The 57,671-nt window shown below is 37.3% G+C and carries 61 protein-coding genes, 1 tRNA gene and 6 pseudogenes (1 of these 68 running past the window's edge); 16 read left to right on the top strand and 52 right to left on the bottom strand.

Annotation, left to right across the window (positions count from 1 at the left end; translation table 11 throughout):
- On the top strand, positions 1–272 hold the 3' portion of the coding sequence (locus tag SAZ04_RS10035; protein ID WP_332694644.1) for a YppG family protein. 97 nt of this gene lie to the left of the window's left edge; only the last 272 of its 369 coding nucleotides appear in the window; its start codon lies off the left edge, out of view; the stop codon is at positions 270–272.
- Between the two features lie 155 nt (positions 273–427).
- Here SAZ04_RS10035 and SAZ04_RS10030 read toward each other — a convergent pair whose 3' ends face one another.
- The 4 genes from SAZ04_RS10030 to metA all read right to left on the bottom strand — a co-directional run bounded on the left by SAZ04_RS10030 (position 428) and on the right by metA (position 4,900).
- Positions 428–631, bottom strand: a complete 204-nt coding sequence (locus tag SAZ04_RS10030; RefSeq protein WP_332694642.1) for a hypothetical protein — start codon at positions 629–631, stop codon at positions 428–430.
- A 160-nt stretch (positions 632–791) separates the two neighbouring features.
- Positions 792–1,937, bottom strand: a complete 1,146-nt coding sequence (locus SAZ04_RS10025; protein ID WP_332694640.1) for an MFS transporter — start codon at positions 1,935–1,937, stop codon at positions 792–794.
- 349 nt (positions 1,938–2,286) lie between these two features.
- Positions 2,287–3,504 carry an EAL domain-containing protein gene (locus SAZ04_RS10020; protein WP_332694638.1) on the bottom strand — a complete coding sequence of 406 codons (1,218 nt, stop codon included), beginning with the start codon at positions 3,502–3,504 and terminating at the stop codon, positions 2,287–2,289.
- A 484-nt stretch (positions 3,505–3,988) separates the two neighbouring features.
- The gene (gene metA, locus SAZ04_RS10015) at positions 3,989–4,900 is read right to left on the bottom strand and encodes a homoserine O-acetyltransferase MetA (RefSeq protein WP_332694636.1); all 912 of its coding nucleotides are present in this window, start codon (positions 4,898–4,900) and stop codon (positions 3,989–3,991) included.
- 276 nt (positions 4,901–5,176) lie between these two features.
- Here metA and SAZ04_RS10010 point away from each other — a divergent pair, with 276 nt between their 5' ends.
- The gene (locus SAZ04_RS10010) at positions 5,177–5,836 is read left to right on the top strand and encodes a reverse transcriptase-like protein (RefSeq protein WP_332694634.1); all 660 of its coding nucleotides are present in this window, start codon (positions 5,177–5,179) and stop codon (positions 5,834–5,836) included.
- Positions 5,837–5,867: 31 nt separating this feature from the next.
- On the opposite strand, the gene SAZ04_RS10005 is transcribed toward SAZ04_RS10010, so the two are convergent.
- From SAZ04_RS10005 to SAZ04_RS09945, 13 genes and pseudogenes are all read right to left on the bottom strand, one after another.
- On the bottom strand, positions 5,868–6,716 hold the full coding sequence (locus tag SAZ04_RS10005) for a PHP domain-containing protein (protein WP_332694632.1): 849 nt from the start codon (positions 6,714–6,716) through the stop codon (positions 5,868–5,870).
- Positions 6,717–6,725: 9 nt separating this feature from the next.
- On the bottom strand, positions 6,726–7,214 hold the full coding sequence (locus SAZ04_RS10000) for a DUF4352 domain-containing protein (protein ID WP_332694630.1): 489 nt from the start codon (positions 7,212–7,214) through the stop codon (positions 6,726–6,728).
- A gap of 140 nt (positions 7,215–7,354) precedes the next feature.
- Positions 7,355–8,182, bottom strand: coding sequence for an NAD(+) synthase (gene nadE / locus SAZ04_RS09995; protein WP_332694628.1), 828 nt, complete (start codon positions 8,180–8,182; stop codon positions 7,355–7,357).
- A 551-nt stretch (positions 8,183–8,733) separates the two neighbouring features.
- The gene (tlp, locus tag SAZ04_RS09990) at positions 8,734–8,970 is read right to left on the bottom strand and encodes a small acid-soluble spore protein Tlp (protein ID WP_332694626.1); all 237 of its coding nucleotides are present in this window, start codon (positions 8,968–8,970) and stop codon (positions 8,734–8,736) included.
- 83 nt (positions 8,971–9,053) lie between these two features.
- Positions 9,054–9,473 carry an acyl-CoA thioesterase gene (locus SAZ04_RS09985; RefSeq protein ID WP_332694624.1) on the bottom strand — a complete coding sequence of 140 codons (420 nt, stop codon included), beginning with the start codon at positions 9,471–9,473 and terminating at the stop codon, positions 9,054–9,056.
- 33 nt (positions 9,474–9,506) lie between these two features.
- A complete protein-coding gene (locus SAZ04_RS09980) occupies positions 9,507–11,831 on the bottom strand; it encodes an AAA family ATPase (protein WP_332694622.1) in 2,325 nt (774 codons plus the stop codon).
- 45 nt (positions 11,832–11,876) lie between these two features.
- Positions 11,877–12,365: a DMT family transporter gene (locus SAZ04_RS09975; RefSeq protein WP_332694787.1), complete on the bottom strand. Its 489-nt coding sequence runs from the start codon at positions 12,363–12,365 to the stop codon at positions 11,877–11,879.
- Between the two features lie 27 nt (positions 12,366–12,392).
- Positions 12,393–12,773, bottom strand: a pseudogene (locus SAZ04_RS09970) (DMT family transporter); the annotation flags it as partial.
- 193 nt (positions 12,774–12,966) lie between these two features.
- Positions 12,967–13,164 carry a hypothetical protein gene (locus tag SAZ04_RS09965; protein WP_332694620.1) on the bottom strand — a complete coding sequence of 66 codons (198 nt, stop codon included), beginning with the start codon at positions 13,162–13,164 and terminating at the stop codon, positions 12,967–12,969.
- Between the two features lie 11 nt (positions 13,165–13,175).
- Positions 13,176–13,727 carry a copper resistance D family protein gene (locus SAZ04_RS09960; protein WP_332694618.1) on the bottom strand — a complete coding sequence of 184 codons (552 nt, stop codon included), beginning with the start codon at positions 13,725–13,727 and terminating at the stop codon, positions 13,176–13,178.
- Entirely contained in the window at positions 13,612–13,899 is a 288-nt protein-coding gene (locus SAZ04_RS09955; RefSeq protein WP_332694789.1) for a hypothetical protein, read from the bottom strand. The genes SAZ04_RS09960 and SAZ04_RS09955 overlap by 116 nt, the downstream gene beginning before the upstream one ends.
- On the bottom strand, positions 13,899–14,123 hold the full coding sequence (locus SAZ04_RS09950) for a hypothetical protein (RefSeq protein ID WP_332694616.1): 225 nt from the start codon (positions 14,121–14,123) through the stop codon (positions 13,899–13,901). The genes SAZ04_RS09955 and SAZ04_RS09950 overlap by 1 nt, the downstream gene beginning before the upstream one ends.
- Positions 14,124–14,173: 50 nt before the next feature.
- A complete protein-coding gene (locus tag SAZ04_RS09945; RefSeq protein WP_332694614.1) occupies positions 14,174–14,458 on the bottom strand; it encodes a copper resistance CopC family protein in 285 nt (94 codons plus the stop codon).
- 203 nt (positions 14,459–14,661) lie between these two features.
- Between SAZ04_RS09945 and SAZ04_RS09940 the strand changes: the two genes are divergently transcribed.
- Entirely contained in the window at positions 14,662–15,291 is a 630-nt protein-coding gene (locus SAZ04_RS09940) for a TVP38/TMEM64 family protein (protein WP_332694612.1), read from the top strand.
- 132 nt (positions 15,292–15,423) lie between these two features.
- Here the strand turns inward: SAZ04_RS09940 and SAZ04_RS09935 are convergent, their stop codons facing one another.
- The 7 genes from SAZ04_RS09935 to acnA all read right to left on the bottom strand — a co-directional run bounded on the left by SAZ04_RS09935 (position 15,424) and on the right by acnA (position 20,603).
- Complete coding sequence (locus SAZ04_RS09935; protein WP_332694610.1) at positions 15,424–15,882, bottom strand: VanZ family protein; 459 nt, start codon at positions 15,880–15,882, stop codon at positions 15,424–15,426.
- A gap of 185 nt (positions 15,883–16,067) precedes the next feature.
- On the bottom strand, positions 16,068–16,208 hold the full coding sequence (gene sspN / locus SAZ04_RS09930) for a small acid-soluble spore protein N (RefSeq protein WP_332694608.1): 141 nt from the start codon (positions 16,206–16,208) through the stop codon (positions 16,068–16,070).
- Positions 16,209–16,255: 47 nt separating this feature from the next.
- Entirely contained in the window at positions 16,256–16,396 is a 141-nt protein-coding gene (locus tag SAZ04_RS09925) for an FbpB family small basic protein (RefSeq protein WP_332694606.1), read from the bottom strand.
- Positions 16,397–16,452: 56 nt separating this feature from the next.
- Entirely contained in the window at positions 16,453–17,172 is a 720-nt protein-coding gene (locus tag SAZ04_RS09920) for a DUF421 domain-containing protein (protein WP_332694604.1), read from the bottom strand.
- 136 nt (positions 17,173–17,308) lie between these two features.
- Entirely contained in the window at positions 17,309–17,518 is a 210-nt protein-coding gene (locus tag SAZ04_RS09915; RefSeq protein ID WP_332694602.1) for a DUF1657 domain-containing protein, read from the bottom strand.
- Between the two features lie 13 nt (positions 17,519–17,531).
- A complete protein-coding gene (locus SAZ04_RS09910) occupies positions 17,532–17,675 on the bottom strand; it encodes a hypothetical protein (protein WP_332694600.1) in 144 nt (47 codons plus the stop codon).
- 216 nt (positions 17,676–17,891) lie between these two features.
- Positions 17,892–20,603 carry an aconitate hydratase AcnA gene (gene acnA / locus SAZ04_RS09905; RefSeq protein ID WP_332694598.1) on the bottom strand — a complete coding sequence of 904 codons (2,712 nt, stop codon included), beginning with the start codon at positions 20,601–20,603 and terminating at the stop codon, positions 17,892–17,894.
- A 245-nt stretch (positions 20,604–20,848) separates the two neighbouring features.
- On the opposite strand from acnA, the gene sspO reads away from it, so the two are divergent.
- Positions 20,849–20,986 carry a small acid-soluble spore protein SspO gene (gene sspO, locus SAZ04_RS09900; RefSeq protein ID WP_332694596.1) on the top strand — a complete coding sequence of 46 codons (138 nt, stop codon included), beginning with the start codon at positions 20,849–20,851 and terminating at the stop codon, positions 20,984–20,986.
- A gap of 368 nt (positions 20,987–21,354) precedes the next feature.
- A complete protein-coding gene (locus SAZ04_RS09895) occupies positions 21,355–21,492 on the top strand; it encodes a small acid-soluble spore protein P (RefSeq protein WP_332694594.1) in 138 nt (45 codons plus the stop codon).
- Between the two features lie 180 nt (positions 21,493–21,672).
- On the opposite strand, the gene SAZ04_RS09890 is transcribed toward SAZ04_RS09895, so the two are convergent.
- From SAZ04_RS09890 to SAZ04_RS09880, 3 genes and pseudogenes are all read right to left on the bottom strand, one after another.
- Positions 21,673–22,161 (bottom strand): acyl-CoA thioesterase, encoded by a 489-nt coding sequence (locus SAZ04_RS09890; RefSeq protein ID WP_332694592.1) that lies wholly within the window; start codon positions 22,159–22,161, stop codon positions 21,673–21,675.
- Positions 22,158–23,567, bottom strand: a complete 1,410-nt coding sequence (gene selA, locus SAZ04_RS09885; RefSeq protein ID WP_332694590.1) for an L-seryl-tRNA(Sec) selenium transferase — start codon at positions 23,565–23,567, stop codon at positions 22,158–22,160. Before selA ends, SAZ04_RS09890 begins: the two co-directional genes overlap by 4 nt.
- Positions 23,568–23,660: 93 nt before the next feature.
- Positions 23,661–23,852: pseudogene (locus SAZ04_RS09880) on the bottom strand (Rdx family protein); the annotation flags it as partial.
- 193 nt (positions 23,853–24,045) lie between these two features.
- Between SAZ04_RS09880 and selD the strand changes: the two are divergent.
- Positions 24,046–25,080, top strand: a complete 1,035-nt coding sequence (gene selD / locus SAZ04_RS09875) for a selenide, water dikinase SelD (RefSeq protein WP_431308993.1) — start codon at positions 24,046–24,048, stop codon at positions 25,078–25,080.
- Between the two features lie 82 nt (positions 25,081–25,162).
- On the opposite strand, the gene SAZ04_RS09870 is transcribed toward selD, so the two are convergent.
- The 6 genes from SAZ04_RS09870 to selB all read right to left on the bottom strand — a co-directional run bounded on the left by SAZ04_RS09870 (position 25,163) and on the right by selB (position 31,677).
- Complete coding sequence (locus SAZ04_RS09870; protein WP_332694586.1) at positions 25,163–25,861, bottom strand: hypothetical protein; 699 nt, start codon at positions 25,859–25,861, stop codon at positions 25,163–25,165.
- A gap of 270 nt (positions 25,862–26,131) precedes the next feature.
- Positions 26,132–26,866, bottom strand: coding sequence for a phosphonate ABC transporter ATP-binding protein (gene phnC, locus SAZ04_RS09865; protein WP_332694584.1), 735 nt, complete (start codon positions 26,864–26,866; stop codon positions 26,132–26,134).
- 11 nt (positions 26,867–26,877) lie between these two features.
- A complete protein-coding gene (phnE, locus tag SAZ04_RS09860; RefSeq protein WP_332694582.1) occupies positions 26,878–27,639 on the bottom strand; it encodes a phosphonate ABC transporter, permease protein PhnE in 762 nt (253 codons plus the stop codon).
- Positions 27,640–27,652: 13 nt separating this feature from the next.
- Positions 27,653–28,603 (bottom strand): phosphate/phosphite/phosphonate ABC transporter substrate-binding protein, encoded by a 951-nt coding sequence (gene phnD, locus SAZ04_RS09855; RefSeq protein WP_332694580.1) that lies wholly within the window; start codon positions 28,601–28,603, stop codon positions 27,653–27,655.
- 85 nt (positions 28,604–28,688) lie between these two features.
- Positions 28,689–29,741: a glycosyltransferase gene (locus tag SAZ04_RS09850; RefSeq protein WP_332694577.1), complete on the bottom strand. Its 1,053-nt coding sequence runs from the start codon at positions 29,739–29,741 to the stop codon at positions 28,689–28,691.
- Positions 29,713–31,677: a selenocysteine-specific translation elongation factor gene (selB, locus tag SAZ04_RS09845; protein WP_332694575.1), complete on the bottom strand. Its 1,965-nt coding sequence runs from the start codon at positions 31,675–31,677 to the stop codon at positions 29,713–29,715. Before selB ends, SAZ04_RS09850 begins: the two co-directional genes overlap by 29 nt.
- Before the next feature lie 127 nt (positions 31,678–31,804).
- Here selB and SAZ04_RS09840 point away from each other — a divergent pair, with 127 nt between their 5' ends.
- From SAZ04_RS09840 to SAZ04_RS09820, 5 genes and pseudogenes are all read left to right on the top strand, one after another.
- Entirely contained in the window at positions 31,805–32,116 is a 312-nt protein-coding gene (locus SAZ04_RS09840) for a hypothetical protein (protein ID WP_332694573.1), read from the top strand.
- Positions 32,117–32,274: 158 nt separating this feature from the next.
- The gene (locus SAZ04_RS09835) at positions 32,275–32,598 is read left to right on the top strand and encodes a 2Fe-2S iron-sulfur cluster-binding protein (protein ID WP_332694571.1); all 324 of its coding nucleotides are present in this window, start codon (positions 32,275–32,277) and stop codon (positions 32,596–32,598) included.
- Positions 32,599–32,980: 382 nt separating this feature from the next.
- On the top strand, positions 32,981–33,709 hold the full coding sequence (locus SAZ04_RS09830) for a DUF421 domain-containing protein (protein ID WP_332694785.1): 729 nt from the start codon (positions 32,981–32,983) through the stop codon (positions 33,707–33,709).
- A 155-nt stretch (positions 33,710–33,864) separates the two neighbouring features.
- Positions 33,865–34,476 (top strand): DUF421 domain-containing protein, encoded by a 612-nt coding sequence (locus SAZ04_RS09825; RefSeq protein ID WP_332694569.1) that lies wholly within the window; start codon positions 33,865–33,867, stop codon positions 34,474–34,476.
- 117 nt (positions 34,477–34,593) lie between these two features.
- A pseudogene (locus SAZ04_RS09820) lies at positions 34,594–35,964 on the top strand (voltage-gated chloride channel family protein).
- Between the two features lie 24 nt (positions 35,965–35,988).
- Here the strand turns inward: SAZ04_RS09820 and SAZ04_RS09815 are convergent.
- From SAZ04_RS09815 to SAZ04_RS23430, 8 genes are all read right to left on the bottom strand, one after another.
- Positions 35,989–36,381 carry a CBO0543 family protein gene (locus tag SAZ04_RS09815; RefSeq protein ID WP_332694567.1) on the bottom strand — a complete coding sequence of 131 codons (393 nt, stop codon included), beginning with the start codon at positions 36,379–36,381 and terminating at the stop codon, positions 35,989–35,991.
- A gap of 167 nt (positions 36,382–36,548) precedes the next feature.
- Positions 36,549–36,689, bottom strand: coding sequence for a hypothetical protein (locus SAZ04_RS09810; protein ID WP_332694565.1), 141 nt, complete (start codon positions 36,687–36,689; stop codon positions 36,549–36,551).
- Between the two features lie 175 nt (positions 36,690–36,864).
- Positions 36,865–37,860: a formimidoylglutamase gene (gene hutG, locus SAZ04_RS09805; protein WP_332694563.1), complete on the bottom strand. Its 996-nt coding sequence runs from the start codon at positions 37,858–37,860 to the stop codon at positions 36,865–36,867.
- On the bottom strand, positions 37,829–39,058 hold the full coding sequence (hutI, locus tag SAZ04_RS09800) for an imidazolonepropionase (RefSeq protein WP_431308992.1): 1,230 nt from the start codon (positions 39,056–39,058) through the stop codon (positions 37,829–37,831). Before hutI ends, hutG begins: the two co-directional genes overlap by 32 nt.
- A 69-nt stretch (positions 39,059–39,127) precedes the next feature.
- Positions 39,128–40,792 carry a urocanate hydratase gene (hutU, locus tag SAZ04_RS09795; RefSeq protein ID WP_332694559.1) on the bottom strand — a complete coding sequence of 555 codons (1,665 nt, stop codon included), beginning with the start codon at positions 40,790–40,792 and terminating at the stop codon, positions 39,128–39,130.
- A 14-nt stretch (positions 40,793–40,806) separates the two neighbouring features.
- A complete protein-coding gene (hutH, locus tag SAZ04_RS09790) occupies positions 40,807–42,324 on the bottom strand; it encodes a histidine ammonia-lyase (RefSeq protein WP_332694557.1) in 1,518 nt (505 codons plus the stop codon).
- A gap of 123 nt (positions 42,325–42,447) precedes the next feature.
- Positions 42,448–42,891, bottom strand: a complete 444-nt coding sequence (hutP, locus tag SAZ04_RS09785; protein ID WP_332694555.1) for a histidine utilization transcription antiterminator HutP — start codon at positions 42,889–42,891, stop codon at positions 42,448–42,450.
- A 491-nt stretch (positions 42,892–43,382) separates the two neighbouring features.
- Positions 43,383–43,904: a CBO0543 family protein gene (locus tag SAZ04_RS23430; protein ID WP_431308988.1), complete on the bottom strand. Its 522-nt coding sequence runs from the start codon at positions 43,902–43,904 to the stop codon at positions 43,383–43,385.
- Positions 43,905–44,360: 456 nt separating this feature from the next.
- Between SAZ04_RS23430 and SAZ04_RS09780 the strand changes: the two genes are divergently transcribed.
- A tRNA-Sec gene (locus SAZ04_RS09780) sits at positions 44,361–44,457 on the top strand.
- A 112-nt stretch (positions 44,458–44,569) separates the two neighbouring features.
- Here the strand turns inward: SAZ04_RS09780 and SAZ04_RS09775 are convergent.
- A complete protein-coding gene (locus tag SAZ04_RS09775) occupies positions 44,570–44,914 on the bottom strand; it encodes a hypothetical protein (protein WP_332694553.1) in 345 nt (114 codons plus the stop codon).
- A 160-nt stretch (positions 44,915–45,074) separates the two neighbouring features.
- The gene (locus SAZ04_RS09770) at positions 45,075–45,197 is read right to left on the bottom strand and encodes a hypothetical protein (RefSeq protein WP_332694551.1); all 123 of its coding nucleotides are present in this window, start codon (positions 45,195–45,197) and stop codon (positions 45,075–45,077) included.
- A gap of 277 nt (positions 45,198–45,474) precedes the next feature.
- Between SAZ04_RS09770 and SAZ04_RS09765 the strand changes: the two genes are divergently transcribed.
- Positions 45,475–45,717: a YolD-like family protein gene (locus SAZ04_RS09765; RefSeq protein WP_332694549.1), complete on the top strand. Its 243-nt coding sequence runs from the start codon at positions 45,475–45,477 to the stop codon at positions 45,715–45,717.
- Positions 45,718–46,693: 976 nt separating this feature from the next.
- On the opposite strand, the pseudogene SAZ04_RS09760 reads toward SAZ04_RS09765, so the two are convergent.
- A pseudogene (locus SAZ04_RS09760) lies at positions 46,694–47,068 on the bottom strand (LLM class oxidoreductase); the annotation flags it as partial.
- On the opposite strand from SAZ04_RS09760, the pseudogene SAZ04_RS09755 reads away from it, so the two are divergent.
- Positions 47,064–47,237: pseudogene (locus SAZ04_RS09755) on the top strand (MBL fold metallo-hydrolase); the annotation flags it as partial. The pseudogenes SAZ04_RS09760 and SAZ04_RS09755 sit on opposite strands and share 5 nt — an antisense overlap.
- 164 nt (positions 47,238–47,401) lie before the next feature.
- The gene (locus tag SAZ04_RS09750; protein WP_332694783.1) at positions 47,402–48,736 is read left to right on the top strand and encodes an MFS transporter; all 1,335 of its coding nucleotides are present in this window, start codon (positions 47,402–47,404) and stop codon (positions 48,734–48,736) included.
- A 435-nt stretch (positions 48,737–49,171) separates the two neighbouring features.
- On the opposite strand, the gene SAZ04_RS09745 is transcribed toward SAZ04_RS09750, so the two are convergent.
- The 3 genes and pseudogenes from SAZ04_RS09745 to ltrA all read right to left on the bottom strand — a co-directional run bounded on the left by SAZ04_RS09745 (position 49,172) and on the right by ltrA (position 52,599).
- Positions 49,172–49,366, bottom strand: a complete 195-nt coding sequence (locus tag SAZ04_RS09745; RefSeq protein ID WP_332694547.1) for a hypothetical protein — start codon at positions 49,364–49,366, stop codon at positions 49,172–49,174.
- 173 nt (positions 49,367–49,539) lie between these two features.
- Complete coding sequence (locus tag SAZ04_RS09740; protein WP_332694544.1) at positions 49,540–50,388, bottom strand: hypothetical protein; 849 nt, start codon at positions 50,386–50,388, stop codon at positions 49,540–49,542.
- A gap of 399 nt (positions 50,389–50,787) precedes the next feature.
- Positions 50,788–52,599: pseudogene (ltrA, locus tag SAZ04_RS09735) on the bottom strand (group II intron reverse transcriptase/maturase).
- A 1,049-nt stretch (positions 52,600–53,648) separates the two neighbouring features.
- Between ltrA and SAZ04_RS09730 the strand changes: the two are divergent.
- A complete protein-coding gene (locus SAZ04_RS09730) occupies positions 53,649–54,509 on the top strand; it encodes a hypothetical protein (protein WP_332694542.1) in 861 nt (286 codons plus the stop codon).
- Positions 54,510–54,781: 272 nt separating this feature from the next.
- Here the strand turns inward: SAZ04_RS09730 and SAZ04_RS09725 are convergent, their stop codons facing one another.
- From SAZ04_RS09725 to SAZ04_RS09705, 5 genes are all read right to left on the bottom strand, one after another.
- Positions 54,782–55,132: a hypothetical protein gene (locus SAZ04_RS09725; RefSeq protein ID WP_332694540.1), complete on the bottom strand. Its 351-nt coding sequence runs from the start codon at positions 55,130–55,132 to the stop codon at positions 54,782–54,784.
- 248 nt (positions 55,133–55,380) lie between these two features.
- Positions 55,381–55,935, bottom strand: coding sequence for a DUF2812 domain-containing protein (locus tag SAZ04_RS09720; protein WP_332694538.1), 555 nt, complete (start codon positions 55,933–55,935; stop codon positions 55,381–55,383).
- Positions 55,922–56,239, bottom strand: a complete 318-nt coding sequence (locus SAZ04_RS09715; RefSeq protein ID WP_097969645.1) for a PadR family transcriptional regulator — start codon at positions 56,237–56,239, stop codon at positions 55,922–55,924. Before SAZ04_RS09715 ends, SAZ04_RS09720 begins: the two co-directional genes overlap by 14 nt.
- A gap of 280 nt (positions 56,240–56,519) precedes the next feature.
- Entirely contained in the window at positions 56,520–56,936 is a 417-nt protein-coding gene (locus tag SAZ04_RS09710; protein ID WP_332694532.1) for an NUDIX hydrolase, read from the bottom strand.
- A 153-nt stretch (positions 56,937–57,089) separates the two neighbouring features.
- Positions 57,090–57,410 (bottom strand): hypothetical protein, encoded by a 321-nt coding sequence (locus SAZ04_RS09705; protein WP_332694530.1) that lies wholly within the window; start codon positions 57,408–57,410, stop codon positions 57,090–57,092.
- Positions 57,411–57,671 lie beyond the last annotated feature (261 nt).

The raw sequence follows: 57,671 nt of genomic DNA, 5'->3' as shown, positions 1-57,671 counted from the left end.
AGCCCATGCATATGAATGGATTCATGCAAAAACAACCTCATTCTCAACAGATGCAGCACAATCCATTTTTCCATAACCCTCAAATGGGGATGGGAAAACAACAAGTTGGGTATAAACCAAGTAAGGTGGCATTTTTAAAATCAGCATTCATGAATGAAAGTGGTAGTTTTGACGTAACTAAAACGGTGAACACTTTTGACCAAGTGGTGAAGACGGTAAACCAAGTTTCTCCAATCGTGAAACAAGTTAGTAGTCTCTTTATGAAAAAATAAGGGTCTGACCCCTCATGCACAGTATTTGGCAATTTAAGAAAATTTCTTACCAGAATAATGCGCTATCGTTGGTATCAGATCCCTTTTGAGATCTCCTCGTATCAATCATTTTTTACATTAATGCACAAGACACTCTAATTGGTTTAGTAAACCAATTAGAGTGTCTTCAATTGCAAAGCATACGCAAGTGTTTGATTAGCATTTATCATTTTTAATCCTTGTGAAGGAACAAAATCAATTTTAACAAATGCACCAATTTCTTCACTCGCTTTTTCATCATAAATAAATAGAAAGTTGTCTATTTGAACATGTGAATCATCTTGCCTCGGCTCATCCAGAGCGAGGTCATACGCCACCATTGTACTTCATTCAAACGTGTCGTATGCTCTGACCCGAATTGCTTTTTGGGTTAGATCTAAATTGGTAAAATAATCTTTCACACGTTCTGTTAAGATAATATCCATTAATTCTCGACCCCCTAATATAAATTTAATATAAGAATACCTAACCGTCATCTACTTACACTTCAGGCCTGCTCTTTTGAAAAAAAAGTAGCCCTACTGTACCCAAAAGTGCACTTCCACCAATAATGAAGTAAAGAGTTGAGATAGATGTTAGTTCGATAATATATCCACCAAAAAGTGATCCTATTATACCAGCAACCCCAAAAATGACTGTAATAAATAGGACATGACCTGTAGCTTGCAAATGTTCAGGTGTCAACTTGTTAACAATTTGAAAGGCAGCTATATAAAAAACTCCAAATGTTAGTCCATGTGATATCTGTATTGGTAAGATGAACCACGGACTCCAGGCAAATCCCATCAGAATCCAACGACATACATAAAAGACTCCTGCTAAGATGACAAACGAGAGTGGTGACCATTTTTTATACCAGTAAGTAGTCGTTGCAAACACTAATGCTTCAGCGGTTACTCCGATGAACCATGCCCAGCCAATCATCGCTTCTACTCCACCTAACTCCACGATATACAGCCCGAGATAAATATCGTTTGTCCGATGCGCTATGGAAATAAAGATGACAAATAACAGAAATAACATAAGTGATGAATTGGTTGTTAATTTCAACGCATCTAACACAGTCACAGGTTTGTTCGCACCTGGAACATCTTTAATGGAAAAAGCCACTACTAAGCCAATCAATGCCATTAAAAGCATTGGGTACAAAATCTTCTCTACACCAATCCATGTTAACACATAACCAACGACAAGCGAAGTAATAGCAAACCCTAATGAACCCCATAACCGAATTCTTCCAAAGTTCACTTTCTGTTGGACAGATGTTTTTTGCGCGAGCGAATCACCTAATGCTGTAGTAGGTGATACAAAAAAGAACAAAATAAACATCATGACGAGATAACCTATGTATGAATTGACAAACATAAAGGTTAGCGCTGTTAAACACACTCCAACAATAGCAAGTAAAATCATTTTTTTAATACTTTTGTATTTGTCACTTAAATATCCCCACATTGGCTGTGCAATAATTGACGCACCTGGACCAATAGCCATTAATAAACCTACCTGAGCCCCCGTAAGTCCTTGAGATTTGAAGAAGACAGGAAAATATCCGTTTATAATCGTTATCGTTGAATGAGCAAAAAATAAATAAGCCATTAAACGATAGATAGAGCGATTAGCCATACATACCCCCTATTCTGCTTTCTTGTGGTTCTTTGCCTTTTTATCATAACTGCAGTAAGGAAGGTCTGGGCTTTTTGAAGACTAGCATTCCTCTGCTATGTCTCTCCATCAAGACCAGACCTTTTTATTATATTCGCTTGTTTTTTAACAATAGTTACAGCGCTTCCGCTCATGCTACGAGTATGTACTAAAAGGGGAAATACACCCCTGCTTCGAAGCGGCAATGGCTTCTCTCGCTGCGCGCCCATTAGGAGAAACCCACTCCTAATGGGCTTAACACATTGCAGCGGTTCCGCTCATGCTACGAGTATGTACCAAAAGGGGAAATACACCCCTTTTGGTACATACTCTATAATAATCCTTCTTGTTCAAATAAATAGTCATATGGAATATCGAGAAACAAAAATAAATGATCAGATATTGGATACGAATACGTACGAATCCGCTCATCACGTTCAATATCGGTATATAAATCTGATAAAAATCCTCTTTTTTCAATATTCATTCGGACAATATTTTCAAGAAAATAAGGACGCCAGCTCCAGTTTTTGAATCGACCTTCTTCAATTAACACCCATTTTTTCTCTGTGTTTTTTTCTGCATTGGATGATTGTTGAAATCCTTCTTCATCACAAACATATACCCGAAACGCATACTTATCGCAGTCTTGGGCTACTTTTAAGATTAATTCATCATATGTATCTTCTGGTTTGATCATTTTCAACGTTTGTTTCAGCTGCAGCGTCAATTCATTTGACAATGAAAACTGTGACTCTACCTTCTTACGTTCATAATTAATAAAGTATTGAAATTCTTTTTGCATTTTCTTTTTGCAACAGTAGGGCTCGACAAATGTATGAGAAGGTGAGTGCAAATAAAATCCTTGATAATATCTGCCCCCATTTCTCCACGCATAATTTAATTGGTTGAAATTCGAAACCCCTTCAAAAAGCAACGTAGCTCCGATTTTTCTCGAGAGCATCGATAACGGTTGATGGACTTCTGAGAATAAATGCGGGAGGTCATCATCTTCCATGAATTTAACATCAACTTTTATAATATTCGGCTTTAGCATTGCAACAAGATTAAGGTTACTGCCGTTATGGCCAACACCATCAAGTGCAACTCTAAACCCAAAACTTTGAACGTAGTAAAAAAAATGTTTATTATCATAAAAATGTTCAGCCACATCGTCTTCTTTTAATTCCAGAACGATTTGTTCGATATTAAGACCTTTCTTTTTATAATGCTCAATCCTTTGTAAAAACGTTTCTCCATTGTCCTTAAGTAAGAGAGAGGCATCATAGTTAAAAAAGAGAATAGTAGATTGATCAGTTTCCATATATGCATCGAGCGCAAGTTTCTGAATATGATCATCTAACTCTATTCTATATTCATCGGGAATACTTTTATCTTGAAAAAACGATCCGAGGCTCATTACTCCATCGTCGGTCTGCATTCGCGCGAGCACTTCATATCCAACAACAAGCTGTTTATCAGCACTAAATATCGGTTGATAAAAAGGAATGACATTATCCTTATTCATCATGACATCTAAAGGGTCCATCGTTCCACCTCCACTAAAAAAGACATCTACTTATACAAGACGCCCTTACATCCGATCAGACTATTCATAGGCAACAATCTTATTATATCATAGCTTTTATGAATAAGTGAGGATGCATAACTATTATATCAGTCATTTACAACACGTCAAAATACCATGGAGAATCATTCTCATAAAACCATTCTTCTTAAGACTAAACAAACGTACAATGAGAATAACGCAAAGAAAAGGACCAATTTTCATGAAAACGTATCATCAATTTGTAAAATCTTTAAACAAATATTTTTTTGGGAGTTTAGTTGTTTCTATTTTTGGGGTAAGGTCTCATCACGAGCAGATAGATGGCTTAGGATACCCTGATCGATTAAGTGGTGAATCCAATCCCCACAAATGGGAAGAATCTTAGGGATTGCTGATGATAGAGATAGGCAACTAACTTTTAGCAGGCCTTAACCTACGGCCTGCTATTCCGCCTAAAATTCGTTTACTTTCCTAAATCATAAGGAGTTTCTTGATAAACGTAATAGTTTAACCAATTCGAAAACAACAAATTGGAATGAGCTCGCCAACGTAGTCGTGGTGGAATGTTATGATTATCTTCGGGGAAGTAATTATGAGGGAGCTCAACATTTACTCCCTTTTGAACGTCCCTTTTATATTCTTCTTGCAATGTATAAACATCGTACTCAGAGTGACCAGTTACAAATATTTGTTTGCCATTTTTTGAAGAGACAATGTATACGCCAGCTTTATCAGACATACTTAATATTTCAAGGTCATTTACTTGTTCTATCTCTTCCTTGCGAACATCAGTATGACGAGAGTGCGGGGCTAGAAACTCATCATCAAACCCCCGTAATAATTTCACATTTTGTTTTTCAATTGTATGAGAGAACACACCGAACTTCTTTCCTTCTAGTGGATGCTTATTAATACCGTAGTGATGATACAAGCCAGCTTGAGCTCCCCAGCAAATATGCAAAGTTGAAGTGACATTTTCAACACTCCAATTCATTATTTTTTGGAGCTCTTTCCAATAATTCACCTCTTCAAATTCAAACTTTTCAATTGGTGCTCCCGTAATAATCATTCCGTCGAATTTCATTGACCTTATTTCGTCAAATGTTTTATAAAACGCATGTAAGTGCTCATGTGATGTATTTTTTGATACATGTGTATTCGGATACATTAATGAGACTTCAACTTGTAATGGGCTATTTCCGAGCAAACGTAACAGTTGGGTTTCTGTCGTTTCCTTAATTGGCATTAAGTTTAAGATCACAATTTTTAATGGACGAATATCTTGAGAATAGGCGCGACTCTCATCCATCACAAATATATTCTCTGCATTAAGAATCTCTTTTGCAGGCAAATGGTCCGGGATTCTAATAGGCATAATACACAAACTCCTTTTTAAAAAACATATATAAATTGCATGTAAAAAGCTAGATAACATCATACTATTTCATGATAAGATCATAACCATCATTACTATGTTAAAAAACATAACATTTCGATAATTTAACTTATCACGAAAAAGAAATTTCTGCAATTATTTTTACTTAAGAGCTAGATCAAAAAGGTCGATTTTTCCTTTTGGATCTAGCTCGAACTACTGAGTGGAGCCAGTGTCACACCCTTTTGACTACTATTAATGGAGGAGGTTTTCTTTATGAAGATTCGATTAGAATGGTATTACACTCCACTAAAAACAAAACAATCATTTTTCATGAAATCTGATTGGATGAGTGTTCCATCTTCCTTAATGTTACATGATGATCTCGAAAAAACGGGTCGCTTAAAAAAAATCGAATTCTTAGATGAGCAAGACACGTCTTGGACAAAAAAACAATTGATCAAATTCTTAAAACAATTCGAAACAGAACCCCATGACGTTAAAGCTCACATTGATGGTGGTTTCGACGTAGCAACACGAAATGCCGGAATTGGCCTTGCGATTTACTATAAACAAGATCATAAAGACTGGCGTATTCGATTTAACGATACGTTAGAACTACTTGAAGACAACAACGAAGCTGAATATGCAGCTCTCCACCGCCTTCTCATGCAGCTTACTGAAATGAATGTTCATCATCAAACCGTACGAATCTATTCTGATTCAATGATTGTCGTCAATCAAGCCTCAGGAGAATGGCCTTGTTATGAAGAGCATTACATTAGATGGTTAGACCGAATAGAACAAACCGCTCAAAAGTTTGGACTAATGTTAGAGTATGAACTAATTGATCGCAGTTTAAACAGAGAAGCTGATCAACTTGCCACTCAGGCTCTTGAAGGAATTGAAATCAAAAGTGTGATCGAAAAAGTGTGAGCTCCCCGAAAAAGACTGTCGAGATTCATTCTCAACAGTCTAAAAGGGTTTCAGCTAACTCATTAGCTAATCTAGTGACACCTAATGGTTCTGGTACCCGTCCATATTCTTCATGATGGAAGTCAGAACCACCAGTTCGGTAAAGTTTTCTTCCGACTTTCTCCTCGATTGATTGGCAAATGAGTTCATAACGCTTTTTTACGTCTTCATCATGATCGCGATGATACACCTCGATGCCATCCAATCCCCAATCTTTTACCCAATCAATTAGATCTTCATCAACATCGTAATAATTAGGGTGGGCAACGATTGCGATTCCTCCTGTTTGATGGATCCAATCAATGGCTTCTTGAACGGTCATCTCTTTTGATTTTTCAACATAACCAGGTTGTCCTTCAGCTAAAAACCGTTCAAACGCATCTGCCATATCTGTTACATAGCCCGCCTCAATTAATGCTTTCGCCACATGAGGTCGTCCGATACTGCCACCATCTACATGTTTTAACACGCTTTCTGCTTCGACCTTTAAACCAATCAATTTCAGCCTCTCTATAATTGTGTCCAATCGTTCTCTTCTTAATTGTTTCTGACTCATGAGCAATGTCTGAAGTTCTTGATTTTTCCAATCAAACTGATAACCTAGTATATGAACACTCCGCCCTTTATACTTAGTTGAGAATTCAATGCCAGGAATCACTTGAATGCCTAACTTATTCCCTTCATGTATAGCTTCCTCAATTCCTGCTACACTATCATGGTCCGTTAATGATACAATTTCTAACTTCACTTCTTTACACTTTCTCATTAATTCAGACGGTGTATAACCACCGTCTGATGCTGTAGAGTGCATATGCAAATCACTGTTCTTGTTAGAGTTCATTTAGCTACATCATTCCTTATCAACTGATACTTGCCAAGTAACTTGTCCTGTCCGCAAATGATCGGTGTAAACAAGCTCATATTGAGATGCTACTGGAACTAAAAATGCAATTTCTCCACGATTTGTTCTACCTGGATGAAGCTGTCCACCAAGAATGCCCTTCGTTTCAATCGACGAATTCATGCTATGAGCAAACCCTTCTTCATCTATAAGCGTTAAGTTAAATGTTGAAAATTCATAAACTGTTTCCCGATTATTTGTAAAGGACAAGTCAACAATTACAAATTGCTTCCCTTGCTCTTCTGCTACTGATTCAAGATAGAAATCGTTTAACGCGATCTTAATCCCCTTCACTTCTCTACCTGTATCATCGGTTTCTTTTATAACCTCTTTTGCTTGCGACATCTCCAAATTTCCATTCGACAAAACATAAAGGCCAACAAGTAAAACAAGAAACATACCTAATCCAAATAACACAAATACTTTTCCTTTCATCATTTCCTCTCCTTAACCCGTTATCCTGTAGTGTATAAAAAGCGGGTACAGTGACTTTGCACTACTAGCAATCTACTCTTTAGAAAACCACTAGAAGACACTCGCATTAAGGTATGATGATAGGTAACCAATTATGCCATTAATTACTGTTTCCACCAAGAATCATAAATGGTAACAGGAAGCTGACGTTTATGCTCGGTTTTTTCATAACGTGATTCAATTTTCTCTTTAATTCCACGATCCACTTGTTTTCCCTCAAGGTAATCATCCAAGTTGTCATACGTCATTCCTAGAGCAATTTCATCAGGCAACCCAGGCTTATCATCTTCTAAGTCAGCTGTAGGTGCTTTCTTGTAAAGATGCTCTGGTGCACCTAATTCCATTAATAATAATTTTCCTTGTCTTTTCGTTAGACCAAATAATGGAGCAATGTCACAAGCACCATCACCATGTTTTGTAAAAAATCCAGTAATTGCTTCTGCAGCATGGTCAGTCCCAATTACAAGACAGCCAAAATGAGCTGCCAAATCATACTGCGCTTTCATGCGCTCCCTAGCCTTTGTATTTCCTTTGTTAAAATCAGACAGCTGTTCACCCGTAGCTGCTATAAACGCCTCTACGGATGCATTAACAGCTCCTTTAATGTTAACAGTAAATGCCTTTGTCGGCTCAATAAAGCGGATTGCATCTTGTGCATCATCTTCATCTTTTTGTTCACCGTAAGGAAGCCTTACTGCATAAAATGAATATGCTTTGTTTGATTGTTCTTCATTTAATTCATTAATAGCTGTCTGAGCTAGTTTCCCAGCTAGTGTTGAATCTTGGCCTCCTGAAATCCCCAATACAAAGCCGTTTACTCCCGTATGTACTAAATAGTTCTTTAAAAAATCGACTCGCTCACGAATTTGTTCCTTCGGATTGACTGTTGGACTTGTTTGTAAATCAGAAATAATGGTTGTTTGAGTTGGCATATCATATCCTCCTATTGTTTTCATACTTTTATTATAACAAGTATTTTTATTATTGTTGGAAGCTACGTCCTAATTGATAAGCTCTGCTTTCGTAATTCCAAATGCCAAAGATTTCACCACCGCAGATACCATTTGGTTAATTATAACATACGATGAGTTTTCACTTACATAATAAAAAGATCACCAATTCAATTAATAAGGAACACTATCTTCCTAGTTCTTCATATCCTACTTTAACTAACGTCAAACGTGTTTTTTTCCAGTAACTCCTTCTAGTGAAACGCTTAGGATTTGTTCATCCTATAAGTAAGATGCTTTTGTATGCATCTTACCAAAATCCACTTATTCAAAAGGAGAATCTGTATGTCAAAAAAAGATCCCAATACTAAGCAAAAATCAAAAAAACGACCAAAACACAAGACCAGTAGCAGTGCGAATGGTCAAAATGATTCTCATTAAGAGATATATTAAAGTAAAAAAAGCTGTTGAGGTTATGCTCAACAGCTTTTTCATGTTTATGTGAAACTTTGGTCAGTTCTCATGAGGGCAGTTTACTTTTCGCCTTTGTATCCATTTTTGCGAGCTTGCATTTCATCAGCCATCTCCGCTTCAAATCCTCTAATGCTCTCTACGCGGCGCTTGTTCTTCTCTTTAATTGATTGCTTTTGTTCCTCTTTCATATCAGTATGAGCGAGAGATTCTTCAGCAGCCTCAATATTGTGCTCCGTGTTTTCTTTCATTTGTTGAAGCTTTTCTGCATTATCATTGCGATTATCTGGCTTAGCCATCTTCATTACCCCTTTTTTATTTACTTAAAAATCGCTTACGCAACCTTAGTATGGATAATGGCTGATAGCTTATTCGTTCATCTTTATTTTTTCTTTATTTCTTCATATTTTTGAAACCACTCAGGGAAAGCCTTCTTAAATGCCGTTGGTTTAAATGTTTCTTTTTTTACAATGATATGTGTTGTTGTCCCCTCAACGCATAATTCATCTTCGCCGTTGACAACGTTATACCCATAAACCGCTTTGATCCCATCATTTCCTTCAACCCATGTCTTCACAAAGGCTTTATCTCCATAGCGAATTGGCTTCTTATATGTCACTCTAACATCATATACCGGCGCATAATAGCCTAGCTCCTCCATCTCGATATAACTATATCCAACATCTTCAACAAGGCCACCTCGACCAAGTTCAAAGTACTTTAAATAATTGGCATGGTAAATGACACCCATCATGTCTGTATCTGCATATAAAATTTGTATTTCTCTTGTCGACATATACATGTACATCACTCTTTTCTAAATGAATCGTATATCTTAACTTTTCAGTAATTGAACGTCTATTTTTTCAATCGTCCTTAATTGGTCAGCGTGTAACTGTTCATATTCAATGAGTCGTAGCGATTGAATTTGAATGAGTTGATCTAACACATCACTTGCAAAGCGTCCGTTACCTGGATTTCCATTTTCAGTAACCTGTTCTTCTAATGCTTCTTTAGCATCTGCTGTTAATTCATAGCCAAATTGCTCTGCTCGCTTTTCTATCATTTCAAGCAACTCATTTTTTGAATAATCCTCAAAATGGAGGTGTTTCTTGAAGCGTGAACGTAATCCAGGATTGCTATTAAGCAATAGGTTGATTTCACTCGCATACCCAGCTAAAATAATGACGAGATTCTCTTCATGTTCCGTCATTTCTTGAACAAGCGTATTAACTACTTCTTTTCCAAAATCACCTTGTCCATCTGCTAAAAGAGAATAGGCTTCATCAATAAACAACACGCCACCTAGCGCATCTTTTACTTTTTCCTTTGTTTTTTGAGCTGTTTGTCCAATATACCCAGCTACTAAATCAGCCCTAGATACAATGACTAAATGTCCACGTTTCAAGAGCCCAATTTCTTTCAATGATTTTGCAAACAATTTCGCAACTGTCGTCTTACCTGTTCCAGGATTTCCTGTAAATACCGAGTGAACTTGGAGCGGTAAGGCTTGTAATCCTTTTTCTCTACGAATTTGTTGAATCTGCACAAATGATGTTAACTGGACCATCTCTTTCTTTACTTGTTCAAGGCCAATTAACTGTTGTAATTCATCTTGTGCTGATAGTTCTTCTAAACGATCTGTTTCTTCAAAAAAATCGCTTGCTTTAAGTAAAACAAAATCATCGGCTTGGGCGTTTTCGATCGCCATTTGGGAACCCTTTTGAAAGATCGCATCTAGAATAATATTTTTCGCCGCTCGCGCATTTCCAAAAGACTCATCAACTTGTCCTTTTTCGATTCGTTTCTGAAATTCGTTTCTGGCACTACTCGTTAATAAATAATCGTTTTCAATAGCAACTCTTTCGCCGATTTGAATCAATTCATCGATTGAGTAATTGTCAATTTCTATATGATTTTGTTCGGGAAAGCGACTCCTTAGACCTGGGTTCGCACGTAAAAAGGTACGCATTTCCTCAGGATACCCTGCAAGAATAACAGCAAATGTTCCAGCATACTTCCCACTGGTCATTGCGGAGACAAGGGTATCAATTGCCGACTGACCATAATCATTCCCTGCTGCTCCCGCTCTACGTAAGCTATAGGCTTCGTCAATAAATAACACGCCACCAGCCGCTCGTTCAATCGCTTGATTCGTATTTTCTTCTGTTTGTCCAACATAAGCCCCAACTAGTTGAGTTCGATCTACTTCATATACTTCATCTCGTTTAAGAAGCCCTAGTTCAAAGTAAATCTTTGCCATTAATCTAGCTAGATGAGTTTTCCCTGTACCAGGATTCCCTGTTAAAATCATGTGCAGAGCTATACCATCTTTTGCTTGGAATCCCTGATGTATTCGCTCTTTTTGATAATGCAAAAATTGATATAGCTTGCGCACTCTCCTTTTCACATCTTTTAACCCAACTAGAGCATGTAATTCGTCTAGGGCTGTACGCTTCTCTTGTTGGCCTTGATTTTGCTGAATAACTGTATCCCATCTTTTCATAATCAGCTCAATGACGTTTGTCGCTTTCGCAATTTCTTTGAATTGTGCAGCAGAATAATAAACACCTGTCAACGAATTCGCATATTCAGTTGTGGCCAATAAAATAGTCTTAAAAGGCAGTTGCAATTCCTCCATTAAGCTATTTACCGTTTTGATTGTCTCACTACTTTCTTCATTTTCAACATATTCTATTGAGGCTTTTATCTTATTCGAAATGTCGTCATATTTATCAACATAACGAAAAAACGCCTCAGCTATTTCTTTGTACTCATTCGCTGTTTTTTTCTTTGCGGAGCCATGATCAGTCTCTCTTATTGGAGGAAACTTCTCTGGTATCGGTACTTCCTCAAAAAAATCTAGCAATTGTTGTACGTTCAACTGATGGGCAGATGGATTCGTATCATCATCCTGTAATGCTTCATTCGTCCAGCGTTCAACTAAATGATCAATTTTCCCGACACGTTTATAGCGAGCATGTGCTAACATTGACAACAGCTTCGATTTATATAGGAGAGTCTCTTTTTCCAGTTCTTCTTTATCTTCAAGTTGTTCAAGGATTTCCCAAGCCTTTCCCTCTTGAAAAGGTTCGTTTCCTTGCTTCACTTTGGAAAGCCACTGCTCTATTTTCTCGTTTTTCCAACTCTCTTGTATCATGAATCACACCACTTTCTTAAAATACCGTTCTTCATTTTATCATTATTACCCTGTCTTTGCATGCGAGAAGCGTTTATCTTTACGGTGCCGCACAGATGTACCTACATACACACCTGATAGGACAAACAGCGCCCCAATAACCGTAGCAAATGTGAGTGTTTCCCCTAAAAAAAGTGTTGCCATGATCACTGCTGAAACCGGCATCACATTAATAAATATCGAAGCCTTCGCAGCTCCAATCTTTTGTATCCCATAATAGTAAAGTATAAAACCGATAACTGTTACAAACACACTCATATGTGCAATCGCTAGCCAAGCAGATAATGTGCTTGTTGCAATATTCTCCCAAGGACTTTCTAGTAACAAAAATGGCAGCAAAAAAAACGTTCCAAACCCTACTGCATATGTAGTAGACACAATCGAACTAAACTTCCGTAAAACAACGCGCCCAATTACACTATATAATGCCCACGTACTAACAGCTCCAAGTAAAACAAAGTCGATTGGCTCAAATTGAAACCGTAAAAAGATCATCAATTCCCCTTCTGTAATAATTGTTACAACACCGGCAAACGCAAGAAGTAGACCTGCAACATTTCGTTTAGAAATCGTCTCTTTTAATAAAAATCCTGATAACAGCATAATAAGCATTGGATTCGCTGCAATAAACAGGGAGCTCTTTATGACAGGAGCATGTTTACTAGCTAAAAAGAAGCAAATATTATAGATCGCAATCCCCGTTATTCCTAACAAGGCAAATAACATTCAATCTTTTTTCGTTGGTTTGGGACTATTTTTCTCAACTAGCCACATGATTGGAAATAATAAAAGTGCCGCTCCGAAAAAACGTAAGAAAGAGATGGTTGCAGGTTCAAAGCTTTCAATTGCAATTTTCCCAGCTATAAACGCGCTTCCCCACGTACTTGTAGCAAGTGTAAGCATGCCATAAATCATCCATTGCTTTTTTCTCTCCATTTTCTTAACCCCTTTTTGTTTTTTATTTTACTCCTTTACTTCGATAAACGAAATAGTTTTTTGAAACAATGGGCAGAGAGTCATTGTCCTTCAAATATGTTTTCATATTCCCATATTCGTTAAAATGAACGTCTTTTAATTACAAAAGGAGTGATTGCCTTTAATGGCAATACACTCCTTCCTCCATTACATTTCGTGCATACGTTTCTATCACTTGTCCATTATCAGCAAGGAAATCAATTGGATGCTGATCAGCCCAATTTTCATTCGTTGATACTATATTAATAAATGTATTTTCTTCCACCTGTGCGATATAAGAACCACCTTCATAATGAATCTGAACTCGTGCGACATCCACTGGTTCTTGTATTATTCCAAATGTAACAAATGAATGGCTCCAATATTTACATGATCGCCAATAAACAATCGCATGAAGACAGAAATTCTTCCAGTTTGTAACGTTTGCGCTACTTCATGTGGTGGAGTTTGTTCAGTCATCAGCGCCGAAATTGCAAACACGTGAAGCGCAATAAGTGACTCAATTCGAAAAGACGTAATAAGCCTCGATTTGTTTTCGAATTCAGCCTTAGAAACACCAAGAAGAAAATGGTGAAAACCAAAGACCAATAACGGTACGAACAATAAATGTTTCATTACTAACAGTTGACCATAACTAAGAAGCCATGACTGAACATATTCTGGGACAATGGCCGCCATTAACATAAAACCAGATCCAATAATGACAATAACAGCTAAAGTTGCCACAACTGAAAACCAGCGGAAGAATCGGCGTGTCTCGTTCCAATCATATGTGAACCAAGCTACGACGGATAACGTTCCAATCCAGACCGAAACGGCTAATAAGTGAAGCGTATTTGGCAGCAGGCAGTGAAAATTGATTGTACAGTGTGATAATAACACGGATAACCGGTACAAATAAAAAAATAGGAATCAAGAGAATGATCCATTTCAATGACTTTTCCGAAATGTAAATACTCGGTCGAGCTTTCTCGGTAATTCGCATAAGGAAAAAATATCCCGTTAGAATCGCTAAACAAATGTATAGCAAGACATTTGCTAAAGAAATCATCATTAGCGACGCCTCTTAATTAGAAAGCGTATAAACACAATAGTAGCTCCTGTAGCCATTATTAGAATTGGCAGAATAAATCGACTTGATGATGATTCTACCGCTTCTTCCTCTTCCAGTCCTATTTGGTCTTCTACGTCATTTATATTTTCTGCTAGATCCGTCTTACCCTCTGAACTATCAGGAAGATCCAGTTCTTCATCATCATATTCTGAAATAGTAAACATGAAATTCCCTCCGTCAGATGAGTGTCTTCACCTAACGCTTTCCAGTCAACTTAATACGTACCAGGTGCAAGAGGAGCACCAAAAGTGACCGTAATGGTTGAACGATCCACTTCGATTTGTTTAGAAGAAACTTCTTGATTTCCCTCACTATAAACAGTTGCTGTACTAACTCCTTCTATGCCTGCATTAAAGTGAAGTGTGATCTCATTTACTGCCTCTGCTAGTTCCTCTCCATCTTCAGGAGATGATTCCGTAACATACGAATGTGCCCCTACGTTTACAGGGAACAAAACTAGTAGACCAACAACAAATAATAACCAGATACTTGCTCTCATACCATCACCATTTTCCTAGTAATCCACTTTGATTTAACCATTTTATCAGATAAAATCTTTTTAGAAAAGATAATCGACTGTTGACTGTACGTGCCTATCATTTGTTTGACCACTAAATTTCATGAAAGTGACAAAACAAATGACAACAACTATGACAGATATATGAGAGAATGAGAAGCGTACTATGAGAAAGGAAGGTTTAGATGAGGAAAGGATTTGTTTTATTTGGTTATGTAGCTATAGCCGTTATCATGTATCTTTTTGGAGAATCATTGCTTCAGTGGATTCGTCAAGGTGGTACAGATTACATGATCGTAACATCATTACTTGCAACAATCTTTGCATTATTCCCCATTATTCCTTATCCGATAATTGGTGGTGTCCTCGGGGCAGCATATGGACCCATTTCCGGTAGTATCGTTACATGGATTGGTTCATCTCTTGCATCGATCCTTATGTTTGCTTTCGTTCGCTATGGATACCAGGACTGGGGGAAAAAATGGCTATTCCGCTATGAACGCCTAGCTAAGATAACTGTAATGTTTGAGAAAAATGCTTTTATGACGATCTTTTTAACGAGGCTTATTCCTGTCATTCCATCAATCATTGTTAATATTTACTCTGCATTAAGTCGTGTAACTTTTCTGAGGTATGCAATTGCTTCTTCATTAGGAAAAGTGCCATCGATGATCTTATTCGCAACGGTCGGGAATACCATTGTAACCAACCCAAGTGACTTACTGTATATCTCATTGTTATATGGATCATTCTTAATAGTTGTCTACCTATGTTTTCGCTTATTTAATCGGTACACGGTACAAAATAAGGGATAGAGAGGAAGAGGAAGAGGAAGAGGAAAAGGTCAAAAACCGACCTTTTTCCATGTTTTCAATGGCTTACTCGCTATGCTCATTGTTCGAGGAAGAGGAAAAAGGTCAAAAACCGACCTTTTTCCTCTTCCTCTTTTATGTTTGGATGTAAATGATTCGTTGTTTTGTCCAGTATACACATGAGAAGATGAGCAATCCTATTACTCCTCCAAGGGTATTTAAAATCACATCATCAACATTTGCCACACGGTGGGTAAATAAGAATTGGCTCACTTCAATTAAAAGAGAGACTGAAAAACTGATACAAAATACCATTAATAATCGGCGGACTTTCGGACAAACCGATGGAAGAAGAAACCCAAGTGGAATAAATAAGACAATATTCCCGATTAAAATACGAATCGGATCTGCGATGGTTGGACTAAACACAGCAATTCGATATATACTACGGAACGGAATTAAATTATAATTTCTTCCTCCTGGGCCTGCTGGACCAAGAGAGGCTCCATAATTCCATGCAAATAAAGTTACATAAAATAAAGCTAATAAATAGCATACTAGTAGCGACGTTAAAATGAGTTTCTGATGTCTCATTGTTTGACCTACCTCCTACGACATCATTCCTCTCCATTATTCCGTCTCTCACTAAATATGACAAGCATTTTTCATCGACAACTTTTTCTAATCAAACAAAATTCTTAATGAACTCTCGGTTCAGTAGGAAAATGTGCTGTTAAAGAATAAAGCCCTGAAGTAGTTTACTCCAGGGCTTGTTCTTATTATCCTTTAGGAGGAACATAATTAGGTTGTTCATTGCTTTTTTGAGCCATTTTTTTCCCGTTATTTGCATTCGATTTTACAGGCTGCATACCTAGGTGGTCAGGACGAAATTGAGCAAAGTGTGATTTTGTGCTTTTCATAAGTAACCCCTCCCTATTACTAGGTTACCTCCAAAAAGCATTCCTATTCACATCTCGACTTGTTTAACTGAGGATCTTTTTTGCTCCCATTTTTCTTCTAGACGATCTAACGCTGCCTTATCATTCAATAAATTTTCCCTATTTTCTCTAACTAGTTCTTCAAATGACAATTTTCTGACTCTTCTCACTAGAAACACTCCTTATTCTTTTTATCATCTTGATACAAAAGGAGCATTTTTATACATCAAAGGTCACTCGTTTTTGATTTTGGACTTACAAAAATTTGACCAGATTCATCAATTGTCATAACAAAAACTTCTCGCACGTTCCTAAAACCGTGATTATGTATTTGTTCTCTTAACCAATCAATCGTTCCAAACTTTTTAACATTCGCTTCGATAATCTGCCCATCTTCGATAAGAACAGAAGGATATCCTTTTGACGGAACATTTTTTTTCATATCTTTTAATGTAACACTTTCATAATTTGATTTTTTTATAACACTGATCGAACCATTCATTTCAAGTATTGCGTAATCAATTTCAGATAAATCACTTGCATTATTTAAGCGAAGATCCATAAAAAAAGCTTCAAGTGTGATCTTCGCTTTTCTCAATTCCTCATGTAAAATTTGGCCATGTCTCATTAATATTATAGGCTCATCCTCAATGACACGCCTAAAACGAGGTGCTCTCAAAGCAATAATTGATAAAACTAAATGCAAACCTGCAATCATCGCTGCAGCTGAAACAGGACCTGCTAGTGGGATAGCTCCGTCTGTTAGAGGCTCTCCAAGAATATCTCCAATGACCACCCCAAAAATAAAATCGAGTGCGTCAATAGAACTCATTGAGCGTTGTCCTAAAACTTTTACAATAAGAAATATATATAAGTACACAATTGTTGCGCGTATCATATATCCGTATATTGGTAATGATTCAGCTCCTTGCCAAAAATCAAACAATTGGACTCCTCCATTCTTTAAAACTCTCGCATATGATAGCTTTCTCAAAAGAATCTGACCCTATTATTAAATCAATTAATTGTACAACAATAGGGTCAGACGAATTCATTTGAGTCAAGCTCTTAAAGAGATCTCTTTAGTTTGATTGATTAAATTGAGGTTCTTCTTGAAGAACCTGCTGATAACGACCTTCAAGTAAAGTTGTAATGTTTTTTTGTTGTGTCGCCAAATTCTCATATAATTGTTTTGCATCTTGATTTTCTGTTTCAAGGGAGAACTGTGTTAAACTGGCTTGGACACTTTGTGCTGACGCAATTGCTTGTTGAAGCTGAGTTTGTACAGTCATCAATGAAACCTCCTTATGAATGCTGATTTCGATTCATTTTTTGTGCCTCGACTTCTGCATAAGAAGCATACTCTGTATCAGGATGGTTTTCTTTCCCTTGTTTTTTGGCATTATTATTACGTTGTGCATTGGCATTTCCTTTTTTTTGTCGCCCCATAGTTATCTACCTCGCTTTCATTATTTATCAGTTATAGGATGTACAAGTTTCAAGCGAATATTAGTAAGGAAAGAGAAAAAACAGTACGTGAAATTTCTTTTTCTAACTAATTTCTTTTACTCTACTGCTTGTTTATACCGGTACAGCACCTTAAAACAAGCAACAAAAAAACCTCCCTCCACCTCTATACGGTGAAAGAAGGTTTTTCTATTTGATTTAAGAAAGTTTATTACGAAGAACCATTTGTAAGATACCACCGTGACGGTAGTAATCCATTTCAACTTCACTATCAAAACGAACAAGAACTTCAAACTCAGTTTGCTTGCCGTCTGAATCTGTTGCTACCACTTTTACGATTTCGCGTGGCTTCACATCGTTTGTAATCTCAACTGCGAATGATTCTTCTCCAGTTAATCCAAGAGATTCAGCACTATCGCCATCTTTGAATTGAAGTGGAAGAACACCCATAAGAACAAGATTGCTACGGTGGATACGCTCGTAACTCTCAGCAATAACCGTCTTAATACCAAGAAGGTTTGTACCTTTTGCAGCCCAGTCACGTGAACTTCCCATACCGTAATCCTTACCAGCTAAAATAGCTAGACCAGTATCTTGCTCCTTGTATTTCATAGCTGCATCGTAAATAGCCATGACATCACCAGTTGGCCAGTAAGTTGTATATCCACCTTCTGTACCAGGAGCGATTTGGTTACGGATCCGAATGTTTGCAAACGTACCTCTCATCATAACTTCGTGGTGACCACGACGTGAACCATATGAGTTAAAGTCTTTTGGCTCAACTCCTTTAGAGATGAGGTATTTCCCTGCAGGTGTATCTTTACCAATTGCACCAGCTGGAGAAATATGGTCAGTTGTAACCGAATCACCAAATTTACCGATGACACGCAGGTTAGATAATGGTTTGATATCTTCTGGTTCTGGTGATAGATCTTCAAAGAATGGTGGGTTTGCAATGTAGGTAGAATCTTCATTCCACTTGTAAAGCGCATCATCCGTTGTTTCGATCTCATTCCAACGATCATTACTGTCAAATACACTTGAATATTCACGTGCGAATAGCTCAGGTGTTACAGTTTCAGAAACCACTTTCGAAATTTCATCTGCCGTAGGCCAAATATCAGCAAAGTATACATCTTTTCCATCTTGGTCTTTGCCAAGCGAATCATTTTGTAAGTCAATATCAACCGTACCTGCAAGTGAATAAGCAACTACAAGTGGCGGCGAAGCAAGATAGTTAGCCTTAACTAAAGGATGAATACGTCCTTCAAAGTTACGGTTACCAGAAAGAACAGATGTAACAGTTAAGTCATTTTCTGCAATTGCTGTTTCAATCTCATCTTCAAGTGGTCCTGAGTTTCCGATACATGTTGTACAGCCATAACCAACTAAGTGGAAACCTAACTTTTCCAAATATGGAAGAAGTCCAGAATCAGTTAGATAGCCTGTTACAACTTTAGAACCAGGTGCTAAAGATGTCTTAACAAATTCAGGTACTTCAAGACCAAGCTCGACTGCTTTCTTAGCAACAAGTCCCGCCCCTATCATTACATATGGGTTAGAAGTATTTGTACAACTCGTAATTGCTGCGATAGCAATTGCACCTGTATTCATTGTTGTTTCGCGACCATCTTTAAACGTAACAGCAACTTCTTTATCAAATTCTGCTTCTGTTTGTCCTAAACCTTGTGTTCCTTGAGGCGCGACAACTGCATCACGGAATGATTTTTGCATACCAGAGAGCGGAATAAGATCTTGAGGTCGCTTAGGACCTGAAAGGTTTGCTTCGATTTCGCTAAGGTCAACTTCTACTGTATCCGTATAAGTCGGATCATCTGTTTCACCAGCAACATAGAACATTCCATTTGCTCTGCAATACGCTTCAACAAGTTTAATTTGCTCTTCAGAACGACCCGTTAAACGCATGTAGTTTAGTGCTTCTACATCAACAGGGAAGAAACCACATGTTGCACCATATTCAGGCGCCATGTTAGAAATCGTTGCACGGTCAGCAAGCGGCATTTCCGCAAGACCAGGTCCGAAGAATTCAACGAACTTTCCAACCACTTTTTTCTCACGTAATACTTGCGTAACTTTTAAAGCGATGTCCGTAGCCGTTGTACCAGTTGCTAATGTACCTGTTAACTTCACTCCAATAACTTCTGGAACTGGGAAGTAAGATGGTTGTCCTAGCATGCCAGCTTCAGCTTCAATGCCACCAACACCCCATCCAAGTACACCAATCCCATTGATCATTGTTGTATGTGAATCGGTACCAACTAATGTATCTGGGAAAGCAACTGTTTCACCGTCTTTTTCAACTGCATGAACAACATTTGCAAGATGCTCAAGGTTCACTTGGTGAACGATACCTGTTGCTGGAGGAACTGCTTGATAGTTATCGAACGCTTTCTTTGCCCAGCTAAGGAACTGATAACGCTCTTCGTTGCGTTGGAATTCCAAATTCATATTGAAATCAAGTGAATCAAGTGAACCAGCTTTATCCACTTGTACTGAGTGGTCAATTACTAAATCAACCGGAATTTCAGGATTAATTTGATCTGGGTTACCGCCAAGATCTGCCATTGCTTTGCGTAATGCAGCAAGGTCAACTACAGCAGGTACACCTGTAAAGTCTTGAAGAATAACACGAGATGGTTTAAATGGAACATCGATCTCTTTCAGCTCGCTTGTTCCCCATTTCGCTAAGTTTTCTACATGCTCTTCCTTGATGACATAACCATCATATTGACGAAGAACTGATTCTAGTAACACTTTTACTGAATATGGTAGTTTTGACACATTGCCCAAACCAGCATCCTCAAGTGCTTTTAAAGAGTAATAATTAATTGTCTTTCCATCCAAAGAAAAGGATGATTTTGCTTTGAATACATCATTTTTTGTTGACATATGTATACCCTCCTTCACAAGACTATCATACCTTAAACTGTCAATATTGTCTAAATCAGACCGACTAGCCCGTCGTTTTATCATAAAAGAGAAAGCGCTTAAATGATCCGACAAAACAGTCCCTCTATAGAATAGCAAAACTTATCTAAAGAATAAATGTTTTTTTAAAAAATTTATAACGAGTTTTGTAAAAATACATAATAAAGCTAAAATAAACGAAAAATAGAGAAATGGGAGGTGTTAATATGCAAAAAAAACAAAAACCAAACGAAAAAGATAAACGAATTATACAAGGAGAACAACAGTTTCAAGAAGAAACTGCCAATGAACCTCTAACTGAAATGGAACGACAACACAACAAAAAAACGAAAAAGAGACAATAACTTAGAAAAACTTGGTTGCTGCCAGGGCCCTTTCTTAGAGGGCTATAACTAGTTCCTTTCTAAAAGTGAAGAGCGAATTCAGGCAGTAGCCTTAGTTTTTCTTACCTCCCAAACGTCCCCCTACTCACCGGGAATAACTGATGGCGTAACGTTCTTTTCCGATTCGACATCAGCTATGGAGGGCATCGAAACGTTCATCTAGACCACTAATAACCGAACCAAGCTCCTTTGCTCAGTTCCTCTCTAAATCTTAAATCTCTCCCTCGTCCAACCTTATTTCAAATATGACTAGCTTGTGTTAAACATTATTGATTATTCGTATACAACACTCATTTCCAGACATACTACATTTGAGGAGGGAAGCAAACATGGCAGAACATAACACGTATAAAGACCAACGAAGAAATGCACCAAAAGGACAAAACTCTGGACAACCTGAACCAATGAAAGGCTCGAAAAAGGTCAAGAAAGCAAATCACGTAGGTCAGACAGATGGAGAAGGCTAAAAGTCTACTTTCCTAAACGGTCTAAAAAAAACCCGCCAATTAAGGAGGCCACTGAAAAAGATCGGTTTTTGCCTTTTTCAGTGGCCTCCGATTTTTTACCTTTTCCAGTGCCCTCTAAGTAAGTACGGTTTTCTTTAATAAGGACAAACAATATGCTGTTAATCTTTTAGTAATAGGCCTTTATTTGTTTTGTCGTTCTTTCCGCTCTTGTCTTCTTTTTTTACGTTGTTCAAACCGTTCTTCTGCTCCCTTATAATGCCATATTTCCTCTTCCGTTTCAGGAATTACTTGTGGAACAGAAGTTGGTTTTCCTTGTTCATCGAGTGCTACAAATGTTAAATAGGATGTTGCTGTTAACCTGCGCTCTCCTGTTAACAAATCTTCCGCCTCTACTTTCACATAAATTTCCATCGAGGTGTTCCTTGTGAATGTAATAAATCCTTCTAAACAAATCGCTTCACCTGAATTGATAGGAGAAATAAAGTCTAAGCTATCACTTGATGCTGTCACAATCATTTTGCGTGCATGTCGCATCGCAACGATACTAGCCACTTTATCAATATAGGCCATAACATTCCCTCCAAATATCGTCCCATGATAATTTGTATCAGGAGGTAGAACAAGATCAGTTAAAAATGTTTTTGATTCTGCTGGTGTTTTTCCACTCATACGGTTTTCCCCATTTCTCTTGACAGCTCTTGAAGTCTGCGATGCAAATCCTCAAATTCTGCTTCTTCTATTGTTCTAAAATCAAAAGCAATCTTATCATCAACAATTCTAGTAATCACTGCGGGTGTTCCTTTTCTTAATTCATCATGAATCATCTGGGACTTATATGATTCGTTCGACAGTAGTAATAACTCCGTCTCTAATTCCACTTCTGGCATCGTCCCCCCGCCGACTTGCGAAACGCTGCTTCTAAACTCAGTCTTCCAAAATGGAGATAAACAACTCGTGAATTTCTCAATCCTCTCTTGGATATCCTTCTTCTTCAAGAGAATTGCCTTTAGTGTTGGTAATGTATTTCGCGCTGTTTGTTCACTAACATAATCCTTTAACGTTGCTTCTAAAGCAGCAAGTGTCATTTTGTCAACGCGCAACACACGTGCTAGTTGGTGTTTTTTCAGCTGATCAATCCACTTTTTCTTACCCGCAATAATTCCTGCTTGTGGTCCACCAAGAAGCTTATCCCCACTAAATGTAACAAGATCGGCTCCTCTTTGAAGGGCTTCAGTCACGGTTGGTTCCTGCCCAATTCCGTCTTTTTTTAAATCGTAAATCGCTCCACTTCCTAAGTCCTCATAAACAAGGATATTATGGTTCGTTGCTACCGGCTTGATCTCAGCTATACTGACATCTTTCGTGAAACCAATTATTTTAAAATTGCTGGTATGTACTTTCATAATCATGGCTGTTTCTTCAGAAATAGCATTTTCATAATCATAAAGATGTGTTTTATTTGTAGTTCCAACTTCTACTAAATGTGCACCACTTTCTTCCATGATCGATGAGACACGAAACGAACCACCAATTTCTACCAGTTCACCTCGAGAAACAATCACTTCTTTTCCTTTTGCACATGCTTTTAAAACAAGATAAACGGCGGCTGCGTTATTATTAACGACCATTGCTGCTTCAGCGCCGGTTGTTTCTTTTACTAATTCTTCAATTAAATCATGGCGCGACCCCCTTTTTCCTTGCTTCAAATTATATTCAACATTTGAATAAGAATAAGCTGTTTCCACTACTTGTTTGATTGCTTTTTCACTTAAGCGTGCACGCCCAAGGTTCGTGTGTAAAACTGTGCCTGTTCCATTTATAACGCGTTGCAAGGAAAAAGTTGAGTGATGACTAACACGTTCCGATAACCGTGTGAAAATGGAGTCCATAAACGAAATAGACTGACTACCTTCTATTTCTCCTGTCAAAACGCCCGCGCGGATATCGGCAACCGCCTCTTGTAACCACTCTGTTACCTTACCCTTTGATAGTTGTTTGTTTTCAAGCAATTGTGTAAACCGCTCATCTTGTTGTAGTTCATGGATTGCCGGTAATTGTCTCAATATGTTTTTCATATAGGATCCACCTTTCTTCACTAACAAGGGGTCTGCCCCCCGACTGTTCTATGACGCACTTGGTCGGGGGCAGACCCTTTATGACACTCTCAATTATTTAACCATTTCTTCCATCTGCTCAATTATTTCTTTAGTCTGAGGGAATGAACCTGTTTCTTTTTTCGAATAAATTAATTCACCATTAACGGTAACTTCGAAGACGCCACCTCCGCTAGTGACTAAGTTTACTTCTTTGACTTTCCCACGAAAATGACCGAGTACTTCGTCCGTGAAACTCACGGCTTTGGGTGCGTAGTTTCACATCATACAAAATTCAACAGTTACTTTGTAATCCATGCAAATCAATCTCCTTTACATTGTTTTCAACTATATTGTAGGATAATACAAAGAAGGATGCAAAAAATGTGCAACTACTAGGCACACTAAATGTGTTCCATGTAAGATATAGGAGGTGTCCTCATTGGACAAACAAGAACAGATTCGTTTAACTTCTTTTTCAACAAAAGCTGGTTGAGGCTGTAAAATTGGTCCAGAAGACCTGACGCAAGTTTTGCGTCATTTACCAAAACAAACACACGATCCCAATTTACTCGTTGGACTCGATACATCAGATGATGCCGGTGCATACCGTTTAACTGATGATTTAGCGATGATTCAAACGGTTGATTTTTTTACACCTGTTGTAGATGACGCCTATATGTTCGGCCAAATCGCCGCTGCTAATGCGCTTAGTGACGTTTATGCAATGGGCGGGAAACCAACAACTGTCATGAACATCGTTGGTTTCCCTATTAAAAAGCTTCCACCAGAAGTGCTAGCTGATATTTTACTCGGCGCTGCTGATAAAACAAAAGAAGCTGGAGCCATCATTGTCGGTGGTCATTCGATTGATGACCAAGAACCAAAGTTCGGTCTATCTGTAACAGGACTTGCCCACCCTGATCGCATTTTCAAAAATGTCGGAGCGAAACCTGGTGATACACTAATATTAACAAAGCCTATTGGTGTTGGAATTTTAACAACAGGGATTAAACGTGAAGCTGTAACGAAAGAGCAAGAAAAAGCCGTAACACAGACAATGGCACTTCTTAATAAGCAAGCTGCTGAACATCTTGACGGCTTCCATCCTAATGCTGTTACAGACGTTACAGGATTTGGACTTCTCGGTCATAGCTATGAAATGGCTAAGGGAAGCAACGTCACATTTGAACTAGAAGTCGATACCATTCCCATGCTTGATGGAACAAGAGAGCTTGCAGAACAAGGGATTATCCCAGGTGGTTCGAAAGCAAATGAACGCTGGCTCGAAGGTTGTGTAGCTTACGCAGATGAGATTACAGATGTGGAAAAAAGCATCTTATGTGATGCGATCACTTCAGGAGGATTACTCATTAGTTTGTCGGCAAAAGAAGCAACGCAATATATCAAAGCCATGCATCACGCTGGTGCGTTCGCAACGATTATTGGATCTGTCACAGAAAAGAAAGACAAATCTATTGTTGTAAAAAAATAAAAGAAATGCTCAGGAATTTAGTTTCCTGAGCATTTCTCATTTTAAATATAGCGCGGCATTATAGCTCAAAACCTTTACTATATTACGACTCACTTGCCACTGTTTTTACGAGCGCTTTATAACCTGAACGTGTTAAGTTATGCTCTTCATCAATATAGTTGCTCTTTTTTAACGCTTTAATCGTATCTTCTGTTAAAGAGGTTACAATAGTTGATACTTCCTCATTAAGACTCGCAATCGATGATGTTTGTATGTTCTCTGTTTCAATAGATGCTGCTATTTCTTTCATAGGGTCAACTTTCACAAAATACTTTTTTGTCTCAAGCACAGCATGTTGAAGTTTTCCTTTAACAATCATTAGGTCTTGCATAATGTTGGAGCGTTCTGATTCCTTTTCCTTGATTCGCTCTCGGTATGTTTGTCTTTCTAGCTCATTTAATTCTGCTTTTGTAAATAATTCTTCTAGCATTCGCGTGCGATCTAAATCAATTTTCTCAAGCTGTTCTTCTTTTTCTAGTAATGTTTTCTCAAAAATTTGAGTAGGCTGATCTTCTACCTGTTCCACTCCCATTACTTCTCTTTCTTGTGCAGGCTGTGCCACTGGCTTTAAAGCGTTTAGCTTCTTATTTAATTGATAAGCGAATCCAGCCAAAAATAAAAGCACAAACAACCTGAACATAACCTCATTTTGAATGATTGCGTATATAAGAATGACTCCGGCTAATGCACTAACGATCATTAGCGCTTTTGAATGCATGAGTTGATTTACTTTTTCTCTCATTGTATCTTCTCCTCTACGTTTCTTGACCATATAGTGATCAAACGATATTTTATCACACTCCACCTGTGAAAAAAGACCTATTTTTCGTCCCAGAAATTTCGACAGTATAAAGTTAAGAACAACTCTCTTCTTTTAATCCCCTCTCTCTGCTCTTTTTGTTCAATTTTCAGCCCTCCAAAAAGCAAAAACGAAGGTGACTCATAAGGTCATATTTCACCTTTTGAATCACCCTCGATACAATTAAGAGTCACTATGAGACACAGCTTCCAATCATTGATAAATATCTGCAAACATCTGATCATCAACCTCATTAGGCTTTCCATCAAAAAGTAATTTCCCATCACGAAAGGCAATAATTCGCGTTGCAAATTCTTTCGCTAAGTTCACATCATGTACATTAATGATCGATAATAATTCATGTTCTTCATGGATTCTTTTTAACAGCTCAAAAATCCTTCTCGATGTTGACGGATCCAAGCTTGCTACAGGCTCATCTCCTAACAACAACTTCGGGTCTTGTAGCAATGCTCTAGCGATTCCGACACGTTGTTTTTGCCCACCACTAAGTGCTTCGACTCGTTTATGTGCATGTTTTTCTAGTCCAACTTCCTTAAGAGCTTGAAGGCCACGCTGTTTTTCTTGTTCAGAGAAAATGCCGAGTAAATTTTTATAGGGAGGTCGCTTGCCAAATGCACCTGTTAGCGTATTTTGAAAAACGGTCATTCTCGGGATCAAATTAAAGTGTTGGAATATCATGACCATATCTGAGCGAATTCTCCTCATTTTCGCTTCAGAAAGAGTCGTTATATTTGTCCCCTCAAAAGTCACCTGCCCTGCTGTAAGCAATTGCAGACGGTTTATGGAGCGAATAAAAGTAGACTTACCTGCTCCACTTTTACCTAGCACACAAACAAATTCCCCTTTTTGTAACGACAGATTTACATGATCAAGGGCATTTTCATCGGATTTCGGGTAACGTACAACTAAATCTGAAATCATCAACATCACAGCACCTCCTATATCACCCTAGCACGTATGCGACCACCGATAAAGTCCACGAAAATGACCATGATCATGATCAGAACAATATCTAGTGCCACTGCTGTATAATAAAAGCTTTGAAAATGGTTAAAGAGCTGCTGCCCAATTCCGCCTCCACCAATAAACCCTAAAATTAAGGAGGTGCGGATCGCCACTTCAAAGCGATAGAAGTATTGCGACAGCACATTAGGCCAGATTTGTGGCAAAATTGAAAAGAGATGCCCAACCCATTTCGTCGCACCAACAGATCGCATCGCTTCTTGCGGACCACTATCTGCTGCTTCAATTAGTTCAGAAATCAATTTTCCTAGAACACCAATATTATGTAAAATGATGGCCAAGACTGCAGCAAATGGACCTAGCCCAAAAGCTGTAACAAAAATTAACCCAAAGACAATCTCAGGAATGGAACGTAATGCACTTAACCCCCCACGAGTTGAACTATACATTGCAATAGATCCACTCGTATTTTTCGCCGCTAAAAAACTAAGAGGTAATGCAACAATCAAGGCAAGAAATGTTCCTAAAAACGCCATAGCTAGTGTAACTAGACTGTGATACGCCATTCTCGGAAAAAGAGACCACTCAATCGGGAAAAAACGAGTGGTCACCATGTCAATTATGTTTCCGATTTGCGTAAGCTTTCTCCATTCGAAATCGGTCATATTCATGCTCCACCATAGTGCCACGATGATAAGCAAGATATAAACGATGTAGCGCCTACGAAACCAAACCATATTTTTTATGCTCCTATTCTAATGTAAGCATATCGAATTCACGAGCTGCCTCTAACACATCCGCATATTGATTATCGTCAGCCTCAACAAATTTTGTTGCGCCACCGAAAATCCGCAGAATATCGTCATCTTCAATTTTATAAAACGCTTCTTGAACTTGTGAAATCAGCTCATCGTTCATTTCAGCAGGTACAACCCACGGATACTGATAAAGTTCATCTGATTGCCAAATTACTTTTAGATCATCGCGAAGTGTGCCGCCATTCTTTTCATCTTCTTTCATAAGAGCTTCTAAAATAGCACTGTCAACCGCTCCAGCATCAACCGTTTGCTCTTGTACAAGAGTTGCTACAATATCATGAGAACCTGCAAATTGAATTTGCTCAAATTCATGGTCATCTTGACTTTCATATACCCCTAGCTGACGCAGGTTCAGACCAGGAATTAAGTGGCCAGATGTTGAAGAAATACTAGCAAATGCAAAATCAACATCAGCACGATCCTCAATCATATCATCTATATCTTCCCACTCGCTGTCAGCGTGTGTAATAATATACGAGAAATAATAAGGACTTCCGTCTACTTCTTGTGTAATAATTGCTTGCGCTCCACTTTGTTCATGTGCGATTAAATAAGTTAACGGACCTAAGAAAGCAAGGTCAATTTGATTATAATTAATTGCTTCTACAACAGCATTATAGTTCGGATACTGCTCTACAATCACTTCACGATCCAAATGTTCGGTTAAGTGTTCTTCTAATTTATCAAGACCTGTTTGCATTTCCCCCATTGATTGCGAAGGGATTACAGCAATCTCAAAGGCACTGTCGTCTTGCTCTGTTACTGGTGCTTCTTCTGTCGCTTCATCAGTTGTCGGTGATTCGACTACTTCATCAGGATCATCTGCGCCTCCACATGCAGTTAATGCAAACGCTAGACCTACTGTTAAAATCCATTTCTTCATCTTGTCTCCACCTCTTCTAAAATTCGTTGCCATGTAAAATTTATCATTTGCCTAAATCGCTTGTAAAGCAATTACCCTTGAAACACTAAGAATACACCTTTGCTAAACAGTGCGTATAGACTTGTAAATATAAATTCATTTCCTCTTCCAGTGAATGATACTTATTTACGTATATTTGTGCCTTATTCATTAGTTCAACTTGCTTCTCTTCTGACTGAAGCAACAAGGAAACCTTATCATGGAACTGTTTTGGTGATTCAAATAACAGTCCCGTTTCATCATCTTGAATGATACTTGCGTTTCCTGAATTATTCCTCACTGCAACCAACTTTCCTAACGACATTGCCTCAAGGATCGCCGACGGTTGCCCCTCTGAGATGGACGTATTTAACACAATATCAGCTTGCCAATACAATTCTCTCATTTGTTCAAGTGGAATCTCTTCAATATATTGAAACCATTTATTTTCTTTTTCACGTTGCTTGACTTCTTTGTACACTTCTTCATCAAGAACAGGACCTACAATAGTAAATACTAAATCCGGCCATCTACTTCGTATTTTTGTTAATCCATCCCATAAATAGAATACATCCTTAATAGGTCTTAGCCCTGCAGGAAGTAAGAATTTTGGATAGCCTGTTATCTGTTGTATTTCTGAAGAATGCCCCTGATGAGTTGGTAGGTATACACTTTGAGCAATTACATAAATACGATCAACTAAAGCAGGGTAAGCCTCAACAATTTTATTTTTCCCGTCATCATTAAATACTGTAATTCCACAAGACTCATCAGCGACAGAGTTTATCAATAGTGCCGCTGCGTTATTTTTCAAATCTTCGTTCACGTCTGTACCACCAGTCGTTAGTATATAGGGTTTACGTAATTCAAGATGAGGATACTGTTTAAACCATGTAGCAAATCGCTTTAAATGGAGCGCATGATAAATATCAGCTTTATTGAAATACGCTTCCCAATCAGCGTCCCAATGATCTTCCTCATAAGCAAACACACGAACCGTGACATCCCACATTTTAAATCCCTCTACAAGTCGCTTGGCCGTTGTTGAATTACCACGATTCTGCTTGTAATAAGGAGTAAAAAAAAGGATTTTAGGATTTTCTATCGAGCCAATCTTCAACTGCTGCCACTCTCCATTTCCGCTCACTCTCTTGTCTAATGGTCAAACCAAGCTTATCTAACTTTTCTAAAAATGGAACTAAGTACTTTCTTGACAATCCAGTTGCTACTTTTGCTTCATTTAAAGCAAATAACTCATTTGTTTCTTGTTTTAATTTCCATACAGCTTCTTTAAAAGGCACCTCATGGATCGAAAGTTTATCATCAAGTTGAAATAACATTTCTTGTTGATGGAAGTAATGAATCAATTCTTCATGAATAGTTTGCGGAATTTGTTGCCCGGTTAAATGATTTTGAAGTGCTGTCACTTGTAAGCCTTCATTTTTTAGCTCATGTAATACTCGCTCTACACGTTTTTGCCATTGTTGTGGCGGGTGAGGCGTATGGCTAGGTAGTGCGACATATGGGCCACGAATATTAAACCATTGCTGTTTCACACCTTCTTCTAGCAACCAATCGACAATCTTTTTTGGGTATGTTTGTATATAGCTTTGTACGATTTCTGCTTTTTTAATCCCTTCTCGAAGCGAAAACGTAGCATGATATCGATCTAGCTCAGTCTGAAGCGACTCTCGTAGTGAACGGATAACTCTTTTACTCGTTAGTTCTCCTCCTGGTAGCTGGTACACGTGCTCATTTTTATGTGTTATTTCCAACAGCTCATCTTCAGCGATATTCAGTTCCTTACTCGCCTCTTTTATTTGCATTACTTTCTTTTCTAGTAAAATTTGATCCAACCGTTCTGCTGGAGTTGCGTTCTTTTTTTGCTCAAGCATGTGCACTGTTTCTTTGCCAAAACGATATTTCGTCCCATGCGGATCAATCACTGTTCCACCACCAACTGTTTCCATCGGTGTCGGGCGCCTAATAATGAAACGATCTCCTCTTCTCGTCACAATCGGTTCGTCCAATCGGAGCTGGCAAACAATGGTTTCATTGCCTTCCGCTAATTCATTCCGATCAAAGAAGACAATTTTTCCGTACACTTCCGCAGTGCCAATATGCAATTTTATCGCTCCGCGTTGCTTCAAACTAAACTCAAGGTCAGCTACTGTTGAAAGCGCAACATCAATCGTCTCCGTTGTCTCATAATGACCACTCGCTACAAGAACATCGCCTCTTTTTATCTCATCTTTTGAAACACCGCCCACATTTACGGCAACTCGTTGCCCAGCTCGTCCCCTTTTACGAGACTGATGATGAACTTGTAATTGTCTTGCTCGAACGGAAATGCGTTGTGGCAACAGCTCTAACACATCTCCTTCATTCACATTTCCTTCGTAGACTGTTCCTCTTACAACCGTTCCTTGACCATGAACTGTAAACACTTGATCAATCGGCAAGCGAAAAGCCCCACTCGCGTCTCTCGTAGGTCGTCCAACTAGCCCATTTTTAATTCCCTCTCTTAACTCATCAATTCCTTTGCAACTGAGACTATCAACAAAAAATAATAAACTCTCTTCTAAAAAGGTCCCTTCAACCGCTTCTCTAATATCTAGTTCTACAAGCTCTCGCATCTCATCATCGACACGATCTATTTTCGTAACGACAATAATTCCCTGTTCAACACCAAGCAATCGCAATATATCAATATGCTCGCGTGTCTGTGGCATGATGCCTTCATCACTAGCTACAACAAGCATAACTAAATCGATTCCAGCAACACCAGCAATCATTTGTCTGATAAAGCGCTCATGCCCAGGTACATCAATTAGCGATACTTCCATCTCATCACTAAGTTTTAACGGAGCATAACCTAATTCAATCGAGATGTTCCGTTCCTTTTCTTCCTTCAAACGATCTGTATCTATATTCGTCAGAACTTTCGTTAACGTTGTTTTCCCATGATCAATATGACCAGCCATTCCAACCGTGTAATGATTCATAATGCCAAATCCCTCTCTACAATTGCCAATTTCGTAACGTTTTTTTATCATACTATATACGTTCTGTTGAAACAAAAGAAATGAATGTGGAGTGAAGAGATCACCCTCTTTTTATTCTTGAATGTTTAAGATAAGAAAAAACAAGCAATATATGAGTAAAGAGCAAAGGAGACTTAAGATGAATAAAGACGAGATTATGCAAAGAATCAACAAAGTAAAAAAGAACAATACCGATCACGAAATCTTCATTCAACCGAGACCGCCTGAAGAATTTGGCGATGCTGTAGAACTATCTTTTAATGAGAAGGAACAAACATTTCATGCTATTGTGTTTGACCCTGATACAGATGAGGTTTTTTCTGAGAAGGATTTGCCAAATACAGATCAGACCTTTTCATTCATAACTAAGGTACTAGAGCCAAAAGGAAACGAAGATCAGAACCAACAAAAAGATTATATCGATTTAGACTTAGGGGAACCCGAAAGTTAAACGTTTTTTTCAGTACTTTCACTGGTAGATGAAAAGAGAAGATTATACATTTTATCCTTATTATAGTAAGATTCTAACACCAAGCAAGATTTTCAGTTTATTTAGAGAGTAAATACTCACTTGTAACGATATCAAATCAGAAACGGAGGAAATTACAAATGCCAACTATAAAAGTAGAGGGAAAAGGTTCGTTCCAAGTTGAAGAAGGAAACAAATTAGTACTTGCCTTAGAGGATCATGGTGTAGACATTCTCCACCGTTGTGGCGGAAAAGCAAAATGCACAACTTGCCGTGTCGAAATTTTAGAAGGAGAGGCAGGTTCAATTAGTGAGGCAGAAGCAGCCATTCTTGATGCAAAGGGTTATAGAGAAGAAAACATTCGTCTATCCTGTCAAGTGCGAGTTCATTCAGATCTTTTGGTGAAGCCGATCATGACAGCTTCTGAGTCTGGTATGGAGCCCGGCACAAGACCAGAAGAGTAAGTGAATTAATCAATATCAATTTAAACTCCTAGTTATACACGGAGCTATTGCTAGGACTGTCTCAGCTGAGATAGTCCTATTTTGTTATGAATTTCAACATACGTATGTTTCAGTTACTCTACAATCAATCGCGATTATCAAAAACGAAGGAGTGTGAAGAAATGTTCCAAAAAAAAAACCAAGAAAGAAAGTACACATTATAAAACTAAAAATTTTTCAGTAATCAACTCAGTGTGACCAACAAAAATAAGTGTTGGCCACACTCATTTTAGTCATTATTCTATCCATAATCATTTGGACATGCTTTAAATGTAAAAAATAACTTCACATAAAATGACACATACTTAGTTATAAGAAATTGTAATCAGGGAAGTGAATGATTTTGGACTTAGCAAAAGAGTTAGTTATCCTTTTCTTTAGAATTATTACGGTTTTACCACTTATGATATTTATCACCATCATGATGGGAAGACGCTCTATCGCTGAATTACCTGTGTTTGATTTTTTAGTTGTGATTACACTTGGAGCTGTTGTTGGGGCTGATCTAGCTGATCCAAACATCGACCATATCCATACTGGGGTTGCGGTTATATTGATTGGACTATTTCAAATTGTGGTTACAAAATGGAAAATTTCAAACAGAACATTTGGCAGATTAATCACGTTTGAACCAACTATTGTTATTCATAATGGTCAATTTCTAGTCAAGAACTTATACAAAATTCGTTATTCAATTGACAACATACTACAAATGCTAAGAGAAAATGATATTTTTGATGTAAGTCATGTAGAACTTGCAATAGTTGAGGCTAATGGTCAATTAACTATCCACAAGAAACCTTCGAAGGCTACAGTCACCCTAGAAGATATGGGTTTAACTAAGTCAGCAGATCTTTCCTACCCTGTAGTAATTGATGGCAAGCTATATAAAGAAGTATTAGAGCAATTACACCTTTCTGAAGATTGGTTCTATCAGGAATTAAGTAAGTTAGAGATTAGAGATATTAAGTCTATTTTCTTTGCTTCTTTAACCGATCAAAAACAACTACATGTTTCCTTAAACAATAATCAAGTAACCATAATGAAAAAATTGCCTCCTATTTTTCATTAAAAATTCTATTTGTTCCGTTACTTTTAACTGTTACTTTTCCATGTTAAATGTTATATTCCTTTAATTTCTCAAAGGTGCTAGTTGTTTACCAACAATTTTGTACGTACCATTAATAATTAGTTACTTTAAAAAGCAAATGAATTGGGGGTGCTTTTTTGGACTTTAACTGGATTTGGAAAGCAATTCTTATTGTGATTGTTGGCACACATATTTTACGATTAGCAGGAAGAAAATCAATTTCTCAACTTACAGTATCACAAACTGTCATTATGATATCAATTGGGAATTTAATGATTCAACCTGTAAGCAACCGCAGTATTTGGGTTACATTTATGATCGCTTTAATATTGGTATTGGTATTAATGGCACTAGAATACTTTCAAGTTAAATCAGATAAGTTTGAGAGCTTCATCACCGGAAAGGAAATAATTGTAATTAATAATGGTGTAATTGATGAACAGAATTTAAAGAAATTACGTTTAACTGTAGATCAATTAGAAGTTCGCTTACGACAGTCAGGTATAGCAAGAATAAGTGATGTCAAAATAGCCACGATTGAACCGAGTGGTTTATTAGGCTATACGCTACAAGAATATGCTCAACCTGCCACAAAACAGGATATTCAAACTTTATTGAATTATATTCATAGTCAATTACCTGCAGGTCAGCCACCTCCTATCATTACTCAACAGCTAAATAATGGAACTGTTTTTTCAGGGGAGAAAAACAATCAGGACACTTATACCCCACCTAAACATCTACAGTAACATTCATAAATAATAGGACTTATTTACAATACCGAAATCCATGTCGCATTGAGTAAAAACGGGTTCATATTCAATATTTTTATTTAAATCGTTATGGTATGGAGACGCTAAAAGCGTATGCTGAGTTACAACAACGAGACGAATTATAGTAAGAACGTTATTTCACATAACAAGTCAAAGTTTATCTGCTTACCAGGAGGTCTTATTTTGCAAAGTGCTAAGGTTCGATATATAACTTTTGTTTCAACCCTTACTAAATGGATAGTTTTTGGAAGTCTTATTGGTGTATTCGTAGGATCGACAACAGCTTTTCTCTTACATACTAATGATTTACTTGGAGAAACAAGAGACGCACATTCGTGGTTAATACTTCTACTCCCTCTCGGAGGTGTGATTATCGGTTTCCTTTATAAATATTTCGGTAAGGAATCTCATAAAGGGAACAACCTCGTTTTTGAAGATATTCAAGGAAAGGGGAAAGTTCTCAAGAGAATGGGACCTATTGTATATCTGGGGACATTTGTTACAATCTTACTTGGCGGCTCCACCGGAAGAGAAGGAGCAGCTATCCAAATGGGATCAAGTATAGCAGCAGTAGTTAACCGGTTGTTCAAAGTTATCAAAATTGATCAAAAAATATTGATAATGAGTGGAATAAGCGGTGGGTTTGGTGCAGCTTTCGGCACACCAATAACAGGAGCCATATTTGGGATGGAAGTAGCAGCCTAGGGGAAAATGAAATTTGAAGCATTAATTCCTTGTTTTGCTGCCAGTTTTGTAGGTCACCTTGTTGCTACTAGAGCCTGGGGAGTCGAACATGAACAATTCATCTTAAAAAGCGTACCTGATATTTCTTCTATTACTATTATAAAAGTTATAATTTTAGCCATTATATTTAGTTTTGTCAGTGTTTTATACAGTCAATTACGACATGGGATTCAAAAGTATTCCACAAAATATTTAGGAGATCCCATGTTACAGGGCTTTGTTGGCGGCATTATAATCGTAGCATTAGTCTATGTAATAGGCTCTACAGACTATAATGGACGTGGTTTAGATATTATTGAAGAAGCCTTTACTGGAGAAGTACCACATCATGCTTTTTTAGCCAAGTTAATATTTACTGCTGTCACAATGGGATCTGGCTTTGTCGGTGGAGAAGCAATTCCTCTATTTTTTATGGGTTCAACCTTGGGAAATTCCTTATCAGCAATAATAGATTTACCAAGCTCTTTCCTTGCTGCTCTAGGACTTATCGCAGTTTTTTGTGGTGGAGCTAATGTACCAATAGCAGCGTTCATTATGGGTATAGAAATGTTCGAAGGCAAAGGAATTGAATATTTTTTTACCACTTGTGTGATCAGTTATATTTTTTCAGGACACCATGGAGTTTGGCCTTCCCAACAAATATATGAGCCTAAGAGTAGAATGCTGAATCTTCCTTCTGGGGAATCGATTTCTACAATTGAACAAAAGAAAAAGGGTTAGCCTTAAAGTTGTTCTTTAATACATTCATTTGAGGTAAGGACTAACTTTAGGTTTAACTTGAAGTAACGCCATAATCGTTACAGGCAACAAGGTAGCATCCCATGGAATATACGCCGGTATTAAAGGTAAAACAGAATGTTTATAATACCAAAAACCTAATTGAACACCAAGAGAATCCAAAAAAGTTGAAAGAAACATAACGAAAAAACCAACAGTCAATAGTCGTAATGTACTCTCTTTTCTTCTAAATACAATCCATAAAACCCAAGGTAACATACTGAGACTGACCCCTACCCACCATTGCCAAGTAAATAGTACACTGTCCACCCATATTGAATATTTTGCATTTGTATGTTCACTGACCTGTTTATATAATTCTTCTAACTTTTCTGCCTCTTTTATAAGATAAGTTCCCAACAAACGAACACATTAAATCACCTATAAATTGGTAAATACACACTTTATCTTTCAAGTATGAACAAACCAAATCGCTTGCATGCGATTTGATTTGTTACACTAACATTTTCTCACTTAAGTGAAATTGTTACTCACACAGGAGTTCTCTTGGAAAACTCAAATGAACATCAAGATCCATTTTTTAAATTTTTTAACACCATAGGCATTTTCTTGTCTTCTTCTTTACCCTTTTTCTCCCGCTGCTTATTACCTGGATTATTTGCTGATTGAAACCTTGCTGCATCCATTCCATCGATTATATTTGTCAATGCTAACCCCCCCTTCATTTTTATTTTTCCTATTAAATAAAGTTTGAGTCATTTTCACAACAATAACCTTGCAACAAAAAAGAAGAGAGTCCCGCAAAAGTTACCCTTTCATTCATGAGGCTACTGAAATAGGTCGTTTTTCGAGGGCACTGAAAAAGGTAAAAAGCAACCTTTTTCAGTGCCCTCCGTTTTTCACCTTTTTCAATGCCTTCTCATTCATAATCCTTTTTTGTTTCCCCTTCAAAAAATTCAAAATAACATGGGCGGCTACTCGACTCGTCATATCGCGAAAATCAACAGTCGGATCCACTTCGACAATTTCGAGTCCTTCCACCATCGATTGTTCTCCTAAATACGTAATCGCCTCAAAAAGATCTATCGTATTCATCCCTCCTGGTCCAATTGCGGGACATCCTGGTGCTTGTGATTGATCAATTACGTCCATATCAACCGAAACGTAGATGGAGTCGGCCTGTTTTTTTAATGTTTCAATGGATTCTTTCATTATGTCTATAATTTTGTTATTCCGAACATCTTTCATTGTATATATCGTTACACCTTTCTTGTTTACATAATCATGATATGGTTTACTATTTGAAAAATCACGAATTCCAACTTGAATGAGATTCTCTCCAACAATGGTTTCTGTTTCTAATAAGCTTCGAAATGGCGTACCATTGCTTGGTCCCCCATCGATCAAATTCCTCACATCATGATGCGCATCAAATTGGATAATGCCAACCTTGCCTTTTGCCTCAGAGAACCCTTTAACAGTCGGGTACGTGATCGAATTATCTCCCCCAAGAACTATCGGAAGCCAGGCAGGATTCTCTTTAAGCAAACTGTGAACCGTCTCATAAACTCGATTTTGTGATTGAATAATATCGGTGACATGCATTGTGATATCGCCTAAATCTTGAATAGTCCAATTGGCTAAATCGAGATCTTCCTCTATTGAATACGTAGAAAACCCCGATAAAGCCTTTCGAATCGTACCAGGGGCAAAGCAAGCTCCGGAATGACTAATCGATGATTTGGAGAGAGGGGCGCCAATGAGCCCGATCCCTCCTATAGAACTACCGTCCCATGCATGAATAATATCTCCTACCTTTGTTACCTCAGAATCGACAAAGGATCCATTAGCTTTTTGAAGATAAGGAAACTGTGTCAACGATGTCCCTCCTTTTTGAAATGATTCGACCATTTTTAATAACTGTATTAACGTGATTCACTCCGTAATGATAAGGGAGGTAGAAATAATTTGGTGCATCCCAAATGACAACATCTGCTTTGCGACCAACAACGAGCTGTCCTGCTTGCTCACCGCGACCAATCGCATAGGCCGCATTGACAGTCATCGCATTCCAAATTTCTTCTGGTGTCATCTTTAACCGCAGTGCAGCAAATGTCATGATCAGTTGAATGTTTTCTGTCGGGCAGCTACCTGGATTGAAATCTGTTGCGAGCGCGACCGTCACACCTTCATCAATCATTTTTCGTGCTCTTGCAAAAGTGTCTTTGCCAAGATAAAACGTTGTCCCAGGTAACAGGACGGCAATAGTCCCTGTTGTAGCTAACCTTTTAATTCCTTCATTGGATGCCCCAACAAGATGATCCGCAGAAATCGCTCCTAAATCGACTGCTAATTCTGTCCCTCCTAAAGGATCGATTTCATCTGCATGTATTTTTAACCCAAATCCCTTTTCCTTCGCTTTCAATAAGAAATCACGAGACTGCTCAACTGTAAACACACCCGTCTCAGTAAAGATATCAACAAATTCAGCCAATTCTTTTATTTTGATCAAATCAAGCATTCCAAGCATTTCATCTAAAAAGCCTTGTGGGTCTTCTTTATACTCTTGTGGAATTGCGTGAGCTCCTAAGAAGGTAGAAACAAGATCCATTGCATGAGTTTGCTGAAGTCGTTTTGCTACTTTTAATTGCTTCATCTCCGTTTCTACATCTAAGCCGTATCCACTTTTTGCCTCAGCGGTTGTGACTCCGTATGAGAGCATACGATCTAGATGGAAGCTCGCTTTTTCAAACAAGTGATCCTCTGATGCAGCACGTGTACGTTCAACCGTAGAAAGAATGCCACCACCTTGCTTTAAAATGTCAAGGTACGGAACACCTTGTTGCTTTAACGCCATTTCATGTTCACGCGAGCCTCCAAACACGACATGAGTATGTGGATCAACAAGTCCCGGTGTAACAAGCTTTCCTTGACAATCAATGATGGCATCAGCTTGAATCCCTTTCGACGTTTTCCCGATATAGGCGACCTTGCCATTTTTCATCCCGACAACAGCCTCTTCAAGCATCGATAGTTGCTGCATGTCTTTCCCTGCTCTTGGACCAGCTGATTCCATCGTTAGCAATTGACCGATATTCGTAAGTAGTAAATCAACATGTTGAGTCAAAACGATTCCTCCTCTAACTTACTTGTTTTCATTCATCGGAATAACAACATTTCTCTCTTTTGCTACATCCTTCGCAAGCTCATACCCTGCATCAGCATGGCGAATGATCCCCATACCAGGATCTGTCGTAAGAACGCGCTCCAATCGTTCTTCAGCTAGTTGTGTTCCATCTGCTACGACAACCATACCTGCATGCAATGAGTACCCCATTCCTACACCGCCACCATGATGGACCGATACCCAGCTTGCACCTGCAGACGTGTTGATCAATGCATTCAAGATCGCCCAATCCCCAACTGCATCACTACCGTCTAACATTGCTTCTGTTTCTCGATTTGGTGAAGCAACCGACCCACAATCTAAATGATCGCGTCCAATAACAACGGGTGCTTTTAACTCGCCATTTCGAACAAGCTCATTGATTGCAAGACCCATCTTCTTTCGCTCACCATAGCCTAACCAGCAAATACGAGATGGAAGGCCTTGGAATGCCACCTTCTCTTGAGCCATATCAATCCAGCGACATAACGCTTCATTTTCAGGGAATAGCTCCTTAATTAACTGATCTGTACGATAAATATCTTCCGGATCTCCCGATAACGCGACCCAACGGAACGGCCCTTTTCCTTCGCAGAATAATGGACGAATATAAGCTGGAACAAAACCTGGGAAATCAAAAGCGTTTTCTAAGCCTTCGTCTAGTGCCACTTGACGAATGTTATTTCCGTAATCAAACACAATCGATCCTCGCTTTTGCAGTTCTAGCATTGCTTCAACATGTTTTCTCATGCTTGCGTTTGCTAATTGAACATATCTAGTCGCATCCGTTTCACGAAGAAGAGTAGCTTCTGCTAGAGAAAATCCTTCAGGCACGTAGCCATTTAGTGGGTCATGAGCAGACGTTTGATCGGTAACAATATCAATATGGACATTACGAGCGATAATCTCATGATGAATAGCGGCAGCATTTCCTACTAAACCTATTGAAAGTGGCTCTCCTTTTTGTTTTGCCTCTAGTGCCCAGTCAAGCGCTTCATCCAATGAGCTCGTCATCTTATCACAATATTTCGTTTCGATTCGTTTTTGGATTCGGGACTCATCAACATCAACAGCTATGACAACCCCATCATTCATCGTTACCGCTAGAGGCTGCGCTCCCCCCATACCGCCTAGACCAGCAGTTAACGTTAATGTACCTTTTAAACTATTACCAAAATGCTGTCTTGCAATTTCTGCAAATGTTTCATAGGTTCCTTGCAAAATCCCTTGAGTGCCAATGTAGATCCAGCTTCCTGCTGTCATTTGCCCATACATCATTAATCCTTCTTTTTCAAGCTTGTTAAAATGATCCCAATTTGCCCATTTAGGAACGAGTACGGAGTTAGATAACAAGACTCTCGGTGCAGTTGGATGTGTTTTAAACATTCCTACTGGTTTTCCTGATTGAATGAGTAACGTTTCATCATCTTCTAGCTTCTTTAAAGAATGAACAATTGCATCAAAGGATTCCCAGTTTCTCGCCGCTTTTCCGATTCCACCATACACAATTAAATGCTCAGGCTTCTCGGCAACCTCTGGATCCAAATTATTGTAAAGCATTCGTAACACAGCTTCTTGCTCCCAGCCTTTACATTCTCTTTCCACACCCTTTTTTGCCTGAATGATTCGCTTTTGAATTGTCATTTTACCCTCTCCTCTTATGAATGAATGTTTGTTTCTGCCTTATTAAAGTGAAACGATTCTACTTTCAACCAATTATTCATCGCTTCAATATCGTTTGAGAACACACGGTCTTTGCTAATTGTTGGCACTACTTCTCTGCCTTTTGTAAAAATTTGATTCGTTACATGTGCCATTTTTTCTATTCCTCTAATTTCCGTTGCTTGCATCGCACATATCGCTTCAATGGCTAGCACTCGGCGAGTATTTGTGATAACTTGATAAGCATGCCTTGATCCAATTGTCCCCATGCTGACATGATCTTCTTGATTTGCAGACGAAGGAATTGAATCAACACTTGCTGGATGTGCCAATGTTTTATTTTCTGAAACAAGTGATGCTGCCGCATATTGCATAATCATCGCACCAGATTGTAGACCTGGCTCTGGGCTTAAAAACGGCGGTAAATCATTCAATTGCGGATTAACTAAGCGCTCAATTCGACGCTCTGAAATGTTCGCGAGTTCGGCGATTGCAATCGCGAGAAAGTCCATCGCAAATGCAATTGGCTGCCCGTGGAAGTTTCCACCTGATAACACTTTTTCGCCATTATCAAAAATGAGAGGATTATCCGTAGCGGCATTCATTTCAATTTCTAGTTTTTCTTTAACATAGTTCAACGTCTGCCAAGTTGCCCCATGAACTTGAGGAATGCATCGAATCGAATAGGCATCTTGTACACGGATTTCTCCTTGCTTCGTCGTTAATTGACTATCAATTAAATATGAACGAATTCGCTCCGCTACATCAACTTGCTCCTTGTATCCTCTAGCAAGATGAATGTCTTCATCAAACGCATCAATAATGCCATGTAAGCCTTCGATCGTCATTGAAGCAATCATTTCCGATTGGTACGCGAGCTTCTCAGCTTCCAAGTACGTAACAACGCCCATAGCGGTCATCGCCTGAGTGCCATTAATAAGTGCCAATCCTTCTTTTGCTGTTAACGTAATTGGAAAAATGCCTTCTTTTGTTAATGCGTTAATGGCCGAAACTTTCTCCCCTTTATAAAAGGCCTCTCCTTCTCCAATTATTACAAGTGCCAAATGCGAAAGAGGTGCTAAATCACCGCTTGCTCCAAGTGAGCCTTGCTGCGGGATCACAGGGTGAATGTTTGCATTCACTAAATCTAACAGTCTTTCAATTACAACCGGACGAACACCGGAATAACCTTTTAATAAAGCATTTGCGCGTAGGAGCACCATTGCTCGTGACACAACCTCTGGAAAAGGCTCGCCAATCCCACAAGAATGAGAACGAATTAAATTTAATTGCAAAGACTCTACATCGTCTTTGCCAATATAGACATCACTAAACTTTCCAAAGCCTGTTGTTATACCGTATACGATACGTTCCTCATCAACGATTTTCTCAACTGCGTTTCGGCTTTTCTGCACCTTTTTCATGCTCTCATCTGAAAACGTCACTTTCTCCCCATCAAAAAGGACCCGACGCACTTCAGAAAAGGTCAAGGTTTGGCCATTTAATGTAACCATTCTTCTCTCTCCCTTCAGTTTCTTTAGCTAAGTAAAGAAGCAATAGAAAAGGGGGCTATATCACTGAAATCCAAAGAAGATTTCAAGATATAGCCCCCTATTAACTAAAATACTATGGGCAATTTATATGTGATTAATTCCTAAACCAATCGTTTCATGCTCAGATCCCTTTACGGGTGCACCAATTGTGCCGTACAAGGAAACAGCAAGCCAATCTCCCTCTTGCTCGTTGTCATATGGATTCCCACGTAAAACGGCAAAAGTTAAGCCGACCGTCCTAAGAACTGATCCTAATTGAACTTGGCCTCTTGTTACACCGTGTAATGATTCAATAATTGCATGATACAAAGCATGAGATTCACGATAAACGTTAGACTGGATAACCCCATTTTTCTTAGCCGCTGTTTCAATTGCTGCCACTACCTTATGCGCTTCCATCGAACCAACTTTTCCGATACAGCCCTTCCAATTCTTCTGTTCGAGCTTTGTAAGCTGTCCAGTTGCATCATCAGAAAGTAACAAAAGAATCGCGTGTCGACCAATACGATTATCTTTGCTCAATGCCATTAACAACAACTCTTTCACGTTTCTAAGTATCTAATATCTAGTAACTGATTTTAGTGTAAGCGCTTATAGTGGAAGTGTCAACAATAATTTCCAATTTAATTCAGTAAATGAAATTTTCATTTTCGATGCGAAAGAGTCACTAGGTCATTCACTTTTATTGTAGTAATAGAATATGCTATTCACTTTCCTTGAAAAAGTGAACCTAAAGTATAAAATGGCAGCCGTTGCAGGCAAGAAATACGAAGCAAGAATGGGGAATACTTTTCAACTTTATTAATCTGCATATAACGATTTATGGTCTACCTCCCAATACAAAAAAAGAACGACGATATTAATCGTCGCTTCCCGTTTGGCCGAACCGCTCCAATTTGATTATCGTAACGCATGGAACGTAGATTTTTCTTTGTCGTTGTTAACGATGACAACGTCAACTTCTTCCACTTCTTCTTCTTGCGTCAAAATATTCAATTTCTTCATTTTCTTGATACGGTTCACTTGAAATAGAGGTACAAATTAAAATTTAACACTAATAGTACAATAAGCAGAAGGCTAATAATCCAAGCTAAAAGAGGTTTTTTATAATGGATTGGAAATAAAATAAACATCATCATAATAAATAGTATTGAGTACCAAAATTCCCAACCGTTGTGATGAGAAAATAAGCCAAAATGGAGGTTGATAAATTCAGCAATACTGTAAATGAAAACCCATAAAACATAATGAAAGACTCTTTTTCTCCATTTATCCGTTCTAAAGAAGTATTTTAAATAAATCAGAATCGTCGCAGGATAACTAACCAGCATATACAATAGTGAGATAGTTGTATGATTCGGAAGTAGTCCAGGAAGTAAGTTTTCATGGAATATCCATAAAGCATGATTATGGGTTAAAAAATTATGTATCAGGTCACATAAAACAAGAAAAAGTATTGTTGGATAATATTTTTGCCAGTTTCTCCAATCTCCCCAACGCCAAGCTGCTAAAAAATACAAAAGATTATAGATAATATGCATTAATTTTCAAATCCTTATGTTAGTTGTCATGTATATGTAGTTTTTATTTTTCACATTATTTGTTATTCCATCCCCTAATAATTAAAAAATGTAAAAATCATAACATCATTAGGGACTCCAAGAATTTTAAGGTGATAAGAACAACTAGCTTCCAAATGATTAAGGGTCGCCTAAGCCATGCCATTCTATGTATTTTTTAGTAGAACTGCTTTGTAAGGAATTGTTTCTAGACTAGTCACACGATAAGTAAATGCAATTAAAACTACTTAGTATTTTTCGCGAGACCAACTAGTTCCTTTTCGAGGAAACCAAAACGTTAGATAGAATAACACACTTTCCATAAGCTTTAGCCTATTACTTGACGAAAATAATTAAGTGGTGCATAATGAAAAGCGTCTGATTTAAGTGGAAAACCTTTTGATCACCCACAATAACGTTGATAAATCAATACTTCATGGGGCTGGCTGTGACACTGGTGTTCGCCACGGTCTTCAAAACCGCTTGGGAGGCGCGTGCCGTCTCCGCTAGGTTCGATTCCTAGACAGTCCCGCCAAACCCTTGTCGCGCAAGGGATATGAGGAATTGTTGACCGAAGAGTTATTTGAAAATAGATGATAAGTCCAACACGGTTTTCTAAACGAAATACATAAGACCGATACAGTGAGCTATTGAATTTTTAATATTCCTTCTCCGTCATGATAACTAGTCACCAAGCCACTTTGATCAAATTTAATCCAAGATTGCTTTCCGTACCACCATGAACCTGCTACTATCGAATCCGGTGAACCCATTACTAATTTTACGTGTTCTTGTGTACTGCCTAATGAAAAGAATTCCTCATTTAATGCTTCTTCTTCAAAGTTATCTTCTTCATAATAAGAGCCTGCTTTAGTAGAACCATAAATTAATTCTAACTCAGCATTTAACTCTTCGTTTAGTGCATTTAATTCAGTTAATTGCTCTTTAAGATCATCAATTTCTTCAAGGTAAGCGTTATTGCTACCATTCAAGTCAATGACATCGGTTGTACTATAATATGTGCTTTACATTTTGATCGATAAACGAACGCACATTCGCATGTAATAGGAGTAAAAAGGTGATTTCCTTTGAATCACATCGAACGAAACAATTGAAGAGTTGATGTTATGGACTGGAAGAAGTAAAGAGGATTTACTTGCGGTTCTTAGACGACTTAATAAAATTTGAATACAGCATGTGATATTCAACGTTTGTTAGTTTACGGTTGAGCTTTAATTCAAATTGTTTAACTACATCAGCAAAGTTTGTTTCCATGTTCAAACACTCCCTTTCTTTTTTATATTATATGGGAATTTTTGGACATATCAACAAAATGGGATATTTCTTAATAAAGAATTTACAAGCCCCAACAATGTATAAAAATTACAACAATTGTATATTATTTTAATTAACATGGTTATTAGACATCCAAACAACTCCACAAACCATGTAAAGCCCACAGATGATGGTTAATGTGGGCTTTTCTTTTTAATTGATATACGAACACACATTCGTATATAATAAGAATACACATTAGAAATGAGGTGTTCTTATGCTCCAAAATAAGATATCAAAAGGTTCAAATCTACGTTGGGAAGGCTCAAGAATTATGCTTCCTGAGCATGTACAAGAATTACGCAAACGTAAATTTGAACAGACTAAGGTTGCTAAACATGAATTAGACGAACAAGAGCTGCAAGAATTAGGTTTTGTTGTGATAGATTCGTTGAAGCATGAATTAGAAGTTAAAGTGACATACCTTATTTCTTATTTCTATTACCCAATTGATCTTTGAAACGGTATCACTTGGAAGGACATTTCGAGGGACTAACTTTTCAACTAAACACATCAGACTAGAAAGTGAGGGATTGTATACTCTTCTTTTATAGTCTTTATCGTACGACACAATTAAATAACGAAGACAATTCTCAATTTCAAAAAGCTTTCTGTAAGATTCTAATGTACGTAATGATGGTGTGATAGTTATTTCATTATGTTGCATAGACATGCCTCCTTTTATTCAATATTATCTATATTTTGGCAGTTTTCAACAAAAGGAGATAATAATCTGACATGGAATGGGAGTAGAGTCAGAATATCCAGAAGAACAAGCTAATATTGTTTTTCACAATTTAGTTTAATCAAAAGTTTGTGAAAAGTAATCTTCAACGGGAAGCGTTAATCACAGAGAATGCTTTTAATTTTATCGTATATTGATGTCACTAAAAAGGGGTCTACCTCACCAGCTACTTAGTAAGTAACTAACAAGGTAAACCCCTCTAAATATTATGTGCATATGGTTAGATTATCCACTTTATAGCTCATATGAGAAACGAAAATAAAGAACGAATAACCTATCAATATCAACATCAGTACCAATTTCTTGTTCAAGATTCATCAACTTTACAATAGTATTTTCCATTGGAGATCACTGCTTTGATCCTTGAATGGGGTCTGAGTGAATAACCGACGACACTTTAAGAGCTTGATTACTTAACACAGCTACCTGTTCTAATATTCAGTTAATTAGCTGATCAAGACTGTATGATACATTAGTCACCTATAAAGAAATATATTGTGCAGTATCCGTCAAATATGAAAAGGCGATCACATTTGATGCAGATCGGCTCTTAGATCTACTTAGTCTGTTAACAGTATCGTTGCACTGCGCAATAAATAGATCTGTTATTTTTTCGTCGTGCATATTCAACATTAACACCCTAAACAAAAAAGACGCGTTATTAGATAAACGCGCCCGATTGTTGAATTCTTTATTCAAACAACTCATCGACAACATGTTTTAAAATCTCGTTAGACTGAATTTCCTTGCTCAATTCGTAAATATTAGACAACACAATTAATTCATCTACTTGATACATCTGTTGGAATTCAATTAGATCACGGCGAATTGTTTCTGGATCCCCCATGATTGTATATCCTAGTCGATGATGAAGAATTTCTAATTCAAATTGTGATAACGATTCAAGGAAATATTCAGTTGGTGGAATAAGCTGACTTAAATTATTTGTATAAATATCAATATAAACCTGTAAATGACTTGCAGAAATAAAGGATGCGTCTTCCATTGAATCTGCTGCTATCACATTAATACAAGCGATCACATAAGGCTCTTGTAAATAAGAAGACATCTATGAAGTTCACAAGGCTGCTCCTAATGCTCAGATTCTTTCTGTTCATATGGAAGCTGTTAACCATTGGACATTATCTAGAGAAGAATTAAAAAACTTTAGTAAAGAAAAAGAGTTTTTAAGCAACATTTTAGTACCAGAAGATGGTGAATCATACTCATTTTAATATGAACACCGACAATATTGTCGTGTTGATATTTAAAATTAAGAAATAAGAAGAAGGTCATAATTATCTACCATTTAATTGTGACCTTCTTCTAATTATAAATATAAGCGATGCGAATATATGAAATAACATGCACAAAGGATGACAAATAAATTCGAAAGGCTATAAAGCTATTTCGTTTAGGAGGTAGAGTTGTGGCAAAAAAAGTTGAAAATACATCAACACATCAGCCTTTATGGTTGCAAGAATATATTGATTTTCCTAAAAAACAAAACCAACTTTATAAAAAAACATTAAAAATCTTGATTCTTTCTCAAATCTTTGGGGGAGCAGGACTTGGTGCTGGGATAACAGTTGGAGCGCTTCTTGCAAAAGAAATGTTAGGTTCAGAAAATGCAGCAGGAATTCCAATTGCCCTCTTTACTATTGGATCTGCCGTAGCTGCCCTACTTATAGGAGCATCCTCACAACGTTTTGGTCGTAGAGCTGGACTTGCAGGTGGTTTCCTTATAGGTGGATTAGGTGCTATAGGTGTTGTAATTGCGGCTTTAATCAACAGCATTGCCCTTTTATTTGTTGCTCTTCTTATTTATGGAGCAGGTATGGCTTCTAATCTTCAAGCTCGGTATGCAGGGACAGACCTTGCAAATGAGAAACAACGAGCGACTGCTGCAAGTATGGCCTTGGTTTCTACTACTTTAGGAGCTGTAGTAGGTCCTAACTTAGTTACTCCAATGGGAGAATTTGCAGAATCAATTGGTGTTCCAAATTTAGCTGGTCCGTTTATCATGTCAGGAGCAGCTTTTATTATTGCTGGATTAATTCTCTTAATTTTTCTTCGTCCAGATCCACTGTTTGTATCTACAGCAATTGCGAATGCTGAGAAAAAAGACCATAAAGTTCAGACAGGAGGAAGTCTAAAAAATCCTACCATAAACAAAAAAGGAATTATGGTTGGAGCTGTAATAATGATTTTAGCTCAACTAATCATGACAGCTATTATGACAATGACACCAGTTCACATGGGACATCACGGTCATAGTTTGAGCGAAGTGGGATTAGTTATAGGGTTCCATATAGCAGCGATGTATCTTCCTTCACCATTGACTGGTTTATTAGTAGATAAGTTTGGTCGCACTATTATGGCTATTGCTTCAGGTGCTACACTCCTTGCCGCTGGATTGGTGGCAGCTTTTGCACCGGTAGACTCATTATTATTGCTAATCCTAGCACTAGTATTACTAGGTGTAGGTTGGAACATCGGTTTATTAACGGGAACTGCTCTCATTATAGATTCAACACATCCATCTGTACGTGCGAAAACACAAGGAACATTCGATGTCTTTGTAGCACTATCAGGAGCAGCAGGTGGAGCCTTGTCAGGAATGATTGTCGCACATTCTAGTTATACGGTACTATCAATTTCTGGTGCCTTTATATCATTGTTACTTATACCTGTAGTTGTTTGGTATTCTAGATGGAATCAAGTGAAAAGCTAAAGCTATATAGTTTTCCTATACATTTGAAAAATCTTACCAGACATTAAATTCACTTATTTTTTGGGGATGTAAATTCATTCGAAATGCTTTTAGTACGGGAAGGCTTATAATTCCCTTTATACTTACACCCCCTAAATCTACAAACTTTAAATAAAAACCCTCTCAAAATGATAATATCTATGAGAGGGTTTTGCTAACTTATGCTCCGAAGCGTTGAAAATGCTCCGTTAGTTGATTCTGGAACTAAACAAACCCTTTTGTAGAACAATCAAAAATCCTATATTAACACCGGATTATTAATCAGATTTTTTATGAATTTCGTGACTATATTCCAAAGCCACAGTTATTCCACAATCTGGCCCTATTGCGGAAGATCATTGTAGTCTTATTTCAGATAAGCCTCCGTTCAACAAAAAATCGGGTAAAGAATATTCTTCATCTCTTTTCTTTTTTTATTGCTTTGTAAAGATACCATCCTCCCCAACCTCCAACTATTGTTATTGGTAGTATAAAAAGGTTGCGTCCGGGATTTCCTTCTTGGACCCAGTTGATATTAAAAATATAGTCTATACCTAAGACAATCCCGATAGTCAGCAGTCCGAAAATCAATCTAATAAAATAGTCTTTCATATGGAACCCTTTCTTCATTTTAAATGTAATTACCATTCTTATTTTGTAACTATTCAACGACTTTTTTATAAACAGTTCAATTGTATTTTAAAGCTACAATCTCAGATTTAACCGAAATACGAGCAGGATAAAATAAAGCTCCTAACAAAATGTAAGGAGCATCCAACATCAATCTAATAATCGTAGCTTTCTCTTTTATATTCAAATCCTAACCCATCTTTAATAATAAGCTCCACTTTAATCTCTCCCGTCATTTCTTCATCCAACGTCAACGGTTGAAAATATTCATACATTTGATCGTGAGGTATGTGAGATACCGTATTGCTTTTTTCTAATACATCAATTGTTTCGATAAGTTCACCGTTAACATACACGTAAGCTATAGCACTCGTTATCGCTAATTGTTCTTTTTCTTCAATAAACATTTCTTCTCTAAAATAATTCTGCATCATAATATTAAGATCAAATCTTTTATGACTTGAGCGATACAAGTAAATATCAGCGTAAATTCGTTCCTCGAGCTGTTCTAGAATCGCAATGTCTTGTAAATCATCACTTCTTTTACGTTCATCTGAGACGGCAATAATTTGAGTTTCATAATTTTTCTTTAGTGACAGTGTGAGTTCGATTTGATAGCTCAAATTTTTTGCTTCTGACACCTCTATTTTTTCCCAATCTTTGGCTCCTCTTTCACGATAGAGGAAAAATAATTGTTCACCTATTTCTAAATCCCTTAATGCCCAAGAAACCGAAACATCGACTTGCTGGGATGCTATATGAACATCTTTTATTTCGAAATGAATATTACGTATCCAGCGTTGATCTTCTGTAAATTCATACAACGTATGAGCCACCGTACTCTCAACTCCATTCATTGACGATGACAAGTCTCGAATACTGTGTTCTAAATAATCTAACGAATGTAACTGATCGGATATTCTGTTCAATTGCACATAGTTTACAATTGAAAAAATAACGAGACAAGCTATGCTACCGATTAATGCCACTTGTTTTTTATTCACGAAGGTTCCCCCAACCTAGCCTTGCCATACGGACTTAAATAAGACACATCTCTAACCGTATAACCATCTTTTTCAATACACAAAGATTCCTCAAAATCTAAAGACAAAGCTCATAATCAGGCAACTAATACCATTCTCCTTTACAATTCAAAAGTTTAAGTATTTTTATCTATACTACCACAATTTACCTTTTTATTTTGAAAATATTAATAATACTTATTTAACTTTACTACCCCGTTTAATAAGCCTTATTCATACAGATAGGTAAGAGTTTGAAGTTATCGCTCTCTTTTCCCCCTGTTCACGCCGTACGTGAAACTTTCGAATCATACGGCGTTCCAACTAACCCAATTCATTCAATTCTATGTATTTTAATGAAGCAAATTTATGATTCCAACATCAGATTGCAATGTTTTTGCATTGTTTCCGAAGTTCATTAACCTTCTCTTTTTGCTTTCTGTTTAGCTGTAAAGAGTTAAGTAAATTTCTAATTTTATCACTATCTTTTAGATGTACGAGTCGGTGAACGTCTTCATGAAGCACGGTCAAATTTGAAAATCTATCATCTTTTGAAAGATGGTAAGGAACTTTATGGTGACAGTGCCAATCATTTAATCCAAGTTCCGTACCTGTGACTGCACATTTTCCGTATTGTACGATGAACTTACTGATGCGATTATCGTTGTACTCAATCGTTCGATATGGAATTAACCTTTTCATGACATGGCTTAATACATTTTTGTTAATAGCTTTCTGGCTTTGGTGTATTTTTTCCCTGCCTTTGACAGTATAGTTACATATGTCTTGGGAGAAGCATAAATTTGTTTTATGCCGTTGGGCATAAATCGGGACAAACACCATGTCCTGTATCTTGTAGTATTGTGGGTCATACCCTTTATACCGTTTCTGCAATGTACTAGTCATGTCAGTAAACTTTGCTTCTTTTCTGACTTTCTTTAGTCGATTATATAGCGTCTTATGAAGATAGGAGTTCAACTCAATTAGATTATTTGTAATTTGAGTGGCGGCAGCGTAGTAATTTTAAATTCCCATTACAACCGTATTAAAATGCCAAAGTGTTTCTGTACAAGGTTTCTTCTGAATAGCTTTAATAGATTCCTTGATTTTCATGAATGCATTGGACTTTGCTTTCTTTGTCATATTAGACTGGACTACGTGACCCATCCTTGTCTTACCTTTCCTTTTAACCCGGAAAGCAAATCCCAGAAACTCTGACGATTTTTTCTTTAAGTTGATGACCTGTGACTTTTCTTCGCTTGTCTCAAGGTGTAATCTAGTATAAAGAAAGTCCTTAATAGCGTAATTCATTCTGATCGCTTGCGAGCGTGTGCGACATAACACTTTGAGGTCATCAGCGTACCTTATGATGTAACATTCTTTTAGATTAGATTTCTTGAGCACTTGTACTTTACTTCCGTTATGCTTATATGGATGATTGCTTATAAATGTTTCCCATTGGTCACTGACCCACCAATCAAGTTCATTTAAAACAATATTGGATAATAACGGAGATAAGATGCCGCCTTGCGGCACGCCTCTAGTCGGTATGCCTTCACCTTCAATTTCTGCTTTTAAAAGTTTTGAAATGATGAAAAGCAGAGATTTATCTCTTATACCTAGTGACCAAATTTGTTTCAGTAATTTACTATGGTTTACATTGTCAAAGAAACCGCGAATATCTACATCTATGCAATGGTAGAGACCTGCCAAGTTTATAAGGGACTCAAACCTTGCTTTCGCATGGTGAGTGCTTCTGTTCGGTCTAAAACCGTAACTGTGTTTATGAAACTTTGCTTCGCAAACCGGTTCTAATACTTGTAGGATACACTGTTGAAGAATTCTGTCCCATATTGTAGGAATTCCTAATGGTCTTACTTTTCCATTTGGTTTTGGTATGAACACACGCCTAACTTTTTGTGGTGTGTACGATTGAAGCATATTTTGGACCTTCAGAACAACTTCTTCAACAGATAAACATTTGACATCTTCAATGGTTAATTTATCAGTACCCGCCGTTTTACTTCCTGTATTTCTTTTGATATTTCGATAAGCAAGACGTATATTTTCATCAGAATTAATCCATTTCATTAAGTCATAGAAATTTTGACCATTAACACTTTGAGCGTACAAATTGTCAAAACAATGTTGCATATCATAATACTCATTGTGTCTCAGTTTCTTCCGTTTCAACAAGTCGGTGACTCCCTTAGGAGTTGAACCTCTTTTAAGTCTCACAAGAACCTTATTAATCGATAAAGAACTGCCTAACATGGTTGAATGATTCTTCATTAGTCTAGTGGCTATCCCTCCATGTTGATTAGACATTTCATTGGTACTGTGCCACCACTTTCACTGATACAAAGATAAGTTATACAGTAGCTATTCTCACTATTGCTTTACTTACCAACGCTTCATAGGGAGTAAGCCCTCCACGTTATCAGCTTACAACGTTGAATTATATCTATTATAGAATGAACTTAGGTGCTTCCTGTAAGCCTGTTAGCCGTTCATATGCCTGTAACATATCATGGATTTTCATATTAATGAGTCTTACTCATCCACCGCTAACCTCACATTAAGTGATATACACATTTCTATGTATCGCCATTCTAGACCCGTACCTTCAGAAGTTCGTCAGCTTAACCTTTTACTGTAGTTTTTTTTGCATTCTCACCATATTCATTCAACTCAAGCATCATGATTTACACCACCCCCTCGGGTAGGCTTTCGTCAGCCGAACTGATACGGTAAATTCTTATGCCTTTTTGCCGAGCTTATAACACTATCATTCTTACTAAATCAAGTGCTATTCGACGCAGAGAGAACCCTTCAAGACGTTACTCTATCATTTGACTCTTCGATATAATCCTTCAGTTCCGGAAGGAACTGTCTAACCTTTACCTGAGTAATGTGTGACCATCCTCAATTTAAATTAGAAACGTTTCGCACCATTAAATGGCCCGTTTGTTGAAGATTAATAATATTATGGAATGCAACTTAATCCGGCCTACGCATTACTTTGCGGTCTATGACAAGAACCCTGTCACCAAGCCTAAAAGAAGGAATAGATTTATTAAATATCGAATATATCTATATCTAATTGTGGATTAATTTCCCATTCGCAGCTCCCTGCTTTAGAAGAGAATTCTAGTCTTTGGATAGCATATCATTAATTAAGTTCGAGATGTTTAACCATAATGGGCCTATCGGCAAACGTAATGAATGAAGGGAGCTTCTAAATGAGGGAATTAACAGACCTTTTAAAAAAAGAAAAGGCACTTACTCTCACGGGGTTTTTAGGATTGGTTTTAGGAGGATTATGTCAGAGTTACATTCTTTTATTTGGGGCTCAGGTTGGATTGGAAGGTGATTTAGCCAAAGCCGTTTCATTTAATATTGCTTTAGGGATTTTTTTGCTCACCACAGCTATCATCGTCTCATTTGCAAATTTTTCACGTAAAACAAAGATGATCTTTCGATGCTTCTATATTATCACTTCACTTTATAGTTATGGAATCGAAACAATACAACACTTTAGAGGGATCGACCCAAGATTCACTCAAGTAGGAAGTCCTTTAGATGGAATATTTGGTTTACTATTTGGATTAGTCGCCATAGCAATGATTGTATTTTATGTTATTTTGGCAATGCAATTTTTTAGCAAGGGTAGTATGAAAACAAAACGTTTAAGAGTGATTTTAGGGATTCGATATGGTATGTTTTCAACGATGCTGGCTTTTGCAGCGGGAATATGGATTATTACAATGCAAAGTAGATTTATAGGAGAAAGTGGCAATATTATCTGGCTTCACGGTTTAGGGTTTCATGGTTTGCAATTAGTTCCTTTAATCGCTTGGTTATTGGAAAAACAGAGTCGTTTTATAGGAATGCGCATGATCCATTTGAGTGGTCTATCTTGGTCTTTTTTTATAATATTAATTGCGTTGCAAACCATGCTTGGACGGACAATTTTTGAAATGTCATATATCATGGTCGGTGCTGTTATTTTTTTCGTCATTTCAATCGGTATTTTAGCTATAGTTATTTATACAGTATTAAAAGATAGAAATATAAAATCTAGTATATCGCAAAATGTATAGAAACAAACTGCCATTAAAAAGTGCTGCTGAAGATATCGGCATCACTTTTATTTTTTTTGGCATGAATGTTATAAATAATGTAGGTTTAGAATAAAGTTTGATTAAAATGATGCTAATAACCTTGATAAACGAACAAGTAGTAAGAGCGTGTTTTGAAAAAAGATTGATCAAAACACGCTCTTATTATTTTCAATTGAATTTATTCTTTTATAAAAAGTTTGATCATTTCCTAATTGTGTTATTCCACAAACGCGCCCGTTTGTGGAAGATCGTTATAAAAGGAAAGTACCTGTTAGAATTACAAATGATAAAAAAACAAGAATTAAAATACTTTTGATTTTACTTTTGTTCCACATATCTAACGTTGAAAAAAAACCGCCTAAAATCAATAAAACAATCCCAATTGTTTTAATTATACTTATAATGAATAGCGCCCCTAAATGTGTAAAGAAAGCACCTATTACAATAAAACCAATTGAAAAAATAAAACGGCGTGACCTAAAATCATTTATAGCTGATTTTTTATCGTCCGTATTCATCTTGAAGTAACCTCTAACAACCATAAAAATTGGTATTCCCCACAAAATTATAAAGGTTACAAGGGAATCAGTATCTATATTCAATAATCCTCCCACCCATCCAGTATCACGATTTTACCATAAAAACCTAAATCCTTCTTTGACATAACTTCCAAATAGCTGAATAACCCTTATTACTTCATTTTAATCTTAACATTGATTTCCTTTTATTTGGGAGAGGATAAAGAAAAAGCGTATCTACTTATTTTAGATACGCGCCCGATTGTGGTAGATACATTATCCTCAATTACCTTCTTTGGATTAAAAAAGTTCATACTAAACTCCCTAGCATATTATTTTTCTTTTAACATTGAATACTTTCGATAAGCTTTATAGAAACTGCTAGCAAAAAAAACAACCAGAAGTGCGGGAGACAACTTCAAAAGGACAAATGGAGTTTCAAATAAAAATGCTTTCCAAAATAATGAACCTTTCATACTCCAAAGACCTTCATGATATAATCCCGAATCCTTGTTAGGCATTAAAACCAAGAACATCATACCCAACCAAAATGAATAACCCATTAATCTTTTATAATAATTAGCCTTTGATTGGCGGTCCGAGAAGATTTCATTTTGATCATCATTTTCTTTTTGCCAATACCTTATTCCACAGTACCCCTTTATATAGATCCAACCAAAATCTTCATATACCCCTTTGTATTCCTCGAACTTTTTCTTTGATAAATAATCTTGGTAATCCAGTCGCATCACATATCTCTTGTCGGTTTTTTCGAAAGTGTATATTCCTAATCCACTAATATTTGTACAACGATAGCCTTTTTGTAATTGCTCGTTCAGCCATTGTTCCTCTTTTTCAATATCAAAAAATATCTTAAATTTCTTCATTCGATTCACTTCCTTCGTACAGGGATAAAATATGCAATAACCTGTTTTGTTCCATTTTCAAAATTGCGCTTCCTTCCGCAGTTATCATATAAACTTTTCTCCGACCTGACTCTCCAACAGGTTCAATCCAACCATGCTTATTCAAGTTTTCAATCGCACCGTATAATGTACCAGCTGCTAAAATAACAGTACCGTTACTTATCTTTTCTATCTTCTGCATTACGGCATAGCCATGGAGTGGCTCACGCAGAGCTAATAAAATATAATGCATGGTTTCAGACAACGGTAATAATTTATGTTTCATATCCTCACCCTCTATTCAGTTCAGCTATATAGTTCAACTTAATAATAATATAATGCAGTTCAACTGAATAGTCAACAATATTTCCAAAATTAGTCAAAGAAACTTAAAGTAAACAGCTTGATAACAAGGGAAAAAAATCAATCTAAAAAGTCGCTTTCCTTACGTAAGGGAAAGCGACTTTTGGTGTAGTCTTATTCAATTAAATGGCCCTATACAAAAGGAAAGAGCGCATTTCTTTTTCCTGAAATGCGCCGATTGCAGGATATTGAAAGATCTTTAATTATTCTTTTTGTAGAGTATATTTTGCACCCGATTCATTAAGTATTTTTGAAATTCCCTCTGGATGATATGGCATTAATCGGTCTGCTTCTTCTAAATTCACCCATTCAACTTTTATGATATTTTCTTCTTGTGGAATTTGTTCAGGTCGTTTTGTAATTTGCCCATGATAAGTAATAAAGTAAACATGATTCTTGTCTATAAAAGCCTCGTTTAAAGTAACAATATTGCCAACCTTAATGTCATATCCTGTTTCTTCCTTAACTTCTCTTATAGTTGCTTCTTGCAAAGTTTCCCCTGTTTCTACTGCACCTCCTGGTAAAGACCATGTACCATTCTTGTTGAATACCATTAGGATTTTGTTTGCTTTTTCATCAAATAGTAGTGCATATACAACATCAACTCGCTGAAAATCCATTTCTTTATCCCCCTTTGTAAACCCAATTTATCTTATGATAAAACCAAATTTATGGTTATAATAGCTTCCCTTGTTAAAGGAATGCCCTGTTCGTCAGGAAGAAAAAAGGCTGACGTTTTAGCAACCATATCTTGAAAGAAAGCCCCCGATTGTTTAAGAAGCTCTATACCTTTTAGAAAAGCTGAATAATGCTATTACTAAGCAAATCATACTGAATGCCCAAACAACTCCAGAAATGCCTATTTTGAGTGAAATCTCTTCTGAAGCCATCGGATGATTGTAGTCAAAACCTATACCGTTTAATGCAAAATATACCGCAACAGAAAATAGCAGTAAATGCAATAATGTCCAGATATATCCCGAACTATTATATTTATTTTTTATCCAAAGGAACACAACAACTAAAATTGTAACGACCATAACAGTAGAAAATCCAGCAATTAATAAACCCACTACTTCTTGCTCTAATGGCATAAAATTACACCTCCGTACTCAATTTCTTCTTAAACAATTCTGCCCTATTGCTTAATACCAATTATTTCAAAACAAGTAATCCAGTTCAATAATTTTCACAAAAATAAAAAACCTACCTTGTTCAAGATAAGCGCCCTTTCGTATTATAAGGTCATCCAGATTAATATTTATCTGGTTGGCCTATTTTTTTATAGGTTATTCTTTAGGTAGTCGGGGTAGGACGCAAGCGCCCTTGGGACTATTTGATCCCGTCCGTTATAC

The organism is Halalkalibacter lacteus, from assembly GCF_036663595.1.
GTDB lineage: Bacteria > Bacillota > Bacilli > Bacillales > Bacillaceae_D > Halalkalibacter > Halalkalibacter lacteus.
The sequence above is the reverse complement of the archived record's forward strand: the minus strand, read 5'-3'. Positions and strand labels throughout refer to the sequence as shown.

What these genes read in the sequence shown, in the direction of transcription:
- SAZ04_RS10030 (WP_332694642.1), bottom strand. Translation starts at nt 631, where the DNA reads ATGGTGGCGTATGACCTCGCTCTGGATGAGCCGAGGCAAGATGATTCA.
- SAZ04_RS10025 (WP_332694640.1), bottom strand. Translation starts at nt 1,937, where the DNA reads ATGGCTAATCGCTCTATCTATCGTTTAATGGCTTATTTATTTTTTGCT.
- SAZ04_RS10020 (WP_332694638.1), bottom strand. Translation starts at nt 3,504, where the DNA reads ATGGACCCTTTAGATGTCATGATGAATAAGGATAATGTCATTCCTTTT.
- metA (WP_332694636.1), bottom strand. Translation starts at nt 4,900, where the DNA reads ATGCCTATTAGAATCCCGGACCATTTGCCTGCAAAAGAGATTCTTAAT.
- SAZ04_RS10010 (WP_332694634.1), top strand. Translation starts at nt 5,177, where the DNA reads ATGAAGATTCGATTAGAATGGTATTACACTCCACTAAAAACAAAACAA.
- SAZ04_RS10005 (WP_332694632.1), bottom strand. Translation starts at nt 6,716, where the DNA reads ATGAACTCTAACAAGAACAGTGATTTGCATATGCACTCTACAGCATCA.
- SAZ04_RS10000 (WP_332694630.1), bottom strand. Translation starts at nt 7,214, where the DNA reads ATGATGAAAGGAAAAGTATTTGTGTTATTTGGATTAGGTATGTTTCTT.
- nadE (WP_332694628.1), bottom strand. Translation starts at nt 8,182, where the DNA reads ATGCCAACTCAAACAACCATTATTTCTGATTTACAAACAAGTCCAACA.
- tlp (WP_332694626.1), bottom strand. Translation starts at nt 8,970, where the DNA reads ATGGCTAAGCCAGATAATCGCAATGATAATGCAGAAAAGCTTCAACAA.
- SAZ04_RS09985 (WP_332694624.1), bottom strand. Translation starts at nt 9,473, where the DNA reads ATGTATATGTCGACAAGAGAAATACAAATTTTATATGCAGATACAGAC.
- SAZ04_RS09980 (WP_332694622.1), bottom strand. Translation starts at nt 11,831, where the DNA reads ATGATACAAGAGAGTTGGAAAAACGAGAAAATAGAGCAGTGGCTTTCC.
- SAZ04_RS09975 (WP_332694787.1), bottom strand. Translation starts at nt 12,365, where the DNA reads ATGATCTTTTTACGGTTTCAATTTGAGCCAATCGACTTTGTTTTACTT.
- SAZ04_RS09955 (WP_332694789.1), bottom strand. Translation starts at nt 13,899, where the DNA reads ATGATGATTTCTTTAGCAAATGTCTTGCTATACATTTGTTTAGCGATT.
- SAZ04_RS09950 (WP_332694616.1), bottom strand. Translation starts at nt 14,123, where the DNA reads ATGTTTACTATTTCAGAATATGATGATGAAGAACTGGATCTTCCTGAT.
- SAZ04_RS09945 (WP_332694614.1), bottom strand. Translation starts at nt 14,458, where the DNA reads ATGAGAGCAAGTATCTGGTTATTATTTGTTGTTGGTCTACTAGTTTTG.
- SAZ04_RS09940 (WP_332694612.1), top strand. Translation starts at nt 14,662, where the DNA reads ATGAGGAAAGGATTTGTTTTATTTGGTTATGTAGCTATAGCCGTTATC.
- SAZ04_RS09935 (WP_332694610.1), bottom strand. Translation starts at nt 15,882, where the DNA reads ATGAGACATCAGAAACTCATTTTAACGTCGCTACTAGTATGCTATTTA.
- sspN (WP_332694608.1), bottom strand. Translation starts at nt 16,208, where the DNA reads ATGAAAAGCACAAAATCACACTTTGCTCAATTTCGTCCTGACCACCTA.
- SAZ04_RS09915 (WP_332694602.1), bottom strand. Translation starts at nt 17,518, where the DNA reads ATGACTGTACAAACTCAGCTTCAACAAGCAATTGCGTCAGCACAAAGT.
- SAZ04_RS09910 (WP_332694600.1), bottom strand. Translation starts at nt 17,675, where the DNA reads ATGGGGCGACAAAAAAAAGGAAATGCCAATGCACAACGTAATAATAAT.
- acnA (WP_332694598.1), bottom strand. Translation starts at nt 20,603, where the DNA reads ATGTCAACAAAAAATGATGTATTCAAAGCAAAATCATCCTTTTCTTTG.
- sspO (WP_332694596.1), top strand. Translation starts at nt 20,849, where the DNA reads ATGCAAAAAAAACAAAAACCAAACGAAAAAGATAAACGAATTATACAA.
- SAZ04_RS09895 (WP_332694594.1), top strand. Translation starts at nt 21,355, where the DNA reads ATGGCAGAACATAACACGTATAAAGACCAACGAAGAAATGCACCAAAA.
- SAZ04_RS09890 (WP_332694592.1), bottom strand. Translation starts at nt 22,161, where the DNA reads ATGAGTGGAAAAACACCAGCAGAATCAAAAACATTTTTAACTGATCTT.
- selA (WP_332694590.1), bottom strand. Translation starts at nt 23,567, where the DNA reads ATGAAAAACATATTGAGACAATTACCGGCAATCCATGAACTACAACAA.
- SAZ04_RS09870 (WP_332694586.1), bottom strand. Translation starts at nt 25,861, where the DNA reads ATGAGAGAAAAAGTAAATCAACTCATGCATTCAAAAGCGCTAATGATC.
- phnC (WP_332694584.1), bottom strand. Translation starts at nt 26,866, where the DNA reads ATGTTGATGATTTCAGATTTAGTTGTACGTTACCCGAAATCCGATGAA.
- phnE (WP_332694582.1), bottom strand. Translation starts at nt 27,639, where the DNA reads ATGGTTTGGTTTCGTAGGCGCTACATCGTTTATATCTTGCTTATCATC.
- phnD (WP_332694580.1), bottom strand. Translation starts at nt 28,603, where the DNA reads ATGAAGAAATGGATTTTAACAGTAGGTCTAGCGTTTGCATTAACTGCA.
- selB (WP_332694575.1), bottom strand. Translation starts at nt 31,677, where the DNA reads ATGATAAAAAAACGTTACGAAATTGGCAATTGTAGAGAGGGATTTGGC.
- SAZ04_RS09840 (WP_332694573.1), top strand. Translation starts at nt 31,805, where the DNA reads ATGAATAAAGACGAGATTATGCAAAGAATCAACAAAGTAAAAAAGAAC.
- SAZ04_RS09835 (WP_332694571.1), top strand. Translation starts at nt 32,275, where the DNA reads ATGCCAACTATAAAAGTAGAGGGAAAAGGTTCGTTCCAAGTTGAAGAA.
- hutI (WP_431308992.1), bottom strand. Translation starts at nt 39,058, where the DNA reads ATGGAATCAGCTGGTCCAAGAGCAGGGAAAGACATGCAGCAACTATCG.
- hutU (WP_332694559.1), bottom strand. Translation starts at nt 40,792, where the DNA reads ATGACAATTCAAAAGCGAATCATTCAGGCAAAAAAGGGTGTGGAAAGA.
- hutH (WP_332694557.1), bottom strand. Translation starts at nt 42,324, where the DNA reads ATGGTTACATTAAATGGCCAAACCTTGACCTTTTCTGAAGTGCGTCGG.
- hutP (WP_332694555.1), bottom strand. Translation starts at nt 42,891, where the DNA reads ATGGCATTGAGCAAAGATAATCGTATTGGTCGACACGCGATTCTTTTG.
- SAZ04_RS23430 (WP_431308988.1), bottom strand. Translation starts at nt 43,904, where the DNA reads ATGCATATTATCTATAATCTTTTGTATTTTTTAGCAGCTTGGCGTTGG.
- SAZ04_RS09770 (WP_332694551.1), bottom strand. Translation starts at nt 45,197, where the DNA reads ATGGAAACAAACTTTGCTGATGTAGTTAAACAATTTGAATTAAAGCTC.
- SAZ04_RS09765 (WP_332694549.1), top strand. Translation starts at nt 45,475, where the DNA reads ATGCTCCAAAATAAGATATCAAAAGGTTCAAATCTACGTTGGGAAGGC.
- SAZ04_RS09745 (WP_332694547.1), bottom strand. Translation starts at nt 49,366, where the DNA reads ATGAAAGACTATTTTATTAGATTGATTTTCGGACTGCTGACTATCGGG.
- SAZ04_RS09730 (WP_332694542.1), top strand. Translation starts at nt 53,649, where the DNA reads ATGAGGGAATTAACAGACCTTTTAAAAAAAGAAAAGGCACTTACTCTC.
- SAZ04_RS09720 (WP_332694538.1), bottom strand. Translation starts at nt 55,935, where the DNA reads ATGAAGAAATTTAAGATATTTTTTGATATTGAAAAAGAGGAACAATGG.
- SAZ04_RS09715 (WP_097969645.1), bottom strand. Translation starts at nt 56,239, where the DNA reads ATGAAACATAAATTATTACCGTTGTCTGAAACCATGCATTATATTTTA.
- SAZ04_RS09710 (WP_332694532.1), bottom strand. Translation starts at nt 56,936, where the DNA reads ATGGATTTTCAGCGAGTTGATGTTGTATATGCACTACTATTTGATGAA.
- SAZ04_RS09705 (WP_332694530.1), bottom strand. Translation starts at nt 57,410, where the DNA reads ATGCCATTAGAGCAAGAAGTAGTGGGTTTATTAATTGCTGGATTTTCT.